The sequence below is a fragment of the Mucilaginibacter sp. dw_454 genome, from assembly GCF_018449775.1.
Classification (GTDB): Bacteria; Bacteroidota; Bacteroidia; order Sphingobacteriales; family Sphingobacteriaceae; genus Mucilaginibacter.
The window spans coordinates 288,358-346,028 of sequence record NZ_JAAVVB010000003.1; the positions used below are offsets into that span (position 1 = coordinate 288,358).

At 42.7% G+C, this 57,671-nt stretch carries 47 protein-coding genes (2 of these 47 only partly in view); 29 read left to right on the top strand and 18 right to left on the bottom strand.

The features are described 5' to 3' along the window. On the bottom strand, positions 1–605 hold the 5' portion of the coding sequence (locus tag HB679_RS11720; RefSeq protein WP_214072171.1) for a formimidoylglutamase. 577 nt of this gene lie to the left of the window's left edge; 605 of the gene's 1,182 nt are visible here — the first part of the coding sequence; the start codon lies at positions 603–605; its stop codon lies beyond the left edge, outside the window. Between the two features lie 276 nt (positions 606–881). Here HB679_RS11720 and HB679_RS11725 point away from each other — a divergent pair, with 276 nt between their 5' ends. Both HB679_RS11725 and HB679_RS20720 read left to right on the top strand, forming a co-directional pair. Beyond that, complete coding sequence (locus tag HB679_RS11725) at positions 882–1,847, top strand: NAD-dependent epimerase/dehydratase family protein (RefSeq protein WP_214072172.1); 966 nt, start codon at positions 882–884, stop codon at positions 1,845–1,847. 109 nt (positions 1,848–1,956) lie between these two features. Beyond that, positions 1,957–2,544, top strand: a complete 588-nt coding sequence (locus HB679_RS20720) for a YdeI/OmpD-associated family protein (protein ID WP_346345154.1) — start codon at positions 1,957–1,959, stop codon at positions 2,542–2,544. Positions 2,545–2,727: 183 nt separating this feature from the next. Here the strand turns inward: HB679_RS20720 and HB679_RS11735 are convergent, their stop codons facing one another. Further along, positions 2,728–3,711 (bottom strand): type I phosphomannose isomerase catalytic subunit, encoded by a 984-nt coding sequence (locus HB679_RS11735; protein ID WP_214072174.1) that lies wholly within the window; start codon positions 3,709–3,711, stop codon positions 2,728–2,730. 134 nt (positions 3,712–3,845) lie between these two features. On the opposite strand from HB679_RS11735, the gene HB679_RS11740 reads away from it, so the two are divergent. Then, positions 3,846–4,886, top strand: coding sequence for a hypothetical protein (locus HB679_RS11740; protein WP_214072175.1), 1,041 nt, complete (start codon positions 3,846–3,848; stop codon positions 4,884–4,886). A 143-nt stretch (positions 4,887–5,029) separates the two neighbouring features. Here HB679_RS11740 and HB679_RS11745 read toward each other — a convergent pair whose 3' ends face one another. After that, positions 5,030–6,259 carry an NADP-dependent isocitrate dehydrogenase gene (locus tag HB679_RS11745; RefSeq protein ID WP_214072176.1) on the bottom strand — a complete coding sequence of 410 codons (1,230 nt, stop codon included), beginning with the start codon at positions 6,257–6,259 and terminating at the stop codon, positions 5,030–5,032. 255 nt (positions 6,260–6,514) lie between these two features. On the opposite strand from HB679_RS11745, the gene HB679_RS11750 reads away from it, so the two are divergent. Both HB679_RS11750 and HB679_RS11755 read left to right on the top strand, forming a co-directional pair. Next, positions 6,515–7,189, top strand: a complete 675-nt coding sequence (locus HB679_RS11750; RefSeq protein WP_214072177.1) for a hypothetical protein — start codon at positions 6,515–6,517, stop codon at positions 7,187–7,189. 71 nt (positions 7,190–7,260) lie between these two features. Beyond that, a complete protein-coding gene (locus HB679_RS11755; protein ID WP_214072178.1) occupies positions 7,261–7,692 on the top strand; it encodes a hypothetical protein in 432 nt (143 codons plus the stop codon). A 35-nt stretch (positions 7,693–7,727) separates the two neighbouring features. Here the strand turns inward: HB679_RS11755 and HB679_RS11760 are convergent, their stop codons facing one another. From HB679_RS11760 to HB679_RS11770, 3 genes are all read right to left on the bottom strand, one after another. Beyond that, positions 7,728–8,297 (bottom strand): hypothetical protein, encoded by a 570-nt coding sequence (locus tag HB679_RS11760; protein ID WP_214072179.1) that lies wholly within the window; start codon positions 8,295–8,297, stop codon positions 7,728–7,730. A gap of 91 nt (positions 8,298–8,388) precedes the next feature. Next, positions 8,389–10,209 (bottom strand): DNA polymerase III subunit gamma/tau, encoded by a 1,821-nt coding sequence (locus HB679_RS11765; RefSeq protein ID WP_214072180.1) that lies wholly within the window; start codon positions 10,207–10,209, stop codon positions 8,389–8,391. Between the two features lie 315 nt (positions 10,210–10,524). Further along, positions 10,525–10,854: a hypothetical protein gene (locus HB679_RS11770; protein ID WP_214072181.1), complete on the bottom strand. Its 330-nt coding sequence runs from the start codon at positions 10,852–10,854 to the stop codon at positions 10,525–10,527. 568 nt (positions 10,855–11,422) lie between these two features. Between HB679_RS11770 and HB679_RS11775 the strand changes: the two genes are divergently transcribed. Together HB679_RS11775 and HB679_RS11780 are read left to right on the top strand one after the other, a co-directional pair. Continuing rightward, positions 11,423–11,866, top strand: a complete 444-nt coding sequence (locus HB679_RS11775) for a hypothetical protein (protein ID WP_214072182.1) — start codon at positions 11,423–11,425, stop codon at positions 11,864–11,866. Between the two features lie 3 nt (positions 11,867–11,869). After that, positions 11,870–12,364, top strand: a complete 495-nt coding sequence (locus tag HB679_RS11780) for a hypothetical protein (RefSeq protein WP_214072183.1) — start codon at positions 11,870–11,872, stop codon at positions 12,362–12,364. Positions 12,365–12,526: 162 nt separating this feature from the next. Here HB679_RS11780 and HB679_RS11785 read toward each other — a convergent pair whose 3' ends face one another. Beyond that, positions 12,527–12,811: a hypothetical protein gene (locus HB679_RS11785; protein ID WP_214072184.1), complete on the bottom strand. Its 285-nt coding sequence runs from the start codon at positions 12,809–12,811 to the stop codon at positions 12,527–12,529. Between the two features lie 183 nt (positions 12,812–12,994). Between HB679_RS11785 and rpsF the strand changes: the two genes are divergently transcribed. From rpsF to HB679_RS11835, 10 genes are all read left to right on the top strand, one after another. Continuing rightward, positions 12,995–13,360, top strand: a complete 366-nt coding sequence (gene rpsF / locus HB679_RS11790) for a 30S ribosomal protein S6 (protein WP_214072185.1) — start codon at positions 12,995–12,997, stop codon at positions 13,358–13,360. Continuing rightward, on the top strand, positions 13,360–13,623 hold the full coding sequence (gene rpsR, locus HB679_RS11795; RefSeq protein ID WP_095705209.1) for a 30S ribosomal protein S18: 264 nt from the start codon (positions 13,360–13,362) through the stop codon (positions 13,621–13,623). Before rpsF ends, rpsR begins: the two co-directional genes overlap by 1 nt. A gap of 15 nt (positions 13,624–13,638) precedes the next feature. After that, positions 13,639–14,082: a 50S ribosomal protein L9 gene (gene rplI, locus HB679_RS11800; protein WP_214072186.1), complete on the top strand. Its 444-nt coding sequence runs from the start codon at positions 13,639–13,641 to the stop codon at positions 14,080–14,082. Positions 14,083–14,292: 210 nt separating this feature from the next. Further along, positions 14,293–15,153, top strand: coding sequence for a DMT family transporter (locus HB679_RS11805; protein WP_214072187.1), 861 nt, complete (start codon positions 14,293–14,295; stop codon positions 15,151–15,153). Positions 15,154–15,204: 51 nt separating this feature from the next. Continuing rightward, positions 15,205–15,513 (top strand): type II toxin-antitoxin system HigB family toxin, encoded by a 309-nt coding sequence (locus HB679_RS11810; protein ID WP_214072188.1) that lies wholly within the window; start codon positions 15,205–15,207, stop codon positions 15,511–15,513. Beyond that, on the top strand, positions 15,506–15,916 hold the full coding sequence (locus HB679_RS11815; protein ID WP_255547591.1) for a helix-turn-helix domain-containing protein: 411 nt from the start codon (positions 15,506–15,508) through the stop codon (positions 15,914–15,916). Before HB679_RS11810 ends, HB679_RS11815 begins: the two co-directional genes overlap by 8 nt. A 16-nt stretch (positions 15,917–15,932) precedes the next feature. Further along, entirely contained in the window at positions 15,933–17,855 is a 1,923-nt protein-coding gene (gene dnaG / locus HB679_RS11820) for a DNA primase (protein WP_214072189.1), read from the top strand. Positions 17,856–17,859: 4 nt separating this feature from the next. Further along, a complete protein-coding gene (locus tag HB679_RS11825) occupies positions 17,860–18,234 on the top strand; it encodes a YraN family protein (protein ID WP_214072190.1) in 375 nt (124 codons plus the stop codon). Beyond that, a complete protein-coding gene (locus HB679_RS11830) occupies positions 18,231–19,301 on the top strand; it encodes a glutaminyl-peptide cyclotransferase (RefSeq protein WP_214072191.1) in 1,071 nt (356 codons plus the stop codon). The genes HB679_RS11825 and HB679_RS11830 overlap by 4 nt, the downstream gene beginning before the upstream one ends. A gap of 104 nt (positions 19,302–19,405) precedes the next feature. After that, on the top strand, positions 19,406–20,524 hold the full coding sequence (locus HB679_RS11835) for a glutaminyl-peptide cyclotransferase (protein WP_214072192.1): 1,119 nt from the start codon (positions 19,406–19,408) through the stop codon (positions 20,522–20,524). 51 nt (positions 20,525–20,575) lie between these two features. Here HB679_RS11835 and HB679_RS11840 read toward each other — a convergent pair whose 3' ends face one another. Both HB679_RS11840 and pgi read right to left on the bottom strand, forming a co-directional pair. After that, complete coding sequence (locus HB679_RS11840) at positions 20,576–20,929, bottom strand: transposase (protein ID WP_214072193.1); 354 nt, start codon at positions 20,927–20,929, stop codon at positions 20,576–20,578. Positions 20,930–21,296: 367 nt separating this feature from the next. Further along, a complete protein-coding gene (pgi, locus tag HB679_RS11845) occupies positions 21,297–22,943 on the bottom strand; it encodes a glucose-6-phosphate isomerase (RefSeq protein ID WP_214072194.1) in 1,647 nt (548 codons plus the stop codon). 252 nt (positions 22,944–23,195) lie between these two features. Here pgi and HB679_RS11850 point away from each other — a divergent pair, with 252 nt between their 5' ends. The 5 genes from HB679_RS11850 (at position 23,196) to HB679_RS11870 (ending at position 28,087) form a co-directional block, all read left to right on the top strand. Continuing rightward, positions 23,196–23,627 (top strand): hypothetical protein, encoded by a 432-nt coding sequence (locus HB679_RS11850; RefSeq protein WP_214072195.1) that lies wholly within the window; start codon positions 23,196–23,198, stop codon positions 23,625–23,627. A gap of 112 nt (positions 23,628–23,739) precedes the next feature. Further along, positions 23,740–24,829, top strand: a protein-coding gene (gene prfB, locus HB679_RS11855; RefSeq protein ID WP_214072196.1) for a peptide chain release factor 2 whose coding sequence is annotated in 2 segments (ribosomal slippage) — positions 23,740–23,799 and positions 23,801–24,829 — 1,089 coding nt in all. Because the reading frame shifts where the segments join, the coding sequence is not laid out codon by codon here. A 758-nt stretch (positions 24,830–25,587) separates the two neighbouring features. Then, entirely contained in the window at positions 25,588–26,496 is a 909-nt protein-coding gene (locus HB679_RS11860) for an alpha/beta hydrolase (protein ID WP_214072197.1), read from the top strand. Positions 26,497–26,655: 159 nt separating this feature from the next. Further along, positions 26,656–27,558, top strand: a complete 903-nt coding sequence (locus HB679_RS11865; protein ID WP_214072198.1) for an alpha/beta hydrolase — start codon at positions 26,656–26,658, stop codon at positions 27,556–27,558. A gap of 49 nt (positions 27,559–27,607) precedes the next feature. Beyond that, a complete protein-coding gene (locus tag HB679_RS11870) occupies positions 27,608–28,087 on the top strand; it encodes a universal stress protein (RefSeq protein WP_214072199.1) in 480 nt (159 codons plus the stop codon). 75 nt (positions 28,088–28,162) lie between these two features. Here HB679_RS11870 and HB679_RS11875 read toward each other — a convergent pair whose 3' ends face one another. Continuing rightward, positions 28,163–29,452, bottom strand: a complete 1,290-nt coding sequence (locus HB679_RS11875) for an HAD-IB family phosphatase (protein ID WP_214072200.1) — start codon at positions 29,450–29,452, stop codon at positions 28,163–28,165. A 190-nt stretch (positions 29,453–29,642) separates the two neighbouring features. On the opposite strand from HB679_RS11875, the gene HB679_RS11880 reads away from it, so the two are divergent. After that, positions 29,643–30,341: a DUF4136 domain-containing protein gene (locus tag HB679_RS11880; RefSeq protein WP_214072201.1), complete on the top strand. Its 699-nt coding sequence runs from the start codon at positions 29,643–29,645 to the stop codon at positions 30,339–30,341. A 186-nt stretch (positions 30,342–30,527) separates the two neighbouring features. Here HB679_RS11880 and HB679_RS11885 read toward each other — a convergent pair whose 3' ends face one another. The 3 genes from HB679_RS11885 to HB679_RS11895 all read right to left on the bottom strand — a co-directional run bounded on the left by HB679_RS11885 (position 30,528) and on the right by HB679_RS11895 (position 41,897). Further along, on the bottom strand, positions 30,528–37,703 hold the full coding sequence (locus HB679_RS11885) for a T9SS type A sorting domain-containing protein (RefSeq protein ID WP_214072202.1): 7,176 nt from the start codon (positions 37,701–37,703) through the stop codon (positions 30,528–30,530). A gap of 284 nt (positions 37,704–37,987) precedes the next feature. Beyond that, the gene (locus HB679_RS11890; protein ID WP_214072203.1) at positions 37,988–38,206 is read right to left on the bottom strand and encodes a hypothetical protein; all 219 of its coding nucleotides are present in this window, start codon (positions 38,204–38,206) and stop codon (positions 37,988–37,990) included. A 22-nt stretch (positions 38,207–38,228) separates the two neighbouring features. Then, entirely contained in the window at positions 38,229–41,897 is a 3,669-nt protein-coding gene (locus tag HB679_RS11895; protein WP_214072204.1) for a T9SS type A sorting domain-containing protein, read from the bottom strand. 408 nt (positions 41,898–42,305) lie between these two features. Here HB679_RS11895 and HB679_RS11900 point away from each other — a divergent pair, with 408 nt between their 5' ends. Beyond that, positions 42,306–46,046 carry a S8 family serine peptidase gene (locus HB679_RS11900; RefSeq protein WP_214072205.1) on the top strand — a complete coding sequence of 1,247 codons (3,741 nt, stop codon included), beginning with the start codon at positions 42,306–42,308 and terminating at the stop codon, positions 46,044–46,046. 126 nt (positions 46,047–46,172) lie between these two features. On the opposite strand, the gene HB679_RS11905 is transcribed toward HB679_RS11900, so the two are convergent. Beyond that, the gene (locus tag HB679_RS11905; protein WP_255547592.1) at positions 46,173–46,769 is read right to left on the bottom strand and encodes a hypothetical protein; all 597 of its coding nucleotides are present in this window, start codon (positions 46,767–46,769) and stop codon (positions 46,173–46,175) included. Positions 46,770–46,823: 54 nt separating this feature from the next. Between HB679_RS11905 and HB679_RS11910 the strand changes: the two genes are divergently transcribed. The 3 genes from HB679_RS11910 to HB679_RS11920 all read left to right on the top strand — a co-directional run bounded on the left by HB679_RS11910 (position 46,824) and on the right by HB679_RS11920 (position 48,947). Further along, entirely contained in the window at positions 46,824–47,270 is a 447-nt protein-coding gene (locus tag HB679_RS11910; RefSeq protein ID WP_214072497.1) for a MarR family transcriptional regulator, read from the top strand. Between the two features lie 106 nt (positions 47,271–47,376). Continuing rightward, a complete protein-coding gene (locus HB679_RS11915; protein ID WP_214072206.1) occupies positions 47,377–47,916 on the top strand; it encodes an FKBP-type peptidyl-prolyl cis-trans isomerase in 540 nt (179 codons plus the stop codon). Between the two features lie 104 nt (positions 47,917–48,020). After that, positions 48,021–48,947, top strand: coding sequence for a hypothetical protein (locus HB679_RS11920; protein ID WP_214072207.1), 927 nt, complete (start codon positions 48,021–48,023; stop codon positions 48,945–48,947). Here HB679_RS11920 and HB679_RS11925 read toward each other — a convergent pair. From HB679_RS11925 to dapF, 4 genes are all read right to left on the bottom strand, one after another. Next, positions 48,944–50,251, bottom strand: coding sequence for a deoxyribodipyrimidine photo-lyase (locus HB679_RS11925; protein ID WP_214072208.1), 1,308 nt, complete (start codon positions 50,249–50,251; stop codon positions 48,944–48,946). The genes HB679_RS11920 and HB679_RS11925 overlap by 4 nt on opposite strands. A gap of 101 nt (positions 50,252–50,352) precedes the next feature. After that, positions 50,353–51,264 (bottom strand): TIGR01777 family oxidoreductase, encoded by a 912-nt coding sequence (locus HB679_RS11930; protein WP_214072209.1) that lies wholly within the window; start codon positions 51,262–51,264, stop codon positions 50,353–50,355. Between the two features lie 185 nt (positions 51,265–51,449). After that, the gene (locus tag HB679_RS11935; protein ID WP_214072210.1) at positions 51,450–54,344 is read right to left on the bottom strand and encodes a DEAD/DEAH box helicase; all 2,895 of its coding nucleotides are present in this window, start codon (positions 54,342–54,344) and stop codon (positions 51,450–51,452) included. 219 nt (positions 54,345–54,563) lie between these two features. Next, positions 54,564–55,349 (bottom strand): diaminopimelate epimerase, encoded by a 786-nt coding sequence (gene dapF, locus HB679_RS11940; protein ID WP_214072211.1) that lies wholly within the window; start codon positions 55,347–55,349, stop codon positions 54,564–54,566. A 285-nt stretch (positions 55,350–55,634) separates the two neighbouring features. On the opposite strand from dapF, the gene HB679_RS11945 reads away from it, so the two are divergent. Together HB679_RS11945 and HB679_RS11950 are read left to right on the top strand one after the other, a co-directional pair. Then, positions 55,635–57,191, top strand: coding sequence for a Do family serine endopeptidase (locus tag HB679_RS11945; RefSeq protein WP_214072212.1), 1,557 nt, complete (start codon positions 55,635–55,637; stop codon positions 57,189–57,191). A 196-nt stretch (positions 57,192–57,387) separates the two neighbouring features. Continuing rightward, positions 57,388–57,671: the 5' portion of a class I SAM-dependent rRNA methyltransferase gene (locus tag HB679_RS11950; RefSeq protein WP_214072213.1), read on the top strand. The gene runs 904 nt beyond the window's last position; 284 of the gene's 1,188 nt are visible here — the first part of the coding sequence; its start codon is at positions 57,388–57,390; the stop codon falls past the right edge of the window.

The window sequence follows — 57,671 nt, forward strand, 5'->3', positions numbered from 1 at the left end:
ACGCGCAAACTGTCCTGGCTGGCAAAAAAGGTTTGATACCCCAGGTTGCTGTAGTTAAACAGGTAGTTAGGTTCGTGCAGGAATATTTTGCTCAGGTAAGAAGTTGATGTGGTAGCGATGGTGTCGTTATTATCGTCCTCTTCCAAATCAAAATGCGAATCGATAACTACCAGGTCAACCTTTTGCTCGAGGTCTTCATAGCCCAGGTATTGCGCATAGGTCAAATCCTGCCCGCCGCCGATAATCAAAGGAATAATATCGTTTTTTACCAGTTCGGCCACAACCGTCTTAAGCGCATAGTAAGTATCGGTTATGCTTTCACCCTGACGAATGTTGCCCAGGTCGACAATTTTAGTGGTATAGCTACCTTCGTGTAGTTGATAAAGTTTCTCGCGCACGTAGTCAGGCGCCAATGCGCAACCTGGGTTATTGACCGCGTTACGGTCTTCCTGCACGCCGATAATGGCAATGTCGGTTGGTTGATCCAGATCAGGAAAGCTATCGGTGTACGCGCTTATTTTACTGCCTAGATGACTGGTATAATAGCCATTTTTTGGGGCGATGGCATCTAAATCAATCGGCGTAAAAAAATCTGATAAGGACATACTATATAATGTGCAAATGTGCGGATGTGCAAATATGCAGATAGACTTGCGGATGTGCAAATATGCACGTGTGCGAATGTGCAAATATGCTGATGTGCATATGTGTAAAAGGGTTGACAAAACGATCTGTCATCCTGAGCGGAGCGAAGGATCTTGTATAAGCGATCAGTTACACGTATAAGATCCTTCGCTATGCTCAGGATGACAATTTTATATTTTTATGCTCGACGTATTATCTGCACATTTGCACATCCGCACATTTGCATATCAAAAACAATGATTCTTATCACAGGCGCCACAGGTTTTTTAGGGTCGGAGTTAGCTAAGCAATTGGCTGATAAAGGCGAGGCGGTGCGCTGCACAAAACGGGCGACATCGGTTATTCCGGCTTTGCTGGTGCCATATGCTCAAATTGAATGGGTAGAGGCCGATATGCTGGATATATTCGCTTTAGAAGCCGCGCTCAAGGGTGTAACGCAAGTTTATCATTGCGCAGCCTGGGTGTCTTTAAAACAAAAAGACAAAGACCCCATGATCCGTACCAACGTAAAGGGTACAGGCAACCTCGTAAATTTGTGTTTAGATAGGGATATTAAATTGGTACACGTGAGCTCTATAGCGGCTATAGGCCTCTCCAAACCCGGCATACTGATCAATGAAAATGATCACCTTGATATATCCACCGAATATGATGGCTACGCTATATCTAAACTGGAAAGCGAGATGGAGGTTTGGCGCGGCATTGCCGAGGGGTTAAATGCGGTGATTGTAAATCCTTCTTTAATCATCGGCGCTAATGCTGGTACATTGGGTAGCGGCCAGCTTTTTGAAACGGTACGAAAAGGCCTGAAATTTTATACGGAAGGAACCGCCGGCTTTGTCGATGTAGAAGACGTAGCCAAAAGCATGATAGCACTAATGGAAAGCGACATTACCGAACAACGCTATATCATCAGTGCCGAAAATCGTAATTATCAGCAAATCACTGCCGAGATTGCTCAGGGCTTCGACATCAAACCGCCGGCATTTTTAGTTAAACCCTGGATGATGGAACTGGCCTGGCGCGCGGCGTATTTAGGAGCGCTTATTACCGGTAAATCGCCGGCCATTGATAAGATTGCCGCTAAGTCATCTTACCAAACACGCGATTATGATAATGCCAAAATCAAACAAGCTATCGGTATTGAATTTAAGCCGATCAGCAAATCTATCTCAGAGATTTGTGAGCGATTGGCTAAGTAGGCTTTAGATTTACGAAGTTTTCAAAACTTCGTAAGTCTGTCTATCACAAATCAATTCAAAATATTTATCTTGGTGTATGTAACAATACGACCCACGCTTTGACGAGTATATCGGCCAAAAAGCAGCTTTTGCACAGCCGATATTAAAACACCTGCGCCAACTGATGCATTCGGTTTCGCCGCAAATTACAGAAACCATTAAATGGGGACATCCTTTTTTTGAATACAAAGGCATCCTGGCCAATATGGGCGGTTTTAAAGAGCATTGTGTTTTTGGTTTTTGGGGTAGCCGTTCTTTAAACGACCCGAACGGTGTGCTAAAACATTCGCATGAACGGGACGCTGCGGGCAATTTCGGGCGTATTACTAAGCTGTCTGATCTGCCAAGTGGTGACGTACTTAAAGATTTTATTCTACAAGCCATTGCCATAAAAGATGCCGGCCCTGAGCATAAAGAGAAAAAGCCCGCGCCGCCCAAAGCGCCAAAAGCCCCAATAGATATGCCCGATTATTTTGCCGAGGCATTACAGACCGACCAAAAAGCGTTGGCTACTTTTCAAAATTTCAGTCCATCTTGTAAACGCGAATATTTAGAATGGATTGTTGATGCTAAAACTGAAGCCACCCGCCAAAAGCGTATTGAACAGGCTTTGGAATGGATGGCAGAGGGGAAATCGAGGAATTGGAAATATAAGTAACACTGTACAAGTCATGCTGAACTTGTTTCAGCATCCCACGTGCTAAGCAGGAAGTTCACCTTTATGATGGGATGCCGAAATAAATTCGGCAAGACGAATTTGCTAACAAAAAATGCGCGATACATTGTACCGCGCATTTTTATATTTTAAAGCGTTCGCCCTCGGGAAGGGTTGGAAGGGTAATTACGCTATAAAGCTCTCTACGATCTTAAAGCCGCTTGCTGTTTCCAGCTCGACTTTATCAATATTTTTTGGTAGCAGGATAGACTCGCCCATTTTAACAGGGTAGCTTTCGCCATTATATTTTAGTGTATAAGAACCTGCTATACAAATGTGGATCACGAATGAATCCAAATGGCTGTAATCTGCGCTTGTGCTATGGGTAGCATCTAATACACTTGTAGTAAAGTATGGGCACTGTACTACTTCAACAACTTCATCCTTTTCAGGCGTGTATTGCGTTTTGTAGTGGCCGTAATATTTATAGTCGATAGCTGCCAAAGCTTCTTCGGTTTGCAATGGGCGTTTTTGGCCATTGGCATCAACACGGTCGAAGTCATAAATCCGGTATGTGATATCCGATGTCTGCTGAATTTCAGTTAGCAATAAACCTGCGCCAATGGTGTGTACACGACCCGCAGGTAAAAAGAATACGTCGCCTGCGTTGGCTTGTTCGCGGTTTAATACGTCCATCAGGTGGCCGCTGTTAAATTTCTCCAGGTATTTCTCTTCGGTCATTTCCTGGTTAAAACCGGCTATCAGGCTTGAACCCGGGTCAGACTCAATGATGTACCACATTTCGGTTTTACCGAATGAGTTATGGCGTTTTTTTGCCAGCTCATCATTTGGATGCACTTGGATAGAAAGATCCTCTTTAGCGTCAATAAATTTGATCAGCAACGGGAAGATGTTACCAAAGTGTTTGTACACTTTTTCGCCCACCAACTCGGCACCATATTGCTCTAATAAGTCGGCTAATGACTGGCCGTCAAGCTCGCCACCATTTACGATAGAAACGTCAGATTTTACACCCGAGATCTCCCAGCTTTCGCCGCAGTTAGGCAAGTTGCCAAAATCTTTATTTAAGATGGTTTTTATTTTTTGACCGCCCCAGATTTTGTCTTTATATATGGGATGGAATTTTAATGGATACAATGCTGTAGACATGATTGCTGTGATTTTGGGCGCTAAGTTATCAGTAAAATATGAAACCCAAAACGCCGATTTTAATTAATGACTTTTAGGTATCAAATATCGCACCCAAATAAAAAGTATTAATTTTAGGCTTTGAAACCTTTAACATGAAATTATCACAATCTACCAGTATCTGCTTTATGGCGTTTTTGTTTCTCAGCTTCAATACTTACGCACAAAATATCGAGAAATTAACACTTAACCTACCAACAACTAAAGTTTATTATAGTCTGTATAATAGGATAACATTGATAGACGCAAGGGCAGATACCGTCCATTTGGGAATTTTAAAAACAGGTGCTTTTAACAAAACAGCAATTCTTGTCGCAAACGAACCGCTACAACAACAACTCAATAAAATTTTAAAAAATCTGACCGATTTTACAGCTAAACAACAAGAGTTGGTGCTGCAGTTACGCTATATCTGTTTTGCTGAAGCGGTAGGCGGTACTTCTGAAATGGGCTATTTTATGCTGAAAGCTCAATTGTACGCAAAAGTGAATGACGGGTACCGAAAAATTAATAGCATTGACACAATAGCACGTGTATCCGCTGTAATAGATGTTTCAAATGAACTGCTACAAACGGGGAGTGAAATATTGTCGCATTTTATAGCGGTAAACTTAAAAAGGCAGCCATCAAATTATAGTTATGGGTACAATGATGTTGCAAAAGTTGATAGTATTGAAAAAAGCAGACTCTTCGTTTATAATACCAACACTTATGCCGACGGCTTATATCTAACTTATAAAACCTTCACCGATCAGGTACCGGATATGAGAATAACGGTAGACGGCGATAGCCTTCAAAAAAATAATGTAAAAGCAGCAGATGAAACAGGCAAACTTAAAAAAGTAAAAACCGGCAACTTTTTTGCCGTAGTTTATAAAGGGGTGCCCTATATTTCTACTTTTTCTGGATATTACAAGCTTACCAAAAAAAACAACGATTTTTTCTTTAACGGAAAAGTTATAGATTTTATGCATCCTGCCAATAACAGTAGTGGCAGTGCCGCATCAGCCTTTATGTTTGGCGCTATAGGGGGAGCTGTTGCAGGGGCAATAAATGCAGCGTCATCTACCTCTAATAACACCGAGGGAGAGTTTAAAGTAAACTATGAAAACGGGCAGTTTATAAAGATTAGATAAATTGGGCGTCAGCGAATGTCGCGTTAGCTTGCCATAAAACGCCGATTTTAATTAATGAATTTTAGGTATCAAATATCGCCCCTAAATAAAAAGCGGCTCTCATTTCTGAAAGCCGCTTTCTATAATATCAGAAACGGATAATATTACTTACCTAACTTCTTTTTCAAGTTTTCGTCAATTGCTTCCAAAAATTCTTCGGTGTACAGGTAGTCTGTGCCGTGCTCAACTTTTGGTTTAATGGTGATGGCCAAATCTTTGGTCATTTTGCCGCTTTCAACAGTTTCAATACAAACCTGCTCTAAAGCGTGGCAAAAATCAATCAGCTCCTGGTTGCCATCTAGTATGCCACGGAACTCTAAACCACGGGTCCACGCAAATATAGAGGCAATTGGGTTGGTTGAAGTAGGGCGGCCGGCCTGATACTCGCGGTAGTGACGGGTAACGGTACCATGTGCAGCTTCAGCTTCCATCACCGTGCCATCCGGAGTAACCAGGGTAGAGGTCATTAAACCTAATGAGCCAAAGCCTTGTGCTACGGTGTCAGACTGTACGTCGCCATCATAGTTTTTACAAGCCCAGACAAAGTTGCCGTTCCATTTAAGCGCAGAGGCTACCATGTCGTCAATTAAACGGTGCTCATAAGTGATGCCTGCATCAGCAAATTTTTGTTTGTAATCGTTTTGATAGATCTCTTCAAAAATATCTTTAAAACGGCCATCATATTTTTTCAGGATGGTGTTTTTGGTAGATAAGTATAAAGGCCAGCCTTTCATCAGCGCCTGGTTAAAACAAGCATGCGCAAAACCGCGGATTGATTCGTCGGTATTGTACATAGCTAAAGCAACGCCATCGCCTTTAAAGTTAAATACTTCAAATGATTGCTCCGGGCTGCCATCCTCTGGTGTAAATTTAATGGTAAGCTTGCCTTTGCCTTTAGTTAAAAAGTCGGTAGCGCGGTACTGATCGCCAAAAGCGTGACGGCCAATGCAGATAGGCGCTGTCCAGTTTGGTACCAGACGCGGCACATTGCTCATTACAATAGGCTCACGAAAAACAGTGCCGTCCAAAATGTTACGGATAGTACCATTTGGCGATTTCCACATTTGTTTCAGGTTAAACTCTGCAACGCGGGCCTCGTCAGGTGTAATGGTAGCGCATTTAATGCCTACGCCATGTTCTTTAATGGCATTTGCAGCATCAATAGTTACTTGGTCATTGGTTTCATCACGATACTCTAAACCAAGATCATAGTATTTAATATCAAGGTCAAGGTACGGCACTATCAGCTTATCTTTAATAAACTTCCAGATAATGCGGGTCATTTCATCGCCATCCAGCTCAACTACCGGATTATTTACTTTAATTTTTGACATACCAGGTATTAATTTTTTTGTAGTGTGGCTCCAAAGATATAAAATACAGGCAATCAATAATTGCATGATATTGTAAAATAGTGGTTAATTTTAAATAAATTAGAAGCGGATATGGTTTTAACCAACAATCCTGATAAATTTAACTAATGAACAAGCCTTTACTACGTATAAACCTAACGTCGGGCTTTGTGTATTATAAACTATAGCCCGCGGATATTTAGAATGAATCACTTTATCAAAAGATTTTTTTTGCTGATGATTATAGTCGGTGCCGCTGGTACTGTTAAGGCGCAGATGGGCTATGATTATGCACAATACGACCTTGGATTAGGCCTAGACATGAATAAGGCCTATACTGATGCGCAAACCATAAAAAGCACCCGCTCAGGGCATTTAACTTTTAACTATAACGCCACACCGTTTGTAAATTATATCATAGAGTTTCAAACAGGTACCTTGCAGGGCGGCGATTCTTTGCATACAACCTCTGGCCGCCAGTTTACCAATAGCTACAATGCAGTAATGTTTAAAGGACAGTTACAAATGGGCGAACTGATTGATTACTCGCAAAGTAACATGGCTAATGCATTTAAAAACTTGTACGTGTCGTCAGGTATTGGTTTTGTGGTAAACCATATCACAGACATTAACCGGGCCTCCATTAAAACTCCGGGTTTTTATACCAGCGGCTCGCTTAACTCTAATCAGATATTGATTCCTGCCCGCATTGGGTATGAGTTTAAGGTATTTAATAAGTATGACCAGCCGGGTTTTAAGATTGACTTAGGCTATCAGTATAATTTTATTATGGGCGATGGGTTAGACGGATTTACTGCCGGAACGCAAAAGGATTCTTACTCACAGCTTTCAATTGGTCTTAAATTTTCTGTTGGCGGCATTGCGTCATACCGTAAACAGATATCCTTTTAAACTGCCATTTATAGGTTATTGATTTTTTTTGGCAGGATTTTTTCTGTATATAAACTATAAGCAATAAACTTATGAAACACAACAATGATCCCTTTAACAACGAAAATGATGACAGGGATAAAACTTTGAAAGATGAGTTAGGCGAAACTATTGACAAAGAACAACTACGCTTTAACGAAGATACCAATAGCTATGAGCTGGATGTAAACAGCGATGACCCCGATTACGATCATCCTGATCCATATAATACTTCACAAAAAAATGGTGCGGATATTAATTCGACATATGATGAAGCTAACCCCTATGATGCGGCAGACGAATATATTTCCAATGAGTCGTTAGAAACAGATGTTGATCAATTGGGTATGCATATAGATAACGGTGAAATAATAAGTGTAGACCCGGTTGATGAATCGCTGGCTCATACACCCGAAGATGACCGGGACGATCTGGACGAAGAGGGTTACCCCAAAAATGATACACCTGACAATTTTAAGCGCTAGCAAAAAAGGCTGATCACACGATCAGCCTTTTTTGTTTATTGTACTTTGACCAGAAACAGCCGGTCGGCAGTATAAGTATATATACCGTTAGTGTTATGCAGTCGCGGGTCTATAATAAGCCACACCATCTCATTAGTGCTCTGGCTAACCAATTCGATCGGTTTATTGGCTGACCTGAAAAATGGGTCAGCATCAAAATCTACATAAGTTTGTCCGTTTACATCGTACGTGGTATAATTGTAATACTGCGGCCCGGGCGAATCCTCTATAGTTAACTTAAAGCCGGCGAAATTTTTATCTGCAGAGAAAAGTATAGAATAATAAAACGCATTTGCATTTACAGAACTCAATAATTGGCCGGTTTGGGTATATGTTTCGGTTTTGTCGTTTTCGCAAAACCAATCGCCCGTAAAAAAAGCTTTATCAGTAGTGTCTGTTTTGCCCGTGGTTCCGGTTGCACCAGTGATGCCGGTAATTCCTGTGGTACCTGTAGTGCCTATAGCCGCACCGGTATCTTTCGGAAAAATCGGCGGATCAAGCTTGCAGGCCGACAAACTAGATATACCGAAAATTAGCCCTGCCAAAAATTTATAGCTGTTGCCCATCGGGTTAGATACGTTTATAAATAGGTATATAGTTTTTTGGACGAATAAAAACGGAGTAAGGTTGCTTTGTTAATACAAATGTAATATTTGCTTAGTCAAAGTCCAGATTAAAACGCTGGCGAAGCTCTATCAGTTTAGGGTTTTTGGCAGCCATGTATTGATATTTTTCCTGGCTGGTATAAGGTTTCTTAACCCTTACCTGCTCATCAATACGTGTGTTAACTTCAATGTCGTAATTGTTAAGCGCTTTACGCAGATAGTTCATTAATGCCGGCTTGTCTTCACGGAAAGATTGTTCGAGTGTTTTATTCTCTACTATTACCTCAAACATGTAAGGTTTAAGCATTTTTGGTGCTTCAGAAGAAAATACGGTTAACAGGTTCATCTTGCCTTCGGCTTTAACGCGCGCCGCAAAAATATGCCAGTGTTTCAAGAAGTCGTCTATACTGAAATCTTCTTTAGTATCACCTTTTTCGTAAGGATCTTCTTCTTCTTCTGCAACCGTTTCGGTTATACTGCCTATGCCCTTTAATGATGGTATTTTGATAGATGCGGTAGCACCTGCATTGGGTATAAATGTAGGTTTTGGCTTTTCTTCTACCGGGGCAGGCGCGGGTTTTACAGGCTCTGGAGTTTGATTTGCAGGTGTTTCGGTGATTTTTGGTGTAGTGCTATAACTAGCCGGAGCGTCGCTCACCATGGCTACCGTATTGCCGGGTAGTGCGGGTTGTTGAGGCGCTATTGCTGCGGAATCAGGTTTTTTTTTTAATTGCTCGTTATCGGGCATTGCAGTTAGCGGGGCGGTGGCCAGGTTAAACACCGAGAGCAGATGGCACATTTTTAACAGTGCCAGCTCAACCTGTAAGCGTTGGTTTTTGCTCAGCTTGTAATTCAGATCGCACTGATTGGCAATATTTAATGCCGATATCAGGAACGATACGCTAGATGCCTGCGACTGCTGGGTATATTTAGCTTTAATCCCCTCGCTTACCTCCAGCAATTTAACCGTTGCAGGGTCCTTAGTCACCAATAAGTTACGCAAATGCTCTGACAATCCCGAAATAAAATGCGCGCCGTCAAACCCCTTCGATAAGATCTCGTCAAAACACAAAAGCGTTTTAGCCGTATTTTCGGTCAGCAGGCTTTCAGTGATATTAAAGTAATAATCGTAATCAAGAATATTAAGGTTATCAATCACCGAGCGATAGGTGACATCAGCGCCAGAAAAGCTGACAATCTGGTCAAACATTGACAGGGCATCACGCAAGCCGCCATCAGCTTTTTGGGCGATAATGTGCAGGCCGTCGTCCTCGTATTTAATATCTTCTTTTTTCGCTATCGATGCCAGATGATTAGCCATATCCTCAACACGGATACGGTTAAAGTCAAAGATCTGGCAACGCGACAGGATAGTAGGCAGAATTTTATGCTTCTCTGTAGTTGCCAATATAAATATCGCGTAATGAGGCGGTTCTTCCAGCGTTTTTAGGAAAGCGTTAAAAGCCGCCTGCGATAGCATGTGCACCTCATCAATAATATATACTTTATAGCGTGCGCCTTGTGGTGGTATGCGCACCTGCTCAATCAGGCTGCGGATATCGTCGACCGAGTTGTTGGAGGCTGCATCCAGCTCATGCACATTGAATGAATTACCGTTTTGGAATGATATGCAACTTGGGCAAGTGCCACAGGCTTCGCCGTTGGGCTGCAAATTTTCGCAATTAATGGTTTTGGCCAGGATACGTGCACAGGTAGTTTTGCCCACGCCACGCGGACCACAGAACAAAAACGCCTGCGCCAGCTGATTATTTTTAATGGCGTTTTTTAGCGTGTTTGTTATATGTTGCTGACCGACAACGGTTTCGAAAGTAACCGGGCGGTATTTGCGTGCCGAAACAATGAAATTATCCACAGCTACTAAGTTAACAAGAAATTGCGTTTCTGGAAAGCAGGGTGGGGGATTGTTGATAAATTGGTTTGAGGAGGGGGAGTAGAGGGAACCTCCTTCTTGTAAAAAGCGTTGTCATCCTGAGCGATAGCGAAGGATCTTATAAAAGCTATTACAAAGCGTCCAAGATCCTGGCACATAGCCCATCAGGACAGTTGGGGTGTAGCTGTATTCATAATTAATGAATGGCTAACATTTTAAAAATACAAAAAGATGAAAACGGTAAATCCTATATTCAAATGCCAAAGGATTATGACCCCGATAATCCAAACATATCTATTACAGTTTATCCACACTTAACGATTGAGGAGGCATATTTAAAGTCGTGCGCCCGTGATGCTCAAAACCAACGGTCCAAAGATGACAGTCAAGCACATTGATCCAATTATTATTTTCTGCCAATGGTTTGTTTACTTCTGTAATAGAATTTCCATAATCAGTTGGCGCAAAAATCTTTATTACACTCGCACCTATTTCTACTGATATTTTTAAATCATCTCCCATGCTATTTAATAACGCCTCTACGTATCGTTGTTCTGTTATAAATATCAAGGTTAATATTCCGCTATCGTCTGCGGCTATTGTAATATCTTTTATTAAATTTTGCATACCGTATTCATTTTGTTCACATATTGTATTTATTCGATATGGTTGTATATTTATATCCTTTAAGCCGATACTACTTAACCCATACGCTACAAAGCAGCCAGCATAACGGACTCATTAACCTATCGCAATAGATCCGTAATTCCGAAAGATATTTGTTTAACAAACAGCGCAACCGTGTCGTTTACTTTTGGTTCTGGCGAGCCTTCGGAGGTGACGACATTGGTTGCGTTTGCTGTTAAACAAATATGATCAATTTTATATGTTTAATATACACACTATCAATGATATCGATATTTTTGTATTTTCGTAACAATTAACACTCACCGTAAATCGCCAGCCATATGAACAGTAAAACATAGAGAACAACTAGCTTACCCATAAGCAAGTACATAATGTACCATTTCGATTTGTTGTTCTAAATTCTCACATACAACAGCATGCAAATTCGATACAAGTACACCCTTAACCCGGTGTGGCTATATCTTTGCATGCGAGGCCGTGAGAAGCCCTGAACAACTAAGATTAAGTAGCCCACCGGGCTTTTTGTTAATGTTCTAAATTCTCACAAATGAAACTTACCATATTGAATAAGGCGCTGATCGCGCTGGGTGGCATATTAGCCATTTTTATAATTACCAACCCATCAGCATCGGCCTTTAAAGAATACCTGGGCAGGAATAACTATAAAGGCCTAAAAAGACAAAGCAATTATTTTATATTTAGCGAATACCAAGATAGCTCTTACACCGACCATGTAAGGCATGAAGAGAAGTACTATGGTGTATTAGGTAATTTTATGGTTTATCATGAACCATTTGAAAACATTGGACGACAAGGAATCCCCCAAGACACTACCATGTATGGAAGCCCTAAAATGACGATCAGTCAATTTGCTCAAAAAATTAAAAGTAGATACCCTGAATACAGGGCAATTGACAATAAAATTTTAGTGGAAAAAATTCTTAATAAATACCCGGTTTATAAAGAAACAGTTAATTTGTCTTCAAATTAACACATGGAAAAAGAAACAGAATACGTGGAGGATATCCTTCACTATATAGCATTGTTTCGTGGCATATTCATAAATAAAATGTCATATATAGAACGAACTATTGAACTTGTTATAGCAGATCATTATTGCAAAAATGGTCTAAGTGTTGAATTTGTAGATTTCATTATAGGGGAAAAACATGTTTCTTTCGATAGCAAGAAGGTAATATTTGAAAAGATATTACAAAAACATCATAAAGATTATTATGAAAAAAGCAAACACCTGTTAAAAAAAATAGAGTTTTTCCAACCCCATCGGAACAAATTAGCTCATTATATGGCTTGCCTAACAGATGAATCTATTGAAAAATTCAAAAAAGATAAAACCTTTGGTCTAATTCAATATTTAGAATTGAAAGAACCTGTATGGTACGATGTCGATTTGCAAACAAAGGTATCTATATCAATAGATGACGTTTTCGAATGGTGCAAGATTCCGATTGGTAATACCCCCTCTTAATACAGCATAGCGCATATCTGTATTCGTCGTAGGGGGATTACCTTCATCTTGATTTTCTTTAAGACTGGATTCATTTATCTTCGTCCAAACCCAACTGTTTAGAAGGTACAAATGCCAAGATCCTTCGCTATCGCTCAGGATGACAAATATGGTTGATTGAACTTAAAATTCTTCCTCTTCCGGCAAATGATCATCCTCCGGGTCTAGGCGGCTGATGTCGTATTTTTCGCCATCTGGCTCATTCAGGTCGTCATCTACACGTATTTCGTGCAGGTCGTCTACATCTTCGGCCTCATCTTCAAATTCTTCGTCGTCAAAATCTTCATCTTTCTCATCATCCCAATCGTTATTATCATAGTCCTTTTCGCCGGGGGCCTGGAAATAGATAGTATCGTAAAGGAAGTTTGCGCTCTCTGTTTTGTCGTTGTTAAAATCGGTAAACTGCATGGCGGTATTGATTTAGTATTATATGGACAATTTAATCCGTGCTAATGTTTTAAAATTAAACAGCTTATATACACTTATGGTTAAGTTAATATTATATTAAAAAGCCTTTGATAAATATAAATATATAGCTACATTTGCAGCCCCGAATTGTTGGGATAAATAATTAAAAATCAAAGTATAACAATGCAACAGTACGAAATCGTGATCGTTCTAACCCCGTTGTTGTCAGAAGAAACTGCTAAAGAGGCAATTGCCAAATACAGCAAAGTTCTTACTGACGGCGGAGCCGAAATTGTCCAGGAGGATAATTGGGGTTTGAGAAAATTAGCGTACCCTATTCAAAAAAAGACTACAGGGTACTATCACTTAACTGAATTTAAGGCTCCAGGTGATTTAATTAACAAATTGGAAGTCGAGTTAAGACGCGATGAGCGTGTTTTACGTTTCCTGACAATTGCTTTGGACAAACATGCCATAGCTTACAATGAGAAAAAACGCAGTGGTGCTTTTAACAAGAAACCTGCAGCTAAAGCGGAGGATGCAAACTAATGGCAAACGACCAAATTAAATACGTAACAGCCCCTAAAGTAGAGGACAACCGTAAAAAATATTGCCGTTTCAAAAAGAATGGCATCAAATACATTGATTACAAAGACGCTAACTTTTTATTAAAGTTTGTTAACGACCAGGGTAAAGTATTACCACGTCGTTTAACCGGTACTTCATTGAAGTTTCAGCGTAAAGTGGCTCAAGCGGTTAAACGCGCACGCCACATTGGTTTGTTACCTTATGTTACAGATTCATTAAAATAGGCGGAGGTAAAAACAATGGAAGTTATTTTAAAACAAGACATAAAAAACCTGGGCGACAAGGACGATATCGTAACCGTGAAGCCAGGATACGGCCGCAACTTTTTGTTTCCAAAAGGTTACGCTGTATTAGCTACTGTTTCTGCACGTAAAGTTTTAGCCGAAAACCTGAAACAAGCTGCATTTAAACAAGAAAAAATACGCAAAGATGCTGACGCTATTGCTGCACGTTTAGAAGGTGTTAAACTTTCTATCGGCGCTAAAGCTGGCGAAACCGGTAAAATCTTTGGTGCTATCAACACTATCCAAGTTGCTGATGCATTGAAAAAAGAAGGTTTCGAAGTAGATCGTCGTCGTATTACTTTTGATCAGGAGCCTAAATTTGTTGGTGATTACACCGCAATTTTAAACCTGCACAAAGAAGTAAAAGTAAGCGTTCCGTTTACTGTAGTAGCAGAATAATTTTAAGATCTGATTTCAGATTTCAAGCTATAGAAAGCTGTCCCTATTATCGGGGCAGCTTTTTTTGTTTAAGCAATTCCCATCACGTCATCGTGAGCGTAGCGTGACGATCTCTATACGACAGACTAATCGCTTTGCCGGAGATCGTCACGCTCGTTCCTCGCTCACGATGACATGTAGGGGAAAGAAATTCCGTAATTTCGCCACATCATGAATCCCAAACTAGCCCTTGTCATCGGTATTATCTGTATCTCGTTTTCGCCCATCCTGGTTAAAACAGCCGACGCTGCGCCCATAGTTTGCGCTTTCTATCGTATTTTCTTCGCCTGGATATTGTTGCTGCCCTATTGCCTGTACAAACGCAACTTAAAAATGGCATGCAAAGACATCATCCTGGCCTTAATTGGCGGGCTAATATTTGCCAGCGATATAGCCGTCTGGAACATCTCCATCAAAATGATCAGCGCTACAGTATCTACCTTGCTGGCTAACCTGGCCCCGGTTTGGGTGGGGTTGTTAAGTTACCTGCTTTTCGGTAAGCGCTCGGGTTGGTTATTTTGGGTGGGTACCGCCATTGCGGTAAGTGGTATGGTTATTTTGGTGGGTTATGCTAACCTGATACACCTGCAATTAAATATGGGTATTATTTACGCCCTGATATCCAGTTTGTTGTATTCCATTTACATCCTCATCACCAAAAATATTTTAAAGCGGATTGACACCATCCCCTTCATGTTTTATAATATGCTGGCGGCGGGAATTTATTTGTTTGTTATTACACAGATTATGGGTAAAGATCTGTTCCATTACAATCCCATCACCTGGGTGAGTTTAATCAGTATGGGTATTGTTTGCCAGCTAGTGGGATGGATAACAATCAATTACGCCATCAGCCATCTGGAATCGACCAAGGTTTCTATTACGCTATTAAGCCAAACGGTGGTTACCGGGATACTAGCGATGTTGATGCTGGGTGAGACCTTAGCTGTGAAAGAGGTTATTGGTAGCGTGGTTGTGTTGGTGGGGATAGCGATTACGTTTTTGAAACCGAGGAGGGCGTCGATTTTGTAAGAGATTCTTAAAATATTGTTTACTAGCAGAAAACTTATTATATTTGTTAGAATGAATATTATCACCAGGAGAACTATCCTTTCTTATATCGATCAGTATCCACTGGCTGCTAATTCATTAAAAATTTGGTACGACGAATTATCTAAAGCGAGTTTTATAAACTTCAATGAGTTAAAAAGCGTTTACGGTAATGCAAGTATCGTTGCAAACAACAGAGTTGTATTTAATATAAAAGGAAATTCTTTCAGACTAGTTGTTTCAATTAACTTTAAAAAGCAAGCAGCATACGTGATATGGTTCGGTACACATGCCGAGTACGATCAAATTGATGTTACTACTATCAATTTTAAAATTGATTAATAAAGCGGCGCAGCTTTTAAAACTCTGCATTAGCAAAATGATTAAGTCCCTGAAATTATTAAAAACTGAGGCTGAATATAACACAGCAATCAAAAGAACCATTGAGATATTTCATGCGGAAGAAGGCACACCCGAAAGTGATGAGCTGGATATTTTGTTGCTATTGGTGAAAGATTATGAAGATCGTCATTATCCAATCTCTGCCCCAGATCCAATTGAGGTAATAAAATTAAAGCTCGAAGAAAAAGGATTGAAGCAAAAAGACCTTGAGTCCATTATTGGCTCTAAAGGTTACGTTTCTCAAGTTTTATCAGGAAAAAAAGAGCTTACATTAAAAATGGTTAAAGGTCTTCATTTGTATCTAGGTATATCTGCTGACATTTTTTTAGCAGGCACTAAATAACACTACTTTTTAACGCATGATACTCAAATCAACTATCGACCGTATAATGGAAGCCACAGATATTGTGGAGGTGATAGGCGATTTTGTGCAGTTAAAAAAGCGTGGCGCCAACTACGTGGGCCTTTCGCCGTTTGTCAATGAGCGTACGCCGTCGTTTACAGTGTCGCCGGTTAAGGGGATTTTTAAAGATTTCTCGTCAGGCAAAGGGGGGAGCGCAGTAACCTTTTTAATGGAGCTGGAAAAGTTTACTTATCCCGAAGCCCTAAAATGGCTGGCCAAAAAATACAGTATCGAGGTTGAAGAAACCGTAGAAAGCCCCGAAAATCAGGAGGCAGACAACCGCCGCGAAAGTTTGATGATCGTATCGGGATTTGCCGCCAAGTTTTTCCACGAAAGCTTGCTGGATACCGACGAAGGCCAATCCATCGGCCTGAGCTATTTCAAAGAGCGTGGTTTCACTAACGATACCATTAAAAAGTTCGAGTTGGGCTACTCGCCCGATCAATGGGAAGCCTTCACCTCACAAGCGCTTAAAGAGGGGTATCTCGAAGAGTTTTTAACGGAAAGCGGTCTGTCTGTTAAAAGAGATAATGGTTCGCTGTACGACCGCTACAGGGGTCGGGTGATGTTTCCGATCCATAGCTTTACCGGCAGGGTAATTGCTTTTGGTGGACGTACGCTGAAAAGCGATAAGAACGTACCGAAGTATGTCAACTCGCCGGAGTCGGAGATCTACCATAAATCAAACGTACTTTACGGGCTTTACTTCGCCAAAAAGTCGATAAGGGAAGAAGATAACTGCTACCTGGTTGAAGGTTATGCCGATGTTATTTCGGTACACCAGGCGGGTATCGAAAACGTGGTGGCCTCGTCTGGTACCTCGTTAACTGTCGAGCAGATCAGGTTGATCGGTCGCTTAACCAAAAATGTTACCATTTTGTACGATGGAGACGCGGCAGGTATCAAAGCTGCTTTGCGCGGACTGGATCTGATTTTGGAGGAGGGCCTCAACGTTAAAGTTGTGCTGTTCCCGGATGGGCATGACCCCGACTCATACGTGCGTTTGATGGGCACGGCAGGTTTCAAAAAACATATCGACGATAACAAGAAAGATTTTATCCTCTTTAAAACCGACTTGCTGCTTAAAGAAGCCGGCAATGACCCGATTAGAAAATCAGAGGTGATCCGTGATATTGTAGAAAGTATCGCTAAGATACCTGATTCTATCAAAGCTTCGGTATTTATCAAAGAGTGTAGCAATCTGCTCAAGATCGATGAACGTGCGCTGCTGTCTGAACTCAATAAAATGCGCCAGGCTAAGGCCAAGAAGGATGGCCAACAAGCCAGTGATCGGATGATCACGCCTTATGAGGATTATCCGGTAGTTGAGGAAATCCCGCAGGAGCATTCAGAAACTTTCTCGCAAGAGAAAGAGATTGTGCGCTTGTTGCTGTTATACGGTAATAAAATGATCGATTGGGACGGTATCACCAATACCTACATCGGCTCCTTTATGATAGCAGAGCTGAATGATGTGGAGTTTGAGCATGTTCCGAGTAGAGATTTTATACAGATATATAGCAAAGAGGTAGAGAACGGCGTTTTGCCCGAGGATCAGCATTTTATTCATCATCCTGATAAAGAAATTGTAGACCTGGTAGTAACCCTGCTGGCAACTAAATACACCCTGAGCGAAAACTGGTACGAGATGCACAAGATCCTGGTGAATGATGAACAGGATAATATGAAATCTACCATCCTTGGTGCCATCTTTCATCTTAAAAAACACAAAGTGGGTAAGATGTTGGAGAACTTGCGGAACGAACTGGCAAAAACTGAAAGCCCGGAAGATCAGGACATCTTGCTTACCCAATACATGCGGATGAAAAAGGTAGAGAAAACCATCTCAGACTACCTGGGGTCCGTAATCATTAAATAACCCCATGGCCCAGCATAACGACCTTGGCCGCCATGGCGAAAGCCTGGCAAAAACTCACCTTGAAGCAGCAGGCTACCAAATACTTGACTTAAACTGGACACACGGCAAAGCCGAGGTTGATTTAATTGCTTATAAGGACAAGGTTATTATATTTGCCGAGGTGAAAACCCGCACGGGCAACGGCTTTGGCCAACCTGAGGATTTTGTAGATATACACAAGCAAAGGCTCCTGGCTAAAGCTGCCGACGAATACATCTATTTAAAAAGCCACGAGGGAGAGGTGCGGTTTGATATCATCGCCATTTTATTTACTAACGATACAGATTACACACTAAATCATATAGAGGACGCGTTTTGGCCTCAGCCGGATAACTTATGAAACACAGATCAATACTACTGCTAGCCGCTTTAGCCTTAATGGTTTACAGCTGCCAAAACAAACCTGAGAATGGTAACGACATGACTTTAAGCCCGGAGTCGGGTACTACCTATAAATCAGGCGAGCCGGTTAATGTTAAGATTCGCCTTGACCCCTCAACAAAATTTGATTCTGTAGTATACATGCTGGATTCTACCCGGTTAGGGGCTAAGAAAGATACTTCGGCTTTAACCATCAAAACAGATACCCTGCCGCTGGGCGCAAAAACACTTACTGCTAAAGTTTATAATGGTGGCAAGGATCATGATGCTTCGTCAAACTTTGTATTGCTGGCGGCCAAAGCGCCTGAAGAGTTTACTTATAAAGTGGAAAAGAAATACCCGCACGATACCAGCGCGTATACCGAAGGCTTTCTTTATAAGGATGGATATATTTACGAAAGTACCGGCAATACCGGAAAATCGGCTATTCAAAAATCAGATCTGGAAACAGGCAAAGTGCTGCAAAAACAGTTAATTGACCCTAAATATTTTGGCGAGGGTAGCGTGATTGTCGGTAACAAAATAATTATGCTTACCTGGAAAGATAAGATAGGCTATGTGTTTGATAAATCTACCTTAAAGGTGCTTAGCACATTTAATGACAATGTAGGAGTCGAAGGTTGGGGAATGACAACCGACGGTAATAAAATATACAGAGACGATAGCACCAACCGTATCTGGTTCATGGATAAAGATACGTACCATGCAACCGGCTATATAGATGTATGCGATGATAAAGGGCCAATCGACTCGTTAAACGAATTAGAGTACATCAATGGTAAAATATTTTCTAATAGGTATACGCATGACGTGATTTTGGTTATTGACCCTAAAACCGGCGCTGTGCTGCAAAAGGTAGATATGTCAAACCTTTGGCCTAAATCACAGCACCCGGCAAGTTACACCGATAGCGACGAAAACAATAACGTATTAAATGGCATAGCCTGGGATGAAAAAGGTAAGCGCCTATTAGTTACCGGTAAAAAGTGGCCGTACATTTACCAGATTAGTTTAATAAAGAAATAATTGGTTTGTGGTGCAGGTTATTATATTTGCTGCTACAAATTAATAAACCAATTATCAATAAACCCCTTTTTGACGGATGCCTTGCGGCATACGCTTGATAAATTATGAAGATTAAATCATTATTACTATTCGCTGCTATTGCGCTTTTTGCTGCATGCAAGCATAAACCCACCGGTAAAGTGGCAATTACCATGACTCCCGAGGCCGGTTTTGGTATCGGCGACGACAAGCCTGTACCAACTTCTGTGCATTATCCAGCAGGGTTTAGCCCCGATTCTGTAGTTTATTATATTGATTCGGTACGGTTAGGTTCCAAGCCTGATTCATCAGCATTTAATATCGAAACAAAAAATCTGCACATGGGCATGCGCACCATCATGGCTAAAGTTTGGAGCGATGGTCAGGTATATCTGGGCATGACCACTTTTTACAAAGTGCCGAAAGAAATGCCGGAGCGTTTAACCTTTAATGTAATTGCCAAATTCCCGCACGATACTGCTGCTGATACACATGGTTTAAGTTATGACAATGGCTTTTTATACGAAAGCGTTGGCGATACTACCCATGGCGAAATTAGAAAAGTAGACTTAGCAACCGGTAAAGTACTTATCCGTCAACGCCTGCCAGGTAAGCACTATGCAAAGGGAAATACTATACTTGGAGATAAAGTGTTAGTGTTAGCCGACAAAGAACACGTAGGTTATATTTTTGATAAAAACACCTTAAGGCCCGAAGGTACATTTACCCGTACGGATGGAGCAAATGGCGGCGGTATTACCACCGATGGCAAAACGATCTTTTATGATGACGGCACTAACCGCATCTGGACATTGAACAAAGACAGTTTTAAAAAAATAGATTTCATAGATGTATACGATCATGAGTCTCCGGTTAATTTGATTAATGAGCTGGAATATGTTGAAGGTAAAATATATTCGAACGTTTACAGTTTTGATACCATAGTAATTATCGACCCTGTTACCGGCGCAGTAAACCAGGCTATTAATTTAATGAACCTATGGCCATTTAAAGATCGCCCAAAAACGTTTAACAACGAAGATAATGTGATTAACGGTATAGCGTACGACGCAAAAGGCAAGCGCCTTTTTGTGACAGGCCGACACTGGCAAAGCATTTATCAGATTGAAATTGCTAAGCATCTTCCGCAGGGCATAGCAGCGCCAGATGCACTTCCGGCTCCGGGTACTATACCAAGAAATTAATAAATGTCATTAAACAAGAAAACCGCTTTTATTTAAAAGCGGTTTTCTTGTTTATATATCTAAAATCTGCCATCCATAACGTTTGATAAATTCATCTATTTCCTGCACAAATGTTTTTGTTGCATGATGCTTTTCTTGATTTTTGATGTAGGAAACTAATTGTTCCTTTTGCGATTCACTAACCGACGCCGCGAAATAGTCATCTTGCCAGGAAAAGGTATTCGGGATGAAATTTTGTTGATTTATCCAAAAAGAAGATTCGCCTTTTAAAAGCTGAGCTATTTTGGCAATATTTTGGTCTTTTCCTAACGATATCAGGCAATGATATGTGGTCGGTGTAACCGTTAATCGCCTGTAGAAAAATGTTTTTTGCCAGGCAATTGTCGGCGATATGTTTAAATACATCGTACCTGAAATGATCTTTTAATAAGTGTTCACGATTTTTAGTAGCGAATACAATGTGTACCCAGATTCTTACGTGTGACATTGATAATAATAGGTTGTTAGAACAAGATAAGATTTTTATCTAAAAAATGAACGACTAAAGTTTGGCTAAAGCCAATATAGTTTCATTATTTGTCCGTCCCATAAATGGGACGGCAATGAATTATTATTTGAGCGGCTAATTCCTAAGGTAAAATTAGTGCTTCATTGCCGTTGGCTTTAGCCAACGGGTATTTAAAAGCGACAGATTGGCTTTAGCCAAACCATTGAAAAACAAAAAAGCGCCCCATCCAAAACAGAGCGCTTATATTATCGAAACATAAAGCTATTATCTCCAGCTTTTATACTGATTGATCAAACCATTGGTTGATGAATCATGCGAAGTTACTTTGTCGTCGTTTCTTAACTCTGGCAATATTTTACCTGCCAGTTGTTTACCCAGTTCAACACCCCATTGGTCAAAGCTGTAAATGTTCCAGATAATACCCTGAACAAATATTTTGTGCTCATACATGGCAATTAATGAGCCTAATGTGTACGGCGTGATTTTTTTAACCAAAATAGAGTTAGTTGGGCGGTTGCCTTCAAACTCTTTAAATGGTGCCAGTTTTTCAATCTCTTCCGGCGTTTTACCAGATTTCTGTAACTCGGCAACTACCTCTTCATGGCTCTTACCATTCATTAAAGCTTCGGTTTGTGCGAAGAAGTTTGAAAGCAACATAGCATGATGTTCGCCCAGGGGGTTATGTGATTGTGCAGGCGCAATAAAATCGCAAGGAATTAATTTGGTTCCCTGGTGAATCAATTGATAAAACGCGTGCTGACCATTGGTACCCGGCTCGCCCCAGATAATTGGGCCGGTTGAGTACTCGACATGCTTGCCATTACGGTCGACATGTTTGCCGTTACTTTCCATATCGCCTTGTTGGAAATAGGCCGCGAAGCGATGCATGTATTGGTCATAAGGTAAAATAGCGTTTGTTTCGGCATCAAAGAAATTATTGTACCATATGCCCACCAAGCCTAATATAGCAGGCAGGTTTTCATTGAGTTCTGTTGATTTGAAGTGGTTATCCATAGCATGCGCACCGGCTAGCAACTCTTTAAAGTTGTCAAAACCTACACTTAACGCAATGGATAAACCGATGGCGCTCCACAACGAATAACGTCCGCCAACCCAATCCCAAAACTCAAACATGTTTTTGGTATCAATACCAAATTTAGATACACCTTCAGCGTTGGTAGACAATGCGGCAAAATGCTTAGCCACGTCTTCATCTTTGCCACCACTTTTAATGAACCAGTCGCGCGCGCTATGAGCATTAGTCATGGTTTCCTGGGTGGTAAAGGTTTTAGAAGCAATCAGGAACAGGGTAGTTTCCGGATCAAGGCCCTTCAAAGTTTCCACAATATGCGTAGCATCAACGTTTGATACAAAATGCATATTTAAGTGGTTCTTGTAACTTTTCAATGCTTCAGTAACCATTACCGGCCCTAAATCAGAGCCGCCGATACCGATGTTTACCACATCAGTAATGGGTTTGCCGGTATAGCCTTTCCATGAGCCGGAGATGATAGCCTCGCTAAACTCTTTCATTTGGTTTAACACGCGATTTACATCAGGCATTACGTCTTTGCCGTCAACCAAAATAGGTGTATTACTTTGGTTACGCAAAGCGATGTGTAACACCGGGCGGCCCTCGGTAATGTTGATCACTTCGCCGCTAAACATGGCCTTTATTGCATCATTTAGTCTACACTCTTTTGCTAATTGTAGCAACAAAGCTATAGTCTCGTCAGTAATGCGATTTTTAGAGTAATCCAGTAAAATCTCGTCAAAGCGTAAAGAAAATTTAGCAAATCGCTCATTATCAGTTTCAAATAATTCTTTAAGACTTTTCGATACGACGTCGATGTAATGATCGGTTAAATATTTGTACGATTGGGTTGTTGTGAAATCGATATTTGGCAGCATAATTGGTTGTGTTTGATAAACAAAAATAGAATTTAATATTAACGCACGTATTAAATTATTAATAAGTGACACTTGTGTTATTCAACACCATTTAAAATCGCTTTGTTTTAATTTCATCTGATTGTAATAATTATAATGATGTAATAAATATTATATCATATTTTAAATTTATATTTGATATATTTGAATTGTTGATAATGATTATTGTCATTTGTCATCAATTTGTTAATCGGACTTTAAAAATGCATTGCCATGTTTGAAAAACTTTTTATGCTTGTAAAAAATAACGCCGGGACGGCAGTTGTTAACAATCCAATTATTCCTGCAAAATACCATGAAGCGGTGATCAATGAAGCATCGAGTTCCATTATCGAGGTATTAAAAGGCCAAATGGAAAACGGAAAGCTTAAAGAGATGATCAAGTATTTTCAGTATCCTGGTATTTACAGCAATCCGTTAGTTAACAGCACGGTAAATAAGTTTGCTAATAAGCTTAACGACTATTATGGTATTGAACCCGCAGAAGCTGTTATGATCGCCAAAGAGCTGATCCCGCCGGTAATGCAAGAAATGATTGAGCAATCTGCCAAACAAAATACCGATTTTACCCTAAGCAAACTGCTTTCTATGCTAAACGGTAACTACGATATGAACAATCTGCTGAGCCAGCTGGCCGTAGCATAACAATATTTAGAATTGGATTAAAAGCCTGCTTAGCAATAAGCAGGCTTTTTGCGCTTTAAGAAAGTCCTCTCCTTTGGAGAGGATTTAGGAGAGGTTTTATATATTTGCCACCATGACTAAAGAACAGATCCAGGATTTAAGGGATAGACTAATTTCCCTGAGGAGGCATCTTTGACATCGACAAGAAGCTCGATGCACTACAAAAAGAACAGGAAATAACCGTAGGCCCTCATTTTTGGGACCACCCCAAAGAGGCCGAGAAGGTTTTAGCTTCCATTAAAACTAAAAAGGTTTGGACAGACGAATACCAGAAGGTAGCATCGGTTATTGATGATGCCGGAGTGATGTTCGACTTTTTTAAAGGGGGCGACGCTACCGAGGCCGAAATGCAGGAGCAATACAACCAGGCCATTAAAGTGGTAGAGGAGCTGGAGTTTAAAAACATGCTCTCGGCCGAAGAAGACCAGTTAAATGCCGTATTGCAAATAACCGCAGGCGCAGGTGGTACCGAAAGTTGCGACTGGGCCGGCATGCTTATGCGCATGTATATTATGTGGGGTGAGAAGAACGGCTATAAGGTGACTGAGCAGGATTTCCAGGAAGGAGAGTCGGCGGGGGTTAAGACTGTTACCTTGCAGTTAGAGGGCGAGTTTGCTTACGGTTATTTAAAAGGCGAAAACGGCGTGCATCGTTTGGTGCGTATATCGCCATTCGACTCAAATGCCAAGCGCCATACTTCTTTTGCTTCGGTATATGTTTACCCTTTGGTGGATGATACTATCGAGATAGAGATCAACCCTGCTGATATTGAGTTCGAAACCTTCCGTTCTGGCGGTGCCGGCGGGCAAAACGTGAATAAGGTAGAGACTGCGGTACGGTTATACCACAAGCCATCGGGCATTATTATCAAAAACCAGGAGTCGCGCTCGCAGTTGCAGAATAAGGATAATGCTATACGCTTGTTGAAATCGCAATTGTATGAAATTGAGATGCGTAAGCGCCAGGAAGCCAGCAACAAGATTGAAGGCAACAAAAAGAAGATAGAGTGGGGTTCGCAGATCCGTAACTACGTGTTGCACCCTTACAAGCTGGTTAAAGACTTGCGTACCGATCACGAAACATCAAATGCTGCGGCGGTATTGGATGGCGATTTGAACGATTTCCTGAAGGCTTACCTGATGGAGTTTGGTGGCGATAAGTAACCTCATTACCTTATAAATAACACAAGGTCATGTTGATGCGTCAGCATGACCTTTTCTGTTAATAGGCCCGCTCCTGGCCCTGCGTGTTTTGTTTCACGTGTGTGTTAAACAGATGAAACAAGTGAAACAATATTTTTGGTTAACATTAAGAAAATCAATTATTTATAAAAATTTAGTGAAACAAAATGAAACAGTAAAAATGACTTTTAAGTCGGGTTTTGTTTCATTGTAAATCCAAATTAGTCTTCTTTTTTTCTATTTCTTAAAGCGTTAGTGATGGAAGCGGATACCGGCCTGTGAGTAAGGCCTCGCAGGCGTATGAGTGTACAGCACGGGCCGCAGGCAACGCCATTGGCAAAATTACGCAGTTCTTTCTTCACTCTGGTTGTGATCTTTCTATTATAAAACTTTTATACTTGTATAACCTTTTGTTAAAATGAGCTTATCACACACTCAAAAACGAAATATTTTTTTTCTCCTTGCGTATTATCTTTTAGGAATAGCCTTAGTGGCCTATTTTAATGAGTCGGGTAATTATAAAACAGGTCCTTGTAATCCAGGTCTGGATACAATATTCACATTCTTATATTTTTTGGTGAACTTAATTCTATTGATAATAAGCATCTTTAAAACTGTGAAAAACAGGAGTAATAAATATCTGCTGTATGTTAATTTAGGTGTAACGGCAGCGTTGGTTCTTTTTGTGGCGGTATCATGTTTGTGATACAAAACGTTTATACTTGTGTAAGCCTTTTATTATGAAACTCTTTACTGTTACTTTGTTGCTGATGACTATTGCTACGTCAACTTTTGCGCAAGGCACTGCGCCCGCAATTCCGCTTTATCCTGATGGGGTAATTAATTCAAAACCCACGCCGGCTACTTATATAGAGTCAATAACCGGCGACATGCACGTGTCTGACGTTAGTATCCCTACGCTTACGCCGTTTTTTCCCGAAAAAGGTAAAGCTAATGGCTCGGCTGTAATTATTTGCCCCGGTGGGGGATATGGCATATTGGCGATAGGCCATGAGGGCTATGCCGTAGCGAAAGAGTTCAATAAAATAGGTATTGCAGCATTTATATTAAAATATCGCCTGCCGAGCGATCTGATCATGATCAATAAAACTATCGGTCCGCTGCAGGATGCGCAAACCGCTATTATGATAGTGCGCAAAAATGCCGCGCAATGGGGCATCAATCCTCAAAAAATAGGCATCCTGGGTTTTTCGGCTGGTGGGCATTTGGCCTCGACGGCGGGTACTCACTTTAATAAACCGGTTATTGATAATCAGGGCATCAGCGTACGCCCGGATTTTATGGTGCTGGCTTATCCGGTTATTACCTTTGCCGAGGCCACTACGCACAAAGGCAGTGTTATAAATCTCTTGGGCACCATGCCAACCCAGGCACAAATAGATTATTTCAGCAATGAGTTACAGGTAGCTGCCGATACCCCGCCAACCTTCTTAATGCAGGCCGGCGACGATGGCGCGGTACCTGTTGCTAATTCTATTATGTTTTACCAGGCTTTGCAAAAGAATAAGGTAAAAACCGAGCTGCACCTGTTCCAGGCCGGCGGCCATGGTTTCGGGCTTATCAACCCTACAACTAAAGAGCTTTGGTTTGATTGGTGCGCAAGCTGGTTAAAACAAAATGGATTTTAAATCAAGTAGTTTGTCATCCTGAACGTAGTGAAGGATCTTATAAAAAAGGCAAGATAACGCGTCTATTACAAACGTATAAGATTCTTCGCTTTCGCTCAGAATGACAGACAGTTTTTAAAGTTGTATATAAATACAATGCCACCACAAAAACAATAACCAATGAAAAAACTCATCTTAACTACATTAACTTTTATAGCTGCAATAACCATATCGCATGCGCAAGAAGTAACACCTATCCCGCTATATCCTCACGGCGTACCTAACTCCAAACCAGCGCCGGCCGATTATAAGGAAACCGACAATAAAGACTGGGCCTGGAAAGTGGTAAACCCGGTATTGCTGCCTTACCCGGCCGATAAAAGTATTGCTACAGGCACTGCTGTTATTATTTGCCCGGGAGGCGGCTATGGTGGTCTGTCAATGGAAAATGAGGGTACCAACATCGCCAAAGCTTTTAACAAGATCGGCGTATCGGCCTTTATCCTGAAATATCGTTTACCAAGCGATCTGATCATGAAAGATAAAACTATCGGCCCGCTGCAAGACGCACAAACCGCTTTGCAAATTGTACGTAGTCGCGCGGCCGAGTGGAACATCAATCCATCAAAGGTGGGTATCATTGGCGCCTCGGCTGGCGGCCACCTGGCATCTACTGTGGAGACTCATTACAAGCAAGTAGTGGTGGCTGATAAAACCGTCAGCGTTCGCCCTGATTTTGCTATTCTGATGTATCCGGTAATTACCTTTGGCGATCTGGCTCACCAGGGATCAAGGGAAGCGCTGATAGGTAAAAATCCGTCACAAGAACTGATTGATCTGTACAGTAACGAAAAACAGGTTACACCGGATACGCCGCCCACCTTTATAGTGATGGCCGAAGACGACGGTACCGTACCGGTAGAGAATGCCTTGTTGTTTTATAGCGCCATGATTAAAAACAAGGTGAAAGGAGAGATGCACATTTATCAGTCGGGCGGCCACGGATTCGGTATCCACAACTCAAAAAGTACCGAGGAGTGGTTTAATTGGTGCGCCAGTTGGATGAAAGCTAACGGTTTCTAAAACATATTATGGGTAAGTAAGTTAATACAACAACCAACCGCAATCATTTATGCTCATCAAGAAAATACTTATAGGGGTAGACAACAGTAAGTTTGCCGACAATGCCGCTCAATACGGGTTCGATATCGCCCATAAATTTAAAGCCAGAGTTGGGTTGGTGCATATTGTAGAACCGGTTGTAATGCCGTATAATAATGCCACTACAGACCCAATGCTGGGAACTGCAGATTTAGGCATGGCCGATGTAGAGATCATGAATATTCAGAACAACGCTTCGAAAACGATGGTTGATGACTTTGTCAAAAAATACGGCGGCGATTTGGAAGTAACCCACTTTAACGAGTTTGGCGATACCGCCGAAGGAATTATTAATTGCGGTAATGAGTTTGGTGCCGATTTGATAGTAATAGGTACCCACAGCCGAAGCGGACTCGATCGTTTATTAATGGGCAGCGTGGCAGAGCATGTGGTGCGTCATGCTACCGTTCCGGTGTTGGTGGTGCCGTTTAATGAGGAAAGCCCCCTCTAAATCTCCCCCGGCAGGGGAGACTTTTTTCGATTCATCATTTGAAGCCCTCCCTACCGGGGAGGGTTTGGGAGGGGCTTAGTAAAGTAACCTAAACCTGATCGTGTGCTCAATAGCCTTTAGTTGCTCCAGTACATCGGTATCATAACCCGTATTCACATCGGTTATCACATAGCCAATCTGCTCGTTAGTTACCAAAAACTCGGCAACAATGTTGATGTTGTGGCGGGCAAATACATCATTAATCTTAGCCAGGATACCCGGTACATTTTTGTGAATGTGTATCAGTCTATGCGCATTGTTAACGCGTGGCGGCTGCAAGTCGGGGAAGTTACAACTGGTGTGGGTTTTACCCTCGTTCATAAAGGCAAGCACACGTTTAGGTAAAAAATCGTCGCTGCGCGGATTATGTTTAGGGTCGTCAAAAACAATAATACCTTGTTCGCAGGCTGCCTCACCCAGTTTACGGCCCACTTTACCAAAGCAGCCAATTACTTTAAGACGGCCGGCATTTTGAATTTGCTCTGGCGTAGGCTGATTTTCTTCATCGCAAAGCAGTACGCCTGCTTCGTCTAAATACTTTTCTTCAAGGCTATCGCGCTGGCGAATGTTGTATCCCTCTTTCTTCATTTGAGTCAGCGCTTCTTCTTCAACATTACCAATTACCAGGCATTTAATCCGGTTTTTAGGGTAGGATATAGCCCGTGGCAGTTTGTTGATGTATAAAAACTCGTCGAAGCTTGGGGTGATGTGATCGGCTCTTTCGGCTACAGATTTACGCTCAATATTCTCTGTAAAGGCAAAGAACTTTTTGATCATACCCGATTCCTTCAATTGGAAATCAGAATAACCATCGCCTATACCATAAATATCGCCTTCAAGTTTCAGCTCTTTTAAAAGCTTAACCTTGCCGCCTTCTTGCGATAGCGGGTTTTCGCGGTCATAACCAATGATGTTACCCTCATCGTCAAACACAAAAGTGTTAGCGTAGATATTTTCTTTTTTGATATGATACTCGGTAACTACCGGTGTAATAAATTCTTTAAATCCGCCGGAAACGATCAATACCTCATCCTGGTGATTTTTAAAAAAAATGGTATTGCGCGAAAACGAGGTAGAAACTTTTTTCTTCAGGTGCGATATCAGCTGTTTCAGGTGTTCGCGGTTGGCTTGCAGTAACTTAACCCGTTTTTCAAGGCTCTCACTGAAAGATAATTTGCCTTCCATCGAAGCGTTGGTCAGGTCTTCTATCTGCTGATATATTTTTTCCCTGTCGGGATGGCTTTTTAAAGATATGCGGGCTAGCTCATCCAGCGCCTCAACTTGTGTAAAAGTACTATCGAAATCTATTATAAAATATTGACTCATGCTGCTTAATAAAAATATCCCCTTAAGCTTAGCGGAACCGTAGGGACGACAAAAATGCAATTTTTGATTGGTTATTTGTGTTAATTTATCGTAACAATTGTTAAAGAATAACCAATCAAAAAACTTAATTTGGTATTAAACCTTTTAACTACGGCTAGTCTAATAAAATAAATAAAAAGGGTATACCGCCATGAAAAGATCGATTTATGCATTGCTGGTTATTGCAATGGTGTCAGGTTTATCAGCCTGCACAAGCTACAATTATTACACTGCGGGCTTAAACCGCACAAACCTAAGTCAGTACCGTACATTTGCCTGGATGCCCCCGGCGCGTAGCCGTAACGCAGGCGCTAATACCAGTAACGTTGCCGACGCTAAAATTAAGGATGCGGCAACAGCTGCTTTACAAAGTAAAGGCTTAACACTGAGCCAGCGTAATCCGGACTTGATTGTGAGTTACTCGACCGTAGTAGGCAAAGGTACCCGCACTTATTACTATCCAGAATATTATGGTGGTGGTTTCTATCCCGGCTTCGGCTTTGGTTGGGGCGGCTGGGGTGGTTGGGGCTGGCGCAGGCCTTACTATTACTATGGCGAACCATTTATTTACGGAGGAATGGGCGTTGGGCAAGAGCAGTATAAAGAAGGAACTTTAATTATAGATTTGATTGATCGTCATAGCCGCCAGATTGTTTGGCGGGGCTTTGGCGTAGGCGAAATGCATCACAATCCACAAAAAGATATCGAAGCTTTACCAGAAGTTGTTGCCGGTTTGCTTGACCAGTTAAGCCTGGCTCCGTCATCAGCAGCACCTGCAGGCGGGGGCCATAATAGCCGCGACCATAGAGGCAGAAGAGGTAATTATGTACCAACCAGCCAATCTATTTAATCGTCAGATAAAAATATAATGAAAAGCCCCTCTGCGTTTATTGCGAGGGGCTTTTGTTGTTCATCAGCCCCCTCTAAATCTCCCCCGGTAGGGGAGACTTAAATGTATTTATATACAAGAAAGGCCTCATATAATGAAGCCTTCCTTTTTTTTAAGCCCTCCCTACCGGGGAGGGTTTGGGTGGGGCTACAACTTAACAAAGCTGCTGCGCCCGGTGAGCGAGTTGTCTTTGGTATTAATAATCTCAATAAAGTAAGTACCCGGGGTCAGGGCGCTTACATCGGTATGCCAATCGGGCTGTGCCGAGGTTGCTGATCTTACTACAATGCCAGACGTGTTGGTAACGGTTATTTTATAATTACCGGTTATAGCAGTATTGTCTGACGCCTTAAGCGTTACGTTTAATGTATTGGCTGTTGGGTTAGGATACAGGCTTATACGGCTGTTTACAATGTTAGTGCTGCCGGGTAATGAATACATTACCGTAATTAAGTTTGAGTAAGTAACGTTGCCTAACAGATCAATTTGTTTAAGGCGGTACATGTTCTGGCCGGTAACCGGGTGTGGGTCGAGATCATTATAAGTGCCTAAACCGGCAGATGTAAGGCTGTCAAGTATTGTAAAGGTCTTGCCGCCATCCACACTGCGTTGCAGAATATATTGGGTATAGTTAACTTCGTTTTCAACCGTCCAGTTTAGTTTTACTTCTGATGTATTTTTGATTGCACCAAAGCTTAGCAGGTGCACAGCCAGGGCCGCATCTGGTTTAATTAAAAGCCTGAACCGGTTAGCGCCTGTGCTGGCAGTGTCGCTGGTTACCGCAAAATCGTAGGTTTTATTAGCCTTTAAATCCAACGAATCGCGCAGGTAAGAATCTACCAGGAAGATGTCATAAACATTCGGAATGTCAGACAATCCGGTGGCGTTAAATTTATAAACTCCGGTTGATGTTACAGCGATATTTAAAGAGATAGTTTGTGTTTGCTTAGGAAAAGGAAGCTGGTTGATAACCAGCCTTCTGCCGTCGGCAGATCTGTTTGATAAACTCACAACGCCCGATCCCTGCAGATATAAAGCATCTTCGTTAAGGGTGTAATCAGCATGTGCGGCATTGTTAAAAACAATGGCATTTTCGTCCTTATTAATAGAGTCTTTTGCCAGCTGTAAATGCATTTGGTAAGAAGCCGCAAGCGTGGTGGAGTTAAGATTAACAGCGGCGGCAGCCGGATGTGAATTTACTTTGGCAGATTCATTGAAAATTAATTGTGCACCCGTACCTGTTGCCCGTACAAAGAAGCCCTGCCCGCTTGGAATAATGTTACTGGCAGCCGAACTGCTGGGGATGCCACTGCCTGGCCCGGTAGTTAAATAAGTAACGTAGGTTTTACTTTGCGGATTGTAAACGTAAATAGTTTTATCCAGGTTCGCACCATAAATGCCGGTGCCGTTATTGGTAGTGGTATACGTGTTCCAGTCAATAGAACAGGCATAGGGGTTACCTACCAGGTTATAGCCTACGTTCCCAAACCTTGGGTCGCTTGAGCCTGAGGCCGCTGTGTATGATAAGTTAGCCCCGCCGGTAAACCATGGCGATACCACGATTTGACCCTGGTTTAACGGGCCGTTTGCGCTTGATGTTACATCATTAGGTGGATTGCTGGATACGGTAGTGTTATTACCCCTGAAAAAATACATCACCCCATTACCAACCGGTAAATTTTTATTGCCGTCTAGCGTGCCCACATTATAAGCGTTATTGATAGCAGTTATAGCTCTAAAAGTACCGGCATTAAAACTGGTAGTTGAAGGTGTTTGATCTTCGCGGTAAAGGTATAAAGTTGCATTACCCGCCGCGTCGAAACCACTGCTTGTGCCGCCGGCGCCTGTTAAATAACTACCGCCTCCCTGTAAAAACGAAAGATTAAAATAAGTATTGGGGGCACCCTGGTCTGATATTGGGGATGATACCAGTCTATATCCACGATTGGTAATGTCACCACCTCCTGTGAAAAAGGTTTGTACGTTTACAAAGCCGGTAATAGCTGCCGGTGCCGTTATTGGACCAATATTACCTGTGCCGCCAGCATTAGACAATATATCTAAATGTCCGTTAGCTGCTAACACTGCCGTGCCAGACATGGTCAGGAATCCAGCGGGGGCCAGGGCATAAGTACCCGTGTTCATAGTTTTAGTACCGCTTCCGCCAAAAGTTACGTTTCCAAATACCACACCATCGTCAGAGCTGTCATCCAGAGTTTGACTTCCTGTTCCGGTAAATTGTGCAGTGGCAAAATTGGTTAATAAATCAACGTCACCGCCAGACGATGACCAATTGCCCGTTACCGTTACAGTACCCGTAGCAAGTTTTGTACCCGATGAAGAAAACGACAGATTGCTATAGGTGCCTGCTACTACATTTACCGCGGCTGTGGTGTAATATTCAACACCCACGTTCCATGTTTTACCAGAAGGAATAGGGCTTGTTGCCGCGCTCTGTGTCCGTATAAAACCAGTGCCGGTAGCAGTAAAACCAGCGCCGATAGCCAGCGTATTAGTGTTCATATCCAGGTTGCCTGCGGTTAGCGTTAGCGCGCCGTTTAAGGTATAAGTAGATGTAGTGGCCGGTAATAATACGCTACCCGTGTTATTAATGGTAATATTATTTATAGTTGCGGGCAAACCCGTACCTGCATTTTGCGGAGCAGCAGCGCCATCATAAACAAAATTAGCTGCTGTGCCAAAGTTACGCGTGCCTGTGCTCTGGATAGACCCTGTAGCGCCTGTAGATGATATGCCATCATCATTCGCGGTTATTAGTGTGCCGCCGTTAACCAGCGTAAATGTACCGGTCGATCCATCAAGCACATTGACGTCAAAATCAACCGTTGCGTTATTATTAATGGCAAAGTTTACCCCGGTTGAAAAAGTGCCGCCGGTTTTAATGAAATTTTGCGTAGTTGTTCCTGAAAATGATATCAGATTATTAGAACCTGTTGTTTTTATTGTACCGCCTGACACATTAAAATCGCCGGTGACATTCAAATTGGCGGTTGCGCTGTTAGTGTTACTCAATAAGAAATTACCGCCGGTTTGCGTAAAGCTTTTTACCGTTACGTTAGCGGTTGAACTGGCAGCTGTAACTAATTGAAATGTAGCTGTGCCGGTTGACGCGATAGTTAAATTATTCATCGATGCCGTGACTGTGCCAAGTGCTACGCCATTTGTAATGTTTTGGTTAGGGCAGTTCCAGATAAAGTTGCCAAAAGCCTGGCCGCCTCCGCCTATAGTGCCTGTATAGCTGGTGTAGCCAATGATCTCGCAGGTTGAACCCTGATCCCAGGTAGCAGTAGGGATAGTACCGGCAGTTGACGTGAAATTATGCTGATAATCGCCATCACTTTCAAACTTCAGCGTTCCTGTAGTGGTAATTGAGCCAGCGTTTACAATCGTACCGTGAACGTCTGCTCCTCCGCTACTAATAGCTAAGGAGCCTGCAACCGTAATCGTTCCACCATTATCTACCACCAGGCTGTTTGCAGTACCTGTTGTAGCGGCAAGGACATTTACAGTAAGCCCATTTTGAATTTCAACGCCACCCGCGCTTGCACCCGGTACCAATGTAGAGGTTTGCCATCCGCCGGTGCCGGTTGTAGAGCTTTCCCAAATAGAAGCATCTGTCCAATCGCCCGAATTTGCGTTTCTAAAATGGTCGGTAGCTACAGTTGGAGGCACACTAACAGGTACACTAACGGTATTTGTTATAGCCCCGCTGGTTGCGGTTAGCGTGGGTAATGGGGTTGTTGATGTACTAACAATTTTTACATTCAAGGTTTTAGTACCGGCTACCAGCGCTGTAGGGGCAGGTAAAGTTGCTCCCCCGTCTGACGTTGTCATGGTGAAAGTGTTGGTATTGGTATTAATTAAGTTGTAATTAGCATCTACCGCATTTACTGTAATATTAAAAGCCGTGCCCCGGGCAGGCGGGTTGGCGGCGCCAGACTTGCCGTCAGATGTTCCGGGTTTGGCCGTCTCTCCGGGTAATAATATCTGAAGTTGCGCAAAAACACCGGCTACAACAGTAACAGAGGTGCCTGTGCTGCTGCTTTTGGTTCCATCTGTAACATCTTTAGCCACTACGTTTCTACCCGCGCCGGCAGTCTTAAAAGTAACGCTGAATGTTTTAGTTCCTGCAACTAAAGCAGTATTTCCCGGCAAAGCCGCATTAATATCTGTTGTCGAAGTTATGCTCACTACATCGGTAGGCGTGTTAAGTATGTTCCAGGCCGCATCTACCGCATATATGGTAACATTAAAAGGGGTACCCGCGGTTTGCGGTGTTGTTGCGGTGCCCGATTTGCCCGTAGTTGTACCCGGTGCAGAAATTTCTCCCGGCATCAACAATAACAACTTGGCAAAAACGCCTGAATTTACTGTAATACTAGATGTGGTATAAGGCGTTTTGGTAATATCAGCGTCGGTTGCAGTAACGGTTGTAGTACCTATAGTTTTTAACGTCAATGAAAAAGTTTTCCCACCCGTTACTAACGCAGCAGCTGCCGGTGGGGTAGCCGCTGCATCTGTTGTTGTAAGCGTTACTACATCCGTAACCGTGGTAACCCTGTTCCAATTAGCGTCAACCGCATAAACCGTTACATTGAATGCTTTGCCTGCTGCCTGTATAGTAGGCGTACCTGATTTACCGGTTGCAGTGCCGGGTTTTGCAGTTTCTCCGGCAGTTATGGCCAGTAGTTGTACAAAAGCCCCAGGCGATACTGTAGTATTAGGACTAGCGTTGGCTGTACGCGTGGTATTGGTGATATCAGATGCCGTAACTTTTCTTGTCCCGGATGTTTTAAATGTGTAGGTAAATGTCTGCGTGCCTGAAACCAAAGCCGCAGTGGCCGGATTAGTTGCGTTAGCATCAGTAGAAGTTATACCTACCACGTCATTAGCTGTCGTTATAATGTTCCAGTTTTTATCAACAGCGTTTACTGTAACAGTAAATGCTGTACCTGCTATTTGAGCAGTTGGAAGTGCACTGGTCTTTCCCGTTGTGGTGTTTGGTGCAGCTACTTCGCCGGGCATTAATAATTGTAATTTAGCAAAGGTACCCACCGTAACGTTGAAATTGGGGCTAGTATAGGCAGTCATCCCGCTATTGGTATTATCTACGGCCTGCAATGTGGCTGTTGTCGTCGGGGTTTTTAAAGTTACCGAAATTGTTTTTGTACCGGCTGCCATGGTTCCGGTGCTAGCCGGGTTTGTTAAAGCAGGATCATTGGATACGATATTAATCACGTCAGTTACAGCAACAGGGTTTACGGTGGTAACTGCTGATATTCTGTTCCAGTTAGCATCTACCGCATTTACAATAACATTGAAAGCGGTACCCGATGCTCTATCGGTAGGTGTGCCGCTTTTGCCGGTTGCGGTACCCGGTGCAATAGCCTCGCCGGGTAATATCAACAGTAGCTTAACAAAAGCACCCGGTATTACCGCTAACGATGCTGTAGAGATTGTTTTTGCTGCGGTTGCATCGGTTGCCGTAATTTTATAGCTACCGGCAGTTTTAAAAGTAAAACTAAAGGTACCCACGCCAGCCGAAAGTGCTGCACTTGCAGGCGGCGTTGCATTCAGGTCGGTCGAAGTTATAGCAACGTTATCAGTAATTGATGTTACGGTGTTATTACCGGCATCAACTGCGTATACGCTGAAATTAAACGCCGTACCTGCAACAGGTATGCTTGGCGCACCGGTTTTACCGGTAGTTGTTCCCTGTACAAACGTTTCGCCGGGCAGCACGGTTAATAAATTGGCAAAAGCGCCCAGGTTTACAGTTATTTGTGCGCTGGTGTTGGTTTTAGTGCCATCGGTATTGTCGGTAATTGTAATGGTAGTTGTGGTGCTTACTGCTCTTAAAGTAACAGTAAAGGTTTTAGTGCCGCTTGCTAAATTGGCACTGGCGGGCGAATAAGTAGCACCGGCATCAGTCGACGAAGGTGTAAGCGCATCAGTAACCGAAGTTACTTTATTCCAGTTTGCATCAACAGCGTTTACTATAACGGCGGTGTTGGTACCTGCATTTATAGCCGTTGGTGTACCGCTTTTACCAGTGACTGTACCAGGTTGGGCGGTTTCGCCTGTAAGCAAAATCTGCAGCTTGGCATAAGCTCCGGGCACTACCGTAACGCTAGATGAAGTCCCGTTTTTGGTGCCGGTGGCTGTAACCGATCTGGTAGTAGTGGCTGTTTTTAAGGTAACACTAAAAGTTTGTGTACCTGCAGCCAGGGCAGCACTAGCCGGCAACGCAGCATTAGCATCGTTTGAAGTAATAGTTACACTTTCGGTAATTGATGTTACCGTATTAAATGCAGCATCAACCGCATATACGGTAGCATTAAACGCTGTTCCGGCTGTAGGCGAGGTGGCGGTGCCACTTTTTCCGGTAGCTGTGCTGGGTTGATAAGTTTCGCCTGGTAATATTACCAGCAATGTGTTGTACGCACCCACATTTACCGTAATTGCCGGGCTGGTGTTAGCAGTTTTGGTGCCATCAGTGGCGTCTGTAGCTGTGACGGTATTAGTGGTTCCGGGCGTTCTGGCCGTAAAAGAAAATGTTTTTGTGCCGGCGGCTAGATTTGCGTTTGCCGGCAAAGCTGCATTAGGGTCAGCTGCAGTAACATCAGTAATAGCAATATTATCTGTTGAGCTTACTACGTTCCAATTTGCATCAACAGCGTTTACAGTAAGTGTAATGGCCGTTCCGGCCGACACCGCCGATGGTGTGCCGGTTTTACCTGTTGTTGAACCCGCAGAAGCAGTTTCACCAGGCAATAACAATTGCAGTTTTGCAAATGTACCTGCAACCTGCGACAAAGCCCCCACGTTGGCAGCAGTTGTTAACCCAACAACACTGGTGGATTGAGCCGTTATATTGATTGATGCAATTGGTTTTCTGATGGTGCCTTGAACCGGTAAGCCGGTTATGGTTATGCCATTGGTTGTGCTTGCGGCCGAGTTAGTATACGTTATTATCAGCGTGCCGCTTGAAACAACTTGAGTTACTATAGTAATATTGCCGGTACCGGTTACCAGGCCGGTTGCACCAGCCTGAAATTGCCAGTTAGCAGGTGCGGTTAAAGTTATGGTGCCTCCAACCAGCGAAAAATCATTTGCAGCCCCCGAAGCAATAGTAATTGTGCCTAATGCGGTGTAAGCGGGTGTTGCAAGACTGCCTGAGGCTTTGTCTGCAGATATATTGGTGCCACCTGTAGCCTGAGTAATACCTACAGTTGCAAAAGCGTGCAGGCAAATTAAACTTAAAGCAAAGAATATAGATAAAAACTTATTAGGGGTATACATACTTTTCTATAAAGCAACCACGGTCCATACAACGTATGGTTGTAACATGGTTTTGTGCCATAATAATACAGATTTTTTGCTTATAAAAAACTGACTTAGAGTAAATTAATTTTTTACGATAAAAAAATAATTTTTATGATAGTGATTTTCAAAAAAAATGTGAGGTATTTTAAATGGATAAAATGACAAAAGCCATCTGCAACAGAATGGCTTTTTAAAGTGAAATTGAAAATATTGTTGTTAAACTTTCTTGATCAGAAAAAATTAACCAGTTTTTGCAGATACTATTTATCAGAAAGTTTTACAGCGTTTGTTTGCTTTTTGTATAAGTGTACAGTAGTAATAATTAAAGCAAGCGCAGCAAAAAAAACAACCCAGGTATCAATTGGGCAGGGGCCATCATCAATATCCCCGTCGGTACCACAGGTAGGGGTACCAATCTGCGCAAATAACGTGACAGCGCTAAAAAGGAATAATATAGTTAAAAGAAATTTTCTTTTCATTTTGGCTATTATCAGTACAAAGCTACAACTTTACAAATGTACTTTTACCGGTTAACGTATTATTCTTAGAATTTATTACCTGTATAAAATAAGTTCCCGGCATTAAATTATCTATCTGTGCCTGCCAGCTGCCACTTGTTGATGTAGCAGTTTTAACCAGCATGCCTGAACTATTAACAATACTTATTTTGTAAGTCGCTGCTACAAGGTCATTATTGTTGCTACCGGTAACCGTTAGGTTTAAGGTTGATTGAGCCGGATTAGGGTATACACTGATGTTGCTATTAGCTAGTACGGTATTTAACACATTGGCATACATTATCTTAACTATGTTTGAGTAAGAAACATTGCCCGCCACATCTGTTTGTTTTAAGCGGTAATAGTTGGTTCCCAATATAGGCGATGGATCAAGATCGTTATAAGTACCCAATCCGGCTGATGTTAGGCTGTCAATCACTTTAAAGGTTTTTCCGCCATCGGTGCTGCGTTCAACAACATAGCCGGTATAATCCGCTTCGTTTTCTGCAGTCCACTTGAGTTTTACATCGTTTGTGCTCTTTACCGCATCAAAACTTAACAAATGCACGGTTAAGGCAACATTTTGACGTATTACCAGGCTAAAACGATGGTTGCCATAAGTATTGGTATCTACATTGGCCTCAAATGTATAAACCGGATTGTTTTTCAGATCCAACGAATCTTTTTTATAAGCGTCCATCAACCAAACATCATACGCCGCCGGTATATTCTTGGCGGTTAATAGTTTTATTTGATAATTACCGGCCGCAGTCATGTTTACATTTAATGGTATAACCTGGCTTGATGAAGGAAAATTCATTTGGTTTATAGCCAATGCGATGTTATCGCTTGAGCGGGTTGACAGGTTAACAGCACTGTTACCCTTCATGTAATCAGCGTCTTCATTGTAAACATAGGCTGCTTTTGCACTTGGTTTAAACAAAATAAGCGCGTCTTCGCTGGCAGTTGAATCTTTAAATAGTTCGACGCTTAAATATTTAGGCTGTACATCCGGGGCGGTAGTTGCCGTTGCTAATGATAAGGCTGACGAAGAAACCTGAGTGGTAGATTTATTTGATTCATGAAAGGTTAGCGTGGTACTTGTATTAGTAACAGTTACAAAAAAGCCCTGTCCGCTAGATATGATATTATTACCTGTTGACGCGTTAAAATTGGTACCAACACCAAGAGGTGTGCCTGCTAAGTAAGTTGCATACGTTTTTTTGGTTGGATTATAAATATATATAGTAGCACCAACACCCGCATTGCTGGCAGATACCTTATCCCAGTCGATAGACGATGGATACGGATTGCCAACCAAATGATAACCTGCAGTGACACTGTTTTTGCTGGGGTTGTAAGATAAGGTGAAATCGGTCACCGTTGGATTAAACCAATCTCTCACTTTAACATCGCCCTGGTTTAAATAACCCGATGAACTAAAAGTAGTGGCTTTAGCTATCGTAGATGACACATAAGGGTTAGAAGTTGCTTTGCTGCCTCTGAAAAAGAACATAAAACCATTGCCGGCAGGTAGGGTAGCAGAAGCGTCAATGCCACCATCGAATGAAAAAGTAGAACCGGTAATATTGCTAACCCCCCTGAAATTACCTGAGGTAAAATTTGAGTTGTTTGGCGCTATATTTTCACGATAAAAATAAAGCGTTGGCCCGCCGTTAGATGGCGCACTAAAGCCGCTACCGGTACCACCGGTACCCGTTGTATAACTGCCGTTATTTATATAGCTTAAATTAGGAATGATCAAGCTGCTGCTTGACACAGATACCGGCGATGATAATAATCGATAGCCGCGGCTGTTAGCAAGGCCGCCGGTTAAATAACGCTGCACAATTATAGTACCCGTGATACTGCTTGTGGCAGTCATTGCACCTATAGATGCAGCACCGCTGGCATCAGAAACCAAAGTGAATGTACCCGTATTAGTTACAGCTATGCCATTGGTTGTTGTTGTTGGCCAGGTCATAGTAGCGGTACTTGCCATCGTTGAAGTGCCGGCAACGGCCAGGTTACCAACTGTAGCAGAGGTGTTTTGAAGCGTTAGCGTAGCACCTGCATCAATTGTTAAGCCGTTGTTAACGGTAAGTTTATGGCCGGCAAAATCAATAGATACCGGTGTGGTTGTAGAAGTATTTGAACCAAAAGGGCCAATTTCAAGTGAACTTACTGTAATATCAGAAGGTAATTGAGGTTGCACAGTGCTTGAGCTATATTGTGTAACACCAATTTTTACTATATCTGTGGTAGCTGAAGGGCCGATAGACGATGCTGTTATTGTATTGTCTTTTTTCCATGCCTTCTGTGTGGTCCATGTCGCAGCTGTAAGGCCGGTCCATTCCCATAAATCGCCATTATTTATAGGGGCAGATACAGAACTTGAAGAGTTACTGGAATATGGAGAGGAACTATTGAAAAATTGTGAGTAACTGTCGTTATTTGTATTACTTACCGAATAACTAACTGATGATGGATAAGGTGTCGTGAAAGTCGACATGACAGCGGCCGTTAAAAAATAATAAGTGATGTGGCCGGTGCTGCCGTCTGTATTGCCCCCGTTATAGTAACGTAGGTTCAAGCCTGATAAATCTTGCTGACTACTAGCACCATTGTTTTGCAGCGTGTAGGTCATTATCGGCGAAAGCCCGCTGGTTGATAAGGGCAGCGTACTGGTTTCATATAAATAACCGGGTACATTAATGCCAATAATATTGGCGAGGCCTGAATTATAGTCTATAACTAATCGGCCCATTACAATATCACCTCTTGCGCAAAGATTCATTCCATATAAAATGGCAGTACCCATACCCGGATATAACGGACTGGATACACCGTTGCCGCTTATTGGCAAATAATCAAGTCTAACCTGGTAAAAGTTAAAATTATCAAATTGAAAGCGATCTGCAGCTGCAGATGTCGCGTCTAAATAACTCAAATTATATACGCTATCGTAATTGGCATTGATATTTAGCGACGACTGGGTGGTGCTAGCAGTTCTGTCAAATACAAAAACATTATAATACCCTGTTACAGATCTTTCAATCCTTATTTGGTAAGTATCTTTATTATTGGGCATAGCTACATCCCACAATACCCTGTATTGACTGGCTATAGTGCCATATCTTTGCCGGCCCTCTAACTTGCCGCCCACCTGCGTAACATAGATCCCCATTTTAGTTGATCCAGACAGGCTGCTAATCAACCAATATCTCCAGGAGTCGCTTCCGGCAACCATACTGGTAGAAGTTGCGTCGGGGTCAACGGTTGCTGCGCCGCTGGTATTTTTATAATCAAACTCCCACTCCCATGGCGCGCTGTTTAAACTAAGATTAGCGGCAGTGGCAGAGTTGTTTATAAAATTCCATGTAATGGTTCCTAAGGTTGAGCTGCCTACGGTTGAAAAACTGTTGGTAGAATTTAAAGAGGATGCAGAAGCAAGTTTAATAGCAGCAGGTGTAGTTTGCGATGTTGCGCATGATGGGAAATAGGTAGTTGGGCTGGCTGTTCCGGTTGTGGCAGACTCTAAGTTATTATAATAATATTGTCTGGGTGTATTTGTGCCATCGTAAGATTCTTGCGCAAATGAAATTTCAAAACAAAACAAATTGCAAAGCGTCAGCAAGAGAGCAGTAAAATATTTTAGTATCGGCTTTTTCAATTTGTACTAGTATGAGTCTAACTCGTGCATAAAGGCAAAAATTATGCAAAATATGGCCTGTGATAGCTAAAATTCAAGTATTTGCGTTATTTGAACCTTGTCTTTTTTGACTTACGAACTTATGGTGATAATAATTTAATTATAGCGATAGTAATTTTATCCCCAACACGGGTAAAAAAATACCCATTTTAGAATCGATACAGATCGCTAATTACCAACTATACGTAAATTTGAAGTTGATAGTCTTGACCTACTCCATCTTAGAGTAAGGTTTTTAATACCGCTGATAAGTAGGTTATTATGGGGATATAAAAATTTAAATGTTGGCGTTTTAATATTTCATAAAATGCATAAAAATGTGCAAACTTGTTGTTGGTTAAACTTTGTGTAACCCTATTAAATTCTTATATGAATAAATTTTACCGCGGGGCGATTTTATGTGTGTTAATGGCGTTTGCGGGCCATGCTTTTGGCCAACAGATATTGGTTACGGAAGCAAAGAAAAAAGAACTTAACGATATATCGGTTAAGGCTGGTAATAGCTTTGCCAAAAGCCACCAAAAAGCTATGGCACAGGCGCGGGCACATGGTTGGTATTTAAATCGTAAAACACGTAACGGGGGGCGTATGGCGCTGCAGAGCATCACTAATTTGGGTTTCCCTAAATACGTGTCGACCAACGATAATGTGGACGCGGCTGCAACTACCGGAACAAAACAAGTGCAACCTGGCGGGTCAACTGGTCTTAACTTATCAGGTTCGAGCGCGTTTTTAGCTAATAAGCTGGCCATGTGGGACGGCGGATGGCCGCTGTCGACACACCAGGAATTTGCCGGTAAAACGTTTACTCCAAAAGATACTTCGACAGTTGGCGACCATCCAACCCACGTGGCCGGCACGCTGATGGCTAAAGGTGTTTATGCCCCGGCCAAAGGCATGGCTCCGGATATGGGTACGCTCATATCTTATGATTTTGAAAATGATGTGGCCGAAATGAGTCGCGAAGCGCCGAATTTGCTTTTATCCAATCACTCTTATGGCGATGTGGCCGGTTGGGATTATGACGATACACAGCAACATTGGATATGGTATGGGTTACCCGGTGATACGGTAGACTATGCTTTCGGTTTTTATGATGACCGGACAGCAGCGTGGGACAAAATTGCCTACAATGCGCCTTATTACCTGATTGTTGAATCATCTGGCAATAGCCGTGGTTATCCCGGCCCGGCTGTAGGGCAAAACTATTATGGCTTTTCCAGCCGCACCAACCCCTCAATTGTACTTAAAGGGCCACGACCCGCTGATATTAGCAGTAACACTGGCTATGACATCATCAGCACTACAGGTACCGCAAAAAATATTTTGACGGTAGGTGCCGTTAATCCGCTGCCAAACGGGCCCGCGGGTAGTTCCAGTATTTCGATAGCCAGTTTTAGTAGCATAGGTCCGACAGATGATGGCCGGATTAAGCCTGATATAGTAGGCGACGGTGTTAATATTTTGTCGACGGGAAGCGACAGCCCAACTGCTTACAGTTCTGAGGATGGCACATCTTTTTCGGCACCAAATGTAACGGGGTCGCTGCTGCTGTTGCAAGAGTATTACGCCAAAAAAAATGGCGGCGCTTTCATGAAGGCGGCAACACTAAAGGGATTGGCTTGTGCTACCGCTATTGATGCAGGTAACGTAGGGCCTGATTATATTTTTGGCTGGGGGCTATTAAACATGCCTGCAGCTGCCCAGGTTATTACCGACAATAATACCAAAACGCTACTAAAAGAAACCACGCTTACGCAAGGGCAAACTCAAACTATAACGGTTGTTGCATCTGGAAACGGGCCGTTGATAGGTACAATATCATGGACAGACCCTGACGGAACACCCACTGCCGACGGCGTTATTAATAACAGAACACCTAAGTTGGTAAATGACCTGGATGTGCGTATCAGTGATGGCAGCACCACCTATATGCCCTGGGTATTAGACGTTAACAATCCTGCTGCACCTGCTACTAAAGGCGACAATATTCGCGATAATATCGAACAGGTATACATCCCTACGGCTATCCCCGGCAAAACATATACCATAACGGTAACGCATAAGGGCACACTGCAGTCGGGATCGCAGCCTTACTCGCTGATATTAACCGGCATAGGCGGTGCAACCTATTGCGCGTCTGGCCCATCTTCGTCTGCCGATTCAAGGATTAATAACGTAACCCTGGCTAATATAAACAACACACCGGCAGCCGGTTGCACAACCTATAGCGACTATACCAACCAAACCGCTACGCTTGAACAAGGCAAGGTTTACCCGCTTAGTTTAACATTGGGTACCTGCGGCGCTAACTTTAACAAGATTGCTAAGGTTTACATAGATTGGGACAGCAACGGCGTATTTGATGCTAATGAACTGGTTGCCACTACCGGCGTTATTAATGGCACGGGCACTTATACTACAAATATAACTATACCCACAACGGTAATCCCCGGCAATTATAGCTTAATGCGTGTGGTACTGACCGAAACCAGCGATGCCAACGCCGTACAGCCTTGCGGAACTTATGCCAAAGGCGAAACGCAGGACTATCGCGTAATCTTTAGCCAAACCAGCAGCGATGCCGGTATTATGGCTATTGTTAATCCGGTGGCATCGGGTACTTGTAATGGTGTTAACAATATCACCGTAACCGTTAAAAATTATGGCGGCGCCCCAATAACTAACATCCCGGTAACTGTTGCAATTAAAGCGGCCGATGGCACGGTAACCAACATTACCGAAACTTATACCGCTACACTTAACCCGTTGCAGCAAGATAACTTTACGTTGAGCAGTACATTTAATTTTTTAGCTGGAGCAACTTATACCATAACGGCTGCTACTACTTATCCAAATGACCCTTTCAGCAGTAATAACCAGGTAACAGAAACAGCAGCTATCAGCATCCCGGGCTCGCCCGACAGCTTATCGGCAGTTTATTGTAATAACCTTAACCAATATATATTATCAGGTAAGGGCGACGGCACTTTATTTTGGTATAAAAATATTGGCGACGCGTTACCAATTGCTTACAGCAATTATGCGCTTACCTCAACCGCGCCGGTAAACAATATCTATTACGCGGGTTTAAACGATTTTACAGCGGCTGTTGGCCCGGCTACTAAAAACGTATTTACCGGTGGCGGGTATAATCAATTTACCCCGGCAATACAAGTGTACACCGCTGTGCCTGCCATTATTCAAACTGCAAAATTGTACATTGGTAACCCGGGAGTAATTGAATTTGATGTTACCGACCAATTTGGAAAGAAAGTGTCGACAGTTTCAATTAATGCTACTGCCACCCGCTCAACACCAGGGCCGGGCGCTCAGGTTGACGATCCGAATGACCAGGGCCGGGTTTACAATTTAAATTTACTGCTGCCTGCCGCAGGCACTTATACTATTACACCTGTTTACGATGCTACGGTAACGCTTTATCGTAACAATGCGGGTGTTACGGGGTATCCGTTTAATGCAGCGGGGATATTTAAAATAACAGGCAATACCGCTATCCCGGATGCGGGCACCGACACTACCTACTACAAAGGATTTTACTATTATTTGTACGATTTAAAAGTTAAAAGTGCAGGGTGTACCACTGGCGAAAGGGTATCGGTTACCGTAGAAAAGCCAATTATAACGCAATCGGGTATCACGTTAAACTCAAATTATGCTTCGGGCAATCAATGGTATTTAGATGGCAAAATAATAAACGGCGCCACCGGCCAAACGTATACGCCAACGCAAAGTGGACAATACCAGGTAATTGTAACCACAAATTCGGCTTGCCAACAACAGTCGGATACCTATAATTATGTGCTGCTTGCGCTGCACCCTGGTACAGATACGGATATTGGTTTAGTAGTTTTCCCAACCCCGGCTAATAAGCAGCTTAATGTGATTTTTGATGCTAAGGCTGCCGACAATCTGACATTGTCGCTGGTTAACAGTAAAGGCGCCATTGTGTATGCTAAAACCCAGTCTATATCGGCAGGAAACTTTAGCACCGTTATTAACGTGGCTAACCTGGCGCCCGGCGCCTACGTGCTCAGAACCATTTTGGGTACTAAGTTATACGGCAAAAAGGTATTGATCATAAGATAGACTGCACCCCTCCCCAAAGGGGAGGGCTTTAAAATTGTTTTATATTAAAAAAGGCTCTCATTTGGAGAGCCTTTTTCTTTTAAGATATCGTAAGCCCTCCCCTTTGGGGAGGGTTGGGTGGGGTCGCTATTTAAACACATATTTAACGCCCAGCCCCGGTGCCAGGTCAACAAACGGGCCGCTAATCAATTCTATCCTTGGGTTAAGATCAAGGCTTACTGCAATGGGCGATTGCGGGATGATATACTCCAGCCCCACAACCCCATCTACACCTAATAACACCTGTGCGCTATCGTAATAATGATATTCGCCATCAAAAGTACGGTAAGAACCCTGGCCAATTGAGCCAATATGGGCACCAAAACCGTAGTAAAATTTAAGTGCGGGTACATTAAATGCCTCCTGGTTAATTTCATACAAACCGCTAAAAACAACGCCATGCTGCCTGAACCCGATAACGCCCTCCAGCGAAATATCCTTGTTCATAAAATATTTACCGGATATACCATTTTCATATCCGCCAAATTTTAAACCGGCTGCAATAGTATAATCCTGGGCCTGCGATCGCGTAGCAAAAAATAAAGAAGCAAATGCAATAAGTAGTGTATAAGTTAAGTTTTTCATGTTAGTATAACGGTGTGTTTTTAAATTTATGGTAATGACCGGCAAAATATCGAATGGTTTAACAACAGTTAAGGCTTTTGGTTTAGCCAGTAGTTTCATAAAAATTACTTACACTTGCTTATTCAAACAGTAATTGAGCAGATGCCTTCGCACATAAAACATCAGGAAACCATTGACTACTTTTTGAAAATAGTTTGGCAAACTGTGGCTAACCGGTACAATGCGCTTGTTGCTGATTTTGGCATAACGCAGTCTATTGGTTATCTGTTGATTAATATTGATGAGGAGGAGGGTACCACGGTATCGCAGGCGGCGGCGCTGCTGGGCTTAAAATCAACCAGTTTATCGCGGATGCTTAACCAACTGGAGGCAACAGGCCTCATCTATCGCGAATCGAACAAAGGCGATAAACGTTCGGTAAAAATTTACCTGACACCCCTGGGTAAAGAAAAACGCCACCTGGCGCGGGTAGTTGCCAAGCAGTTTAATAATTATTTAAATGCCCACATCAGCGAAGCAGATAAGGAATATTTGACCGACATGCTTAAAAAAATTAACCAGCTTACCCTTAACTACAAGCCTGAAGGTAACCAGAAATAGACAATCAGTACACACTAACCCAAAATGATTGGCGTTTTAAATGTTAAAAAATGTTAACCTGCCATTTTTGAATTATAAAAGAATAAATTTGCCCATTGGAAACGTAATGAACAGGGTAGTAGTAATTATATTGTTTTTTATAGCGGGTTTAACCGCTTGTAAGAAAGAAGACAACGGTGGTTCGGTAGCGTATAAGGCACAAGCTGCTGAAGACGACTTACTTGTCAGCAATTTTTTAAAGGCCAACCCTACACTAACTGCAACAAAAATTGATACATCCGGCGTATACTATGTTGTTGAGCAGCCCGGTACGGGCACTGACTTGTTTACCAACTCAACCCAGGTTACAGTTGGATATACCGGCCGGTTAATTAATAAAGATTTAACGGAGCAAGTATTTACCCAAACAAAAGATTCGACGAGTGATTTTCATCCATCGTTTGTCTTATCGCAGGTTATTTTGGGTTGGAGATTAGGTATTCCTTTCGGAAAAAAGGGCGGAACTATACGATTATTAATACCTTCGCGTTACGCATACGGGCCCGCGGCACAACCGCTGGTTGGGGTGACATTTGGATTAAAGAATGGTTTACCTGCAAATGCAGTGGTTGATTTTGATATTACACTGTACGATGTTATTAACTAATAAAATACGCTGTGCTTAATGCACCGCTTAATGATAAAATAGCTTAAAAAGCATAAGTCCGGATTAAAATAAATTGGCCGGATGTTATGATACAATACACACAAATGAAAAGAACTACTACGCTTTTGTTATTATTTGGTTTGATAGCCCTGGCAGCTTGCCGAAAAGACAAGTATGACCCCTCTATTAATCAATATGATGACGACCAGATTAAGGCTTATATTACTGCCAATGGCTTAACCGGTATGACCCGCGATACATCGGGCATTTATTATAAATTGATAGATCCGGGAAAAGATACCGTGTTACAGTATACCAGTAACGTAGATATGGTTTTTACAGTAAAGAGTATTGATAACAAATATATATCAACAGACTCAATAGCTAACCACTACGACGGTTTCCTGGGTCATATATCCACTACAACCAGCCCTATAGGTTTAGGTACTACCGGGTTGCAGGAGGCTGTTAAGAATATTGTAAATCATAATGGTGGCATAGCTCGCCTTATTGTACCCTCTCGTTTAGCTTATGGCGTTAACGGTACGGGTGTAGGTAGTAGCTCAAACACAGCCGGCCGTATTGCAGGTAATCAATGTTTAGATTATTATGTACACATAATTGGCGACGCAGCTGCCCAATTAGCTTATGATCAATTGCTGATTAAAAAATACATAGCCGACAATAACTTAACCAACATGAAGCAAGACCCTGCCGGCTATTGGTACGGTATAGACGAGCCTGGATTGAGCACCACACCAATTACAGATAACAGTAGCATAATTGTAACTTATACTGCACAGTTACTAAACGCTACAATAGCCAGTCAGTTTAATGGTGTAGGGGGTACTTCATTTGACGTACCTGACCTTATACCGGGTGTGCGACTTGGATTAGAGAAATACGGAACTACCGGTGCATTGATAACCTTCCTGTTTCCGTCGGTTTTTGCTTACGGCAAGGCAACTACCACCATACCGCCAAACAGTGTTTTTAGGTATGATACACGTATAATTAGTATTTCAAACTAACGACTAAGCGCTTGTTTAAAAGCTTTTAAACAGCGGTCTCGTGCGAAAGCATGATCTACAATGGGTTTTGGATATTTGCTGAAGTCGGCATATTCCGGGACCCATTTTTTTATGTAAGTTAAATCCGGGTCAAAACGTTTAGTTTGCGCATCCGGGCTAAAAATGCGGAAATACGGTGCGGCATCGGTACCCGATCCGGCAGCCCACTGCCAGCCACCCACATTGCTGGCCATTTCATAATCCAGTAGCTTCGAAGCAAAGTAATGCTCGCCCCAGCGCCAGTCTATCAGCAAATCTTTAGTTAAAAAGCTGGCCGTTAACATGCGGATGCGATTATGCATAAAACCGGTTGCGTTCAGCTCGCGCATGCCGGCATCAACCAATGGATAACCGGTTTCACCCTTGCACCAGGCCTCAAATTGTTTTTCATCGTTGATCCATTTAATTCGATCGAAACCGGGTTTAAAAGCCTTGGTAGCCGTTTCCGGGAAATGATGTAAGATCATCATATAAAACTCGCGCCAGATCAATTCATTCAGCCAGTTTTTTTCGTGCGCCTGATTGGCATCGGTAGCTACTTTACGAATGCTAACCGTGCCAAAACGTAAATGTATGCCAATATGCGAAGTGCCTTTTACGGCCGGATAATCGCGTTTTTCAGCATACCCATCAATAACAGTTTTATAGCTTTTTGCGGGAACAGACTGCTGGCTGAGTTCAAAACCCATGTCTTTTAATGTTGGCAGGAGTAGGTGCTTTGTTGGGAGCAGGTTCTTTAAATATTTTTTTGTGGGATATGATTTCAGGTAAAAGTCATTCAACTTTTGCGTCCATTTACGGCTGTAAGGGGTGAAGACGGTGTATGGCTTACCATCGTCTTTGGTTACTTCATCCTTTTCAAATATTACCTGGTCCTTGTAAGTTTTAAATTCGATGTTGTGTTTATGTAGTAACTGGCTAATGGTTTCATCGCGGGTTTCAGCATAAGGCTCATAATCGTGATTGGTGTAAACCGCCGCAACATCATATTCTTTTAATACTTTGTGCCAGGCTTGCTTTACATCGTTATAAATAACCAGCAGGCTGCTGCCGTGAGCTTGCAGTTCTTCTTGTAGTTCTTTTATGGTATCATAAATAAAAGTTACGCGGGTGTCTTGCTTGTTGTCAAGCTTATCCAGTATCGCCGGGTCAAAAATAAACAGACACAACACCGGGTTGCCGCTTTTTAGCGCGTGATAGAGGCCTGCATTGTCGTCCAATCGCAAGTCTCGTCTAAACCAGAAGATGGTGGTTTTTTGTGTCATGATATTCATTTGTCATTGCGAGGAGTGAAACGACGTGGCAATCGCACGCGTTCTGCTTTTCTCTTTGCGATTGCCACGCTACGCTCGCAATGACAGTGTGGTTATGCTTTATAAATATCCTTCAGCGCCCAAACCAATGTAGGATATTTAAACTTAAATCCGGCTTCCTCAATTTTTTGTGCCGATCCTTTTTGGCTGCTTAGCACCATGCTGCTCATTTCGCCAAGCACCAGTTCTAAAGCAAAACCCGGCACACGGGGTAACCACAATGGTCTATGTATTTCTTTAGCTATTGCTTTGGTTAATTGTTTATTAGTTACCGGGTTAGGGGCTACCATATTATAGTCGCCGCTAAGGTTTTCATTCTCGATGGCATACAGGTACATGTCTATCACATCCTCTTCGTGTATCCATGATACCCATTGCTTGCCGCTGCCTAACGGCGCGCCTACGCCAAATTGTATCGGTTTGGCTAAAACCGGTAAAGCCCCGCCCTTGGCATCAAGCACTATGCCGGTTCTGAACTTTACTAAGCGCAGGCCGAAACCTTCGCCAACATCAACAGCATGTTCCCATTGCAGGCTTACGTTTGCCAGGAAGTCGGTGCCGGGGGCGCTATTTTCGGTTAGTAGCGTGTCGGCCCTGTCGCCATAATAACTAATGCCCGACGCTGATATAACAGCTTTAACGGTATGCTGTGGTTTAGCTTTAAGCAGTTTATAAATTAGCCCTATTGATTTGGTACGGCTTTCAATGATCTCTTTTTTACGCTTTTCGGTCCAGCGGCCGTCGCCAACATTAGCCCCTGCAAGATGTATAATGGTATCGACACCGTTGATGCAATTTTCATCGATCTGATTTTTAGTAACGTCCCAGATAAAAGTAGTTACTTCGGGGTTAGTGCCGGGCGTGCGGCTAAGGTGATTTACCTGATAACCTTTGCCTAATAAAAGATCCGTTAGCTTGCGGCCAATTAGCCCTGTGCCGCCGGTAAGTAGAATGCGTTTGCTCATTGAATGTGTTAACAGCAAAGGTAGGGCAGGTGTTTGGGATGGCAATGTATTTTACAATAATTGTCATCCTGAGCGTAGCGAAGGATCTTGTATAAGCGATTGGTAAAACGTATAAGATCCTTCGCTATGCTCAGGATGACAAACTGTTTTTAAGCTCCTCCCCTTTGGGGAGGCCGGGAGAGGTGTTACCCCAAAATCTCCCTAATATCATCCGCAGAAAGCGACTTGATAAAACTATCCTCAGTAGTAATCAATGCACGCGACATGCTTAATTTGCGCTGCTGCAGGGCCAGGATCTTTTCTTCGACCGTGTCTTTGGTAATGAACTTGTAGATGAACACGTTTTTTGTTTGGCCGATGCGGTGCGTACGGTCGATAGCCTGCTGCTCAACCGCCGGGTTCCACCAGGGGTCGAGGATAAAAACGTAATCGGCTTCGGTAAGGTTAAGGCCCACACCACCGGCTTTGATGGATATCAGGAACACACGGGTGTTCTTATCCTCCTGGAATTGCTTCACCACATCGCCGCGGTTTTGAGTAGCGCCGTCCAGGTATACGTAAGGGATCTTTTGCTCGTCGAAATAATTACGGTAAATGCTTAGCTGCTTCACAAATTGCGAGAAGATGAGCACTTTGTGTCCACCGTCCAATACTGTATTTAACGTGTGCGTAACGTTCTCGAATTTGCCTGAGTCGCCCTCATAATTCTGGTCGATCATGTAGGGGTGGTTGGCAATCTGGCGCAGCTTGGTTAGCCCCTGTAATACCTGGATCTGGCTTTTGGCAAAAGTGCCATCCTCCAGGCTACGCAGTAGCTCATTACGGTATTCTGATTTTACCTCTTCATATACCGAAGCCTGTTCTTCGCTCATCTGGCAATAGAACAAGTTTTCGGTTTTAGGCGGCAGCTCGGTAGCTACCTGCTCTTTGGTGCGGCGCAGTACAAAAGGTTTGATGAGCGCCTGCAGTTTGCGGGCCTTTTCTTCGTCTTTTTTCTTTTCTATGGGCGTTACAAACTCGTTCATAAAATACTGCTGCGAACCTAGCAGCCCCGGATTAATAAACGACATCTGCGTCCACAGATCATTCACCGAGTTTTCTACGGGCGTACCGCTCAAGATCAGTTTAAAGCGCGATTTTAACTGCTTAACAGATTGATAAGATTTTGACGACGGATTTTTGATGTTCTGACTTTCGTCCAAGATCACGTAATCAAAAAAGTAACTTTTAAACAGCTCCACGTCAATACGGGTAATGCCGTAGGTTGTAATAACGACATCATAATTGGCAAATACCTCTGGCGATTTATAGCGGAACGTACCGGTATGCACCATGAGCCGCAGCTTGGGTGCAAACTTTTTGGCCTCATTAAGCCAGTTGTAAATCAGCGAGGTAGGCATGATAACCAGTGAAGTACTTTTGCCACCGTCGGCCTCGGTATCTTCTTTATGTTTTTGCAGCAGGGCCAGGGTTTGTATGGTTTTACCCAAGCCCATATCATCGGCTAAACAGCCGCCAAAATGAAAGTTCTTTAAAAAGTGGAACCAGTTATAGCCAGCCTGCTGATATGGCCTTAAACTGCCCGAAAAGGTCTCAGGTTGCGCTATGTCTTCTAAATGGTCAAAGTCCATCAGCTTTTGCAGCTTGCGGTTCATGGTTACCTCGGCCATCTCACCGCTGGCCAGGTCATTTACTAATCCCAGATGATGGCGGCGCAATTTGATCTGATCGCCCGGCTCGCTGAAATGTAGTAAGTTTCCGTATTGCGAGAACCATTGCTCGGGTATCACCGCCACCTCGCCCGACGGTAGGGTAAATTCCTTTTTATGATTAAGGATATGATTTTTTAGTTGGATGAACGGAATTTTATACGGCCCGAAATAAACAAAGGCGTTGATATCGAACCAGTCGTTGTCCTCCTTAACCTCCAGGTCTATCTTGCTGGTTCCAAACACGTAGCGTTTTTGACCCTCGGGTTGCTCAATCTCAAAACCTTCGTGTTTCAGTTCGTCATGATGCTGGTTAAGCCATTCAAAAATAGAGTGCGCCTGGTTGGTGTCATCATCCTTATGTACCACCTCGAGGTTTTGAAACAGTGACGACACTGTTTTTAAGCCCCAACCCTCTAATAGAGTGAGTTTATTCTTCTCCCAGGTTACCGAGCGTTTTATGCGGTGGAAGGTGTAATTATCACCATCGCGCTCCATGCGGACGGAAATATTCCTGCCATCGCCGTAAGGGAAAATATAGCCGGCGTATTTAAAATATAATTGCAATTGCGAAGTGCCGCCCTCAACGTAGATAGGTTTAAGCATGGGGATGGCCTCATGCTTTTCAGTATCAATGGTAAAACCTTCGGCGTAAACGTTGTGCTTTTCGATTAAAGGTGCCACAAACTTTTCGAAGTATGATTGCTCTGACGATCGTGGTATAGCGATATAGCGTTTATTGAGAAAAGGCACCAGTTTTTTACCTTCGATCTCTTTATCGAAATGATAAAGCGTGTCATCCATCAGCATCCAGGCCGGTTGGTTACAGATGATCTCGGCATTTTTGAACATGAACTCAATGCGCATGCCCTGGTATTTGATGGTAGGGAAGTAGCGAATCTCCTCCTCATTGCGCCTAAAGTGGAACAATACCGACGCTGACTCCCCGGCTATTTTAACCTCGCGCTCGGCAGGGTAGCCCTCTTTGCTCATGACGTAGATCTGCCTGTCGCCTAACAGGTTCAGGGCCTCGGCCATGCGTTTTTCTATCTTAGGACGTATGGTCTCAAAAAATTGATCGGTAAAAATTTTGGCAAAAAACTCCGACGGGCGAATAGGCTTTTTATGAAACTTTTTGATGACGTTGCCCTGCTCCATCTCCTCTAAAATTTTAATGAGCTTGATATCGATATCATCGACACAGGCAGAAAACTCGGTAGCAGTGTTAGAGAAAAGGCGCTGGTGGGTTAATGAAAATTCGCCATTAGGGTTTAGTTGGACCACGTGAGGCTCAATAACATAGCCCAGGTATTCATGCTTGGCAATGGCATAAATAATCTGGCAGGGTTTTGAACTATCGACGCGTAACATGAGCTTCTGAAAAAAAATTAAGAGAAGCTACATCAACAAAAAATTCAAACCTAAACAGAATTTGCTTTAAACCGAAATGAAAGGTGTTAAATAATTATTAACAATGAGGTGTGTGGATAACCTATTGTCATTGCGAGGAGAAACGACGAAGCAATCGCGAACTTTGCAACGTGCGATTGCCACGCTACGCTCGCAATGACAGCTTGGAGTTAATTAACCTTAAACTTCCACTTCTCCCGCAAAAACCAACATCGCAGGCCCTTCCAAAAAGATATTGGTAAACGAGATCCCATTATAATCAAAACGGATATTCAGATTGCCGCCTAATACTTTAATGGGGGTTTGTATGCTGCCGGTTTGGTTATGATGTTTGGCCATGGCTAAGGCTACAGCTGTTACGCCGGTACCGCAGGCGTAAGTTTCGTCCTCTACACCGCGCTCGAAGGTGCGTACAAAGTAGCCGCTGTCTGCAGGTTCTACAAAGTTTACGTTAATGCCGTTGGCTTTATAAGTATCATTATTGCGGATGGCATAACCATCGGCATACACATTTTTATGGTCCAGACCATCGGCAAAAGCTACATAATGCGGCGAACCGGTATTTAGTACGTAGGCCTCTTCGTCTTGAGTAATGGTATCTACATCAATCATTTGCAGGCTCACCCAATCGCCGTGTTCTGAAATTTTGGCATGATGCGGACCGTCTACTGCCAAAAAATCTGTATCTGTGCTGATGATGCCCAGGTGTTTGGCAAAAGCCACAATACAGCGACCACCGTTGCCGCACATACTGCTTGGCTGGCCGTCGGCATTGTAATAAACCATCTCAAAATCGTAGCCTTCTTTGTATTGAAGAAACATGATACCATCGCCGCCGATACCGAAACGGCGGTCGCACAGCTTAGAAATCATAGCCGGATTATGGTGATTTACAACGCTTTGGCGGTTATCAACCAAAATAAAATCATTGCCTGCGCCCTGGTATTTATAGAAATGTATCTTCACAATTGTGTATATTAAAGGCCCCACCCAAACCCTCCCCGGTAGGAAGGGCTTCAAATATAAAATTAAATATAATCTACTCCCAAAGTCTCCTCTACCGGTGGAGATTTAGAGGGGGCTTATATAAGTCAAAAGCCCGGCCAAAACAACATTGCCCTGTCGCGGGTTTAACTTTAACATTTTTTAACATATAAACGTATAACTAACTGTTGTTTATACCGTCTATATGGTATTAAATTTGAGTAGCGAATTTAGCAATTATCAAACAGAAACAATAAGACAGATAAGATGAAAAGAATTGGTTTAACATTATTAACTGCTTTTGTAGGCGGCGCTATGGCGTTAGGTACCTACAAAGTGATTGAGAATAAGTATGCTGATAACATGAGCTTTGATGATAAGCAACAAGTATACTTTACAAGCAATAAAATGGCGCCTGCTATTACATCATCGGCAGGCGAGGTTGATTTTACACAGGCTGCAGCCGCAGTAACCCCGGCGGTAGTTTATATCCGCACTACTTATAGCAACACGGCGCAAAACTCGCAGCAAGACCAACTGCAGCGTATGTTTGGCGATATGTTTGGTCAGCGTGGTGCGCCACAGCGCAGTGAGCCGCAAATGGCATCAGGCTCGGGCGTAATTATTTCGCCTGACGGTTATATCGTAACCAATAACCACGTAGTGGCTAAAGCAGATAAGATTGAGATCACCACCAACGATCACCGCCGCTTTACCGCCAAAGTAATTGGCACAGACCCAAATACCGACCTGGCCCTGATTAAAATTGATGGCGAGAACTTGCCTATAGTAAAACTAGGTAACTCTGACGATGCTAAAGTAGGCGAGTGGGTGTTAGCTGTAGGTAATCCTTTTAACCTGACATCAACTGTTACTGCGGGTATTGTGAGCGCAAAAGGCCGTGGTATAGGCATTATTGGTTCTGAAGATCAGGACGATGATAACAGCAACCCGTTTGGCCCAACTCGTAATTCAAACAAGCCAAAGGTTAAAAGTGGTATAGAATCGTTTATTCAAACAGATGCTGCCATTAACCCGGGTAACAGCGGTGGTGCGTTGGTAAATACTAAAGGCGAGTTGATTGGTATTAACTCTGCTATCGCATCGCACACCGGCTCATACGAAGGTTATGGTTTTGCCATCCCTATAAACCTTGCTAAAAAGGTATTGAATGATATTAAACAATACGGCGCTGTTAAACGTGGGATGATTGGTGTTACTTTTGCCGATTTAAGTGAAGCTGATAAAAGTGCCGGTTTAAATACCGATAAAACTAACGGTTTATACATTACCGGTGTATTACCGGGCAGTGCAGGTGAAGCAGCAGGCTTGAAAGAAGGCGACATTATTACCAAAGTTGAAGGTAACACTGTTTATGAGTCGTCTGACTTGCAAGAGCACGTTGCCCGTTTACAACCAGGCGATAAAATTAACCTGACTGTAGCACGTGGTGGGTCAGAGAAAACTGTTGCGGTAACGCTTAAAGCGGAAACTGCCGCAAGCCCACGTACTGCTGTGGTTTCAAGATCAGCAACCGAATTATATAACAAACTGGGCGGTAGCTTTATGCCACTGAATGCAGCTCAGAAAGCAAAATTCCGCGTTAGTGGTGGCGTAATTGTTACCCAGGTGCGCGAAGGCGGTATCATAGATGAGGCAGAATTGCCAACAGGTACCGTGATTACCAATATCAACAAAATGCCGATTAACAGCACAAACGATATTGATAAGGCAGTAACTAACCTGAACAATGGTTTGTTGACCATTAGAGGATACTATCCTGATGGTACTAAGTTTAACAACACATTTTCGGTAGATCAATAAGCTAACGGAAATTAAAGAATAGAAAAACCCGGTGATGAGCCGGGTTTTTTGTTTTTCCCAATTTGTCATTGCGAGCGTAGCGTGGCAATCGCAAGGAGAAAAGCTTGAACGCGTGCGATTGCCACGTCGTTTCACTCCTCGCAATGACAAGATGGTGAAGGGTTATTAAACCACCGTAATTACTACCTTTGCGCCCATGATTGACGTTATACTAAAAAAAGGCAAAGAAAAAGCAATACATCACCGCCATCCCTGGGTTTTTTCTGGGGCGATAGAAAAGGTTAAAGGCAAACCTGCCAATGGCGATATTGTGCGATTGGTGAATGCCGGTGGCGAGTTTCTAGCTTATGGTTTTTATAACGATCAATCGCGCGTGGCATTGCGACTGCTGGAATGGGACGAAAATGTGCCGGTAGATGAAGCCTGGTTTCGTACCAAAGTTGGCGAAGCTGTCGCCGGCCGTAACGATATTTTAAGCAA

Bases quoted from the DNA above. Each gene is read 5' to 3' on its own strand.
- HB679_RS11935 (WP_214072210.1), bottom strand. From the start codon at position 54,344: ATGTTACGCGTCGATAGTTCAAAACCCTGCCAGATTATTTATGCCATT.
- HB679_RS11785 (WP_214072184.1), bottom strand. From the start codon at position 12,811: ATGCAGTTTACCGATTTTAACAACGACAAAACAGAGAGCGCAAACTTC.
- HB679_RS11925 (WP_214072208.1), bottom strand. From the start codon at position 50,251: ATGACACAAAAAACCACCATCTTCTGGTTTAGACGAGACTTGCGATTG.
- HB679_RS11865 (WP_214072198.1), top strand. From the start codon at position 26,656: ATGAAAAAACTCATCTTAACTACATTAACTTTTATAGCTGCAATAACC.
- HB679_RS11740 (WP_214072175.1), top strand. From the start codon at position 3,846: ATGAAATTATCACAATCTACCAGTATCTGCTTTATGGCGTTTTTGTTT.
- HB679_RS11750 (WP_214072177.1), top strand. From the start codon at position 6,515: ATGATTATAGTCGGTGCCGCTGGTACTGTTAAGGCGCAGATGGGCTAT.
- HB679_RS11880 (WP_214072201.1), top strand. From the start codon at position 29,643: ATGAAAAGATCGATTTATGCATTGCTGGTTATTGCAATGGTGTCAGGT.
- HB679_RS11850 (WP_214072195.1), top strand. From the start codon at position 23,196: ATGTTTGAAAAACTTTTTATGCTTGTAAAAAATAACGCCGGGACGGCA.
- HB679_RS11840 (WP_214072193.1), bottom strand. From the start codon at position 20,929: ATGTATTTAAACATATCGCCGACAATTGCCTGGCAAAAAACATTTTTC.
- HB679_RS11930 (WP_214072209.1), bottom strand. From the start codon at position 51,264: ATGAGCAAACGCATTCTACTTACCGGCGGCACAGGGCTAATTGGCCGC.
- HB679_RS11775 (WP_214072182.1), top strand. From the start codon at position 11,423: ATGAAACTTACCATATTGAATAAGGCGCTGATCGCGCTGGGTGGCATA.
- HB679_RS11770 (WP_214072181.1), bottom strand. From the start codon at position 10,854: ATGCAAAATTTAATAAAAGATATTACAATAGCCGCAGACGATAGCGGA.
- HB679_RS11835 (WP_214072192.1), top strand. From the start codon at position 19,406: ATGAAGATTAAATCATTATTACTATTCGCTGCTATTGCGCTTTTTGCT.
- HB679_RS11870 (WP_214072199.1), top strand. From the start codon at position 27,608: ATGCTCATCAAGAAAATACTTATAGGGGTAGACAACAGTAAGTTTGCC.
- pgi (WP_214072194.1), bottom strand. From the start codon at position 22,943: ATGCTGCCAAATATCGATTTCACAACAACCCAATCGTACAAATATTTA.
- HB679_RS11735 (WP_214072174.1), bottom strand. From the start codon at position 3,711: ATGTCTACAGCATTGTATCCATTAAAATTCCATCCCATATATAAAGAC.
- HB679_RS11860 (WP_214072197.1), top strand. From the start codon at position 25,588: ATGAAACTCTTTACTGTTACTTTGTTGCTGATGACTATTGCTACGTCA.
- HB679_RS11805 (WP_214072187.1), top strand. From the start codon at position 14,293: ATGAATCCCAAACTAGCCCTTGTCATCGGTATTATCTGTATCTCGTTT.
- HB679_RS11890 (WP_214072203.1), bottom strand. From the start codon at position 38,206: ATGAAAAGAAAATTTCTTTTAACTATATTATTCCTTTTTAGCGCTGTC.
- HB679_RS11825 (WP_214072190.1), top strand. From the start codon at position 17,860: ATGGCCCAGCATAACGACCTTGGCCGCCATGGCGAAAGCCTGGCAAAA.
- rplI (WP_214072186.1), top strand. From the start codon at position 13,639: ATGGAAGTTATTTTAAAACAAGACATAAAAAACCTGGGCGACAAGGAC.
- HB679_RS11945 (WP_214072212.1), top strand. From the start codon at position 55,635: ATGAAAAGAATTGGTTTAACATTATTAACTGCTTTTGTAGGCGGCGCT.
- HB679_RS11920 (WP_214072207.1), top strand. From the start codon at position 48,021: ATGAAAAGAACTACTACGCTTTTGTTATTATTTGGTTTGATAGCCCTG.
- rpsR (WP_095705209.1), top strand. From the start codon at position 13,360: ATGGCAAACGACCAAATTAAATACGTAACAGCCCCTAAAGTAGAGGAC.
- HB679_RS11810 (WP_214072188.1), top strand. From the start codon at position 15,205: ATGAATATTATCACCAGGAGAACTATCCTTTCTTATATCGATCAGTAT.
- rpsF (WP_214072185.1), top strand. From the start codon at position 12,995: ATGCAACAGTACGAAATCGTGATCGTTCTAACCCCGTTGTTGTCAGAA.
- HB679_RS11745 (WP_214072176.1), bottom strand. From the start codon at position 6,259: ATGTCAAAAATTAAAGTAAATAATCCGGTAGTTGAGCTGGATGGCGAT.
- dnaG (WP_214072189.1), top strand. From the start codon at position 15,933: ATGATACTCAAATCAACTATCGACCGTATAATGGAAGCCACAGATATT.
- HB679_RS11875 (WP_214072200.1), bottom strand. From the start codon at position 29,452: ATGAGTCAATATTTTATAATAGATTTCGATAGTACTTTTACACAAGTT.
- HB679_RS11830 (WP_214072191.1), top strand. From the start codon at position 18,231: ATGAAACACAGATCAATACTACTGCTAGCCGCTTTAGCCTTAATGGTT.
- HB679_RS11725 (WP_214072172.1), top strand. From the start codon at position 882: ATGATTCTTATCACAGGCGCCACAGGTTTTTTAGGGTCGGAGTTAGCT.
- HB679_RS11780 (WP_214072183.1), top strand. From the start codon at position 11,870: ATGGAAAAAGAAACAGAATACGTGGAGGATATCCTTCACTATATAGCA.
- HB679_RS11885 (WP_214072202.1), bottom strand. From the start codon at position 37,703: ATGTATACCCCTAATAAGTTTTTATCTATATTCTTTGCTTTAAGTTTA.
- HB679_RS11755 (WP_214072178.1), top strand. From the start codon at position 7,261: ATGAAACACAACAATGATCCCTTTAACAACGAAAATGATGACAGGGAT.
- HB679_RS11905 (WP_255547592.1), bottom strand. From the start codon at position 46,769: ATGAAACTACTGGCTAAACCAAAAGCCTTAACTGTTGTTAAACCATTC.
- HB679_RS11760 (WP_214072179.1), bottom strand. From the start codon at position 8,297: ATGGGCAACAGCTATAAATTTTTGGCAGGGCTAATTTTCGGTATATCT.
- HB679_RS11900 (WP_214072205.1), top strand. From the start codon at position 42,306: ATGAATAAATTTTACCGCGGGGCGATTTTATGTGTGTTAATGGCGTTT.
- HB679_RS11915 (WP_214072206.1), top strand. From the start codon at position 47,377: ATGAACAGGGTAGTAGTAATTATATTGTTTTTTATAGCGGGTTTAACC.